Here is a 57,671-nt window from a genome sequence, read left to right as displayed (position 1 = left end):
TAAAACCAACATTTTCGCTCCCGGAGTTTCCGTAAGCTATAAATGGTAATTTTTTCAAACGCTAAAAAGAATACGTCATGAAAAGAAATAAACTATATGTAGGGTTAGCATTATTGGTTCTGGGAGTAGCTTCCTGTAAACCGGAAATCAAAGACTTTACACCTGCCGCAGGCGGCACAGCAAACTTTAGTAAATATATTGCCGTTGGTAATTCACTGACATCTGGTTTTGCGGATGGCGGACTATACCGGGAAGGCCAGCAAGTGGCATTTACCAATCTGATGGCTCAACAATTTAAACAAGTTGGAGGAGGTGAATTTACCACACCATTATTCAGTGAAGCACAAGCCAACGGATCCGGATATATTCAATTAGAATCGCTTGTAAACGGTCAGCCTGTGATGAAACAGATCACAGAAAACCTGGCTTATCGTTCTGCAAGCCCCAAGTTGCTAACCAAGTATACAGATCCTATTCAGAATCTTGGTGTACCGGGCATGCGTCTGGATCTTGCTTTCGTGCCCCAATTCAGTTCGCTGAACATGTATTTCGAGCGCTTGTTACCAGATGATCAGGTTGGCAAAAAAACATACTTTACCTATGCGACAGAGCATGATCATACATTTTTCAGCTTCTGGTTGGGAAATAACGATGCGCTTGGATATGCAACAAACGGTGCAGTATATAATCCGCTTGACCCAACAACAAAACTGACAGATCTGGCGACGTTCACTGGTGCATACCAGAATTTTATAAATGGATTAACGGCTAAAAGCTCTCAGGGTGTCGTAGCTACTATCCCGGATGTAACAGCTGTACCTTTCTTTACAACAGTTACCAGAACGGCTCTTTTAGCGGCAGCGAATGCAGCAGCTAAAGCGGCAAATCCCAATGCACCTGAAATTAAGGATATCTATATCGCAACCAAAGCAACTCCGAGAGCAGCTACAGATAAGGATTACTTTGTTCTTCCATTCTCTTCTGCGGGATTACTAGGCAAGCCAAACGGTGCTAATATTCCGTATGGTCTGCATCCGGCAAATCCTGTAGCAGACAATTTTGTACTTGATGAAGCTGAAGCAGCTCAGGTGGTAACCCGTATCAATGAGTTTAATGCAGCTATCAAGTCTATCGCAACAGCAAAAGGTCTGGCTGTGGCAGATGTAAATGCCTTTTTAACTTCTGTAAAAAATGGCATCCGCATCAACGGACTGGCTGTAAGCAATAAGTTTATCACAGGAAATGCATTTTCACTGGATGGTATACACCTGACTCCTATCGGAAATGCAATCGTAGCCAATGTATTTATCGATGCTATCAACAGCAAATATGGATCATCTGTCTCAAAAGTAGATGTATCACAATACAGAGGAGTGAAACTTCCGGTACAATAGATCTTAAAACGAATCTTCACAAGGCCGTCCCGAAATTCGGGACGGCCTTTTTTTATATCCATAAAGTTTAGCTAAATTTGTGTCTAAGGAAAAGAAAGATGAAAGTATCATTAAATCGGGTAAATAAAGCTGTTCACTTTGAAGCAAACAGTGAACTCTCAGATGTAAAAGTTCACATTGACGGATCTAAAGAAATCGGTGGTGAAGGCAAGGGCGTAAGGCCAATGGAATTGGTATTAATGGCCTTAGGATCCTGCAGTGTGTTTGATCTGGTAAGCATTCTGAATAAACAACGTCAGGAAATCGAAGACATACATGTTGATGTGGAAGGAAAACGTCGTGAGCAGATCCCTAACATTTTTACAGATATTCATATCAGCTTTACGCTGAAAGGTAATATTGATGAAGTAAAAGCGCAAAAAGCAGCTGAACTGGCTGTCAAAAAATACTGTTCAGTACATGATATGCTGGCCGCCGGAGGTGTGAATATCACCTATAGTATTAAGATCAATTAAGGCCGATCTACAGTTTTCAAGAAAGCTATTGGGAGACAGTGAAGAAATGCTAGTTCTTTAACCTCTCTCCCGATACAATCGGGATCTCTCCTTAAAAAGGAGAGAAAATAGCCTTGCCAAATACCTCTCACAAAATCTGTTGGGGATTATGTTAATCAGGCATATTGATTAATTCTCTCAATACATCTTTTGTACTTTTTAAGGTTTTATCGGTTCCAAAATAAACATTATCAATTTTCCAGGAATCCTTCTTAATCAGTACGACTTCATCTTTCCAGCTTTCTTTATAGCCGGTATTCGCGAACTGTACTGCAACAAAAGCACTGTCTCCTTTGATCTTTATCGTATCAATCTGAAACGTGTCCTGTCCTTCATATAAACTTGTAAAAATATCCCCTTCTATCATCAATGGCTTATCACTGGGATGATCACTTTTGGCAACTTTCTCCGCATCTTCATCTTCTCGGGCTATTGCTTTGTCGATCAAAGAGGCCAGATCAGGACTAATCAACTGACGATCAACAGATCCGTAATGAACCTTGCTGCTAAAAAAATCCGTTATCGTTTTTCGGATTTCCGAATCGTCCTTTTTACTACAGCTTAATAAAAAGACAGCGAACAGACTTAGGATGAGTAAGAATCTCTTCATGATGTAACTATTATGCTAATACTATTTTCCATTCTCCCGCTTTTTCCAGATACGTTCGGCCCATCGACCAACAAACCAAAAGGAAACAGCCAGAATTAAAAAGAAAATAGTACGATTAATATTATCCCACAAATATTCCACAAACCGGGTATACAGATTGAGGATAAAGAATACAAAACCAATCTCTCGGGTCACATTATCTTTGGACTTCAGTCCGTAAACCACCAGACCCGCTGACACTAATGTAGATAATAGTCCCCAATAAAAAATATGAAACTGCCTCACACGTGTCCAGGCTTCAAAGTCACTGTAGTTTCCAAATATGGAGAGACACCACAGCGCAATCATGGTATAAAGAAGTCCGACTACATAGGAGGTCGATTGAAATTCGACCAGTGGCTTGAAACGAGGCTGAACAAAAATTGCAAATGCCGTTACCAGCACTCCAAAAATAGTGAAACGTAACGGATAATTCATCCCCCAGAACTTAAATCCCCAGTCGCTATGATAGGCTGTTTCTGTCGCAAACCATACACCCAGACTGATCAGTGTAAATGTCCAGATCAGTTTGGAATCCAGTTTTACAGCCAGAATACCATATATAGCTACCGATAATAAAAAAAGCAAAGAGAAATGCATTTCGTTTCTATCCAGTACCTGTCCCAGAAATCCTATACTGGTAGCCGTTGAAAAGGCTCCCGCCAGCATTAATGTCTCATTGGAAAATGTTTTTTCTGGAAACTTTTCCTTATTTCGGAATCCGAGAAAATAAAATAAGGCTGCAAGTGCGGCAAAGAATATAAAAAACACAATATTAGGCGCTTCGTAAAACCTTTTTACAAAATCAAGAAAGGTATCATCGACAAATAAAGAAAGGACTGAAAAAACCAAAGAAGCCAATGCGATCCAGAAAGCATATTTGGCCAGCATTCCCCACTCAAAATTCTTAACCTCCATTGAATTCCTAAGCTCTTCCGCTACCTGTTCATTCACGTATCCATGCTTCTGCCAATGGGTAATGGCAGAATCCAACGTCTCCTTTTCCTGCTTACTTACGTCAATTTTTTCCAATAGAGTAGTTTTTTAAAGAAACAAAATACAAAGATTAATCCAACTTATCAAAAGCATCATTTTAAAATCAAAATTCACGACTTCTTTACGATCAGGCCAATCATAATCTTTTAAAATTCTGTACCTTTGCACTTTGCTGTTTTCTGAACGGCTTAAAGCTAACTCTTGCAGGTTCATGACAAAAAAAACAACTCCGGATTTGGGCGAGCAACACGAAGTAGAGGTCTTTGGGGCACGTGTTCATAATCTTAAAAATATTGATGTTACATTTCCAAGAAATGAACTTGTTGTCATCACAGGTCTAAGTGGAAGCGGAAAATCTTCGCTTGCATTTGACACCATTTATGCAGAGGGACAACGCCGTTATATGGAAACATTCAGTGCATACAGCCGCCAGTTTCTCGGAGGTATGGAGCGTCCTGATGTAGATAAAATTTCTGGTTTAAGTCCCGTTATTTCCATTGAACAAAAGACGACCAGTAAAAATCCCCGCTCTACTGTAGGCACGATCACAGAAGTATACGATTTTTTGCGTCTTCTCTATGCCCGTGCAGGTGAAGCTTTCTCTTATGTGACCGGCAAACGTATGGAGCGTATGTCCGAAGATCAGATCGTAGACCGTATCCTGGAGGAGTTCAACGGAGAGGCGGTAAACATTCTCGCTCCGATTGTCAAAGGACGTAAAGGCCATTACCGTGAACTTTTTGAACAAATCCGCAAACAGGGATATACAAAAGTTCGTGTAGACGGAGAAATCACAGATCTGACGCCTAAAATGCAGGTGGATAGATATAAAATCCACGATATTGAGACTGTTATTGACAGGCTTACCGTAAAACCTGAAGACAGAAAAAGACTCTATACCTCTGTCATGCAGGCAATGAAAGCGGCAAAAGGAATTATCAAAATTACAAACAAAGAGAATAAGGAACAGTTTTTCAGCCGTTATCTGATGGATGCCGAATCGGGTATCTCTTATGATGAGCCACAACCGAATACATTTTCGTTCAACTCTCCTTATGGCGCTTGTCCAAAGTGTGATGGACTGGGATATATTTTCGAAATAGATAAACAGGCTGTTATTCCGGATCGTAAACTGAGTATTCAGAAAGGCGCTATTGTGCCGTTAGGCCCCGCCCGCGAATCCTGGAATTTTCAGGTATTGAAAGCTGTTGCGAAAAAACTTGAATTTTCGCTAACGACTCCTGTAGAAAAACTTACTGAAGAACAGATCGATACCCTGCTGTTTGGCGCAGAAGAACCTATTCCTATTACAGTAGAATATAGCAGTTACAGTGTACGTGAACACAAAGTCACCTTTCAGGGTATTTTTGCAATGCTGGAAGAACAGATGGGACGTCAGCAGGATGATATCACCTCACTGGAAGATTTCCGAACGAAAGTAACTTGCCCTGTATGTCACGGCTCCAGACTAAAAAAAGAGTCTCTACATTTCAAAATAGACAAAAAAAATATCAGTGAACTTGCGGCGATGGATATCACTTCACTTATGGAGTGGTTTACAGATCTGGAATCCAGACTGGATGAACGCCAACAGGTAATTGCAACGGAGATCCTCAAAGAGATACGTGCCAGACTTGGATTTTTGCTGGATGTAGGACTCACCTATCTTACATTGGACCGCACATCGAAAACACTATCCGGAGGAGAAGCACAGCGAATCAGACTGGCTACGCAGATCGGATCCCAATTGGTCAATGTCTTGTATATCCTGGATGAGCCCAGTATAGGACTACACCAGCGGGATAATGAAAGACTGATCAAATCTCTGAAAAATCTGCGGGATATCGGCAATTCAGTATTGGTGGTGGAGCACGATAAAGATATGATTCTAAATGCAGATCATGTCATTGATATGGGACCTGCAGCAGGTCTTCATGGCGGACAGGTGGTCGCTGAAGGTTCACCAAAAGAAATTCTGAAAGCAGATTCGCTCACTGCAGCTTATCTGAATGGCCGAAAAGAAGTGGCTATTCCTGAAACCCGCAGAGCAGGCAACGGTCAATCTCTAATCCTCAAAGGAGCAACAGGTAACAACCTGAAAAATGTAACGGCAGAGTTCCCGCTGGGAAAACTTATCCTCGTTACCGGTGTCTCAGGTTCGGGCAAGTCCAGTTTAATCACAGGAACATTATACCCTATACTCAATAAGCATTTCTTCAGAGCAAAGGCTGTACCTCTTCCGTATAAGAGTATCGAGGGGCTGGAACATATTGACAAAATCATCGAAATCGATCAAAGTCCGATTGGCCGGACTCCACGTTCCAACCCATCTACCTACACAGGAGTATTCTCGGATATCAGAACATTGTTTGTGCAACTTCCGGAAGCCAAAATACGCGGGTATAAGCCTGGCAGATTCTCCTTTAATGTGAAAGGCGGAAGATGTGAAACCTGTCAGGGTGCAGGTATGAAGATCATCGAAATGAACTTCCTGCCGGATGTGCAGGTTCCTTGTGAAACATGCCACGGAAAACGCTATAACAGAGAAACTTTGGAAGTACGATATCGCGGAAAATCTATATCTGACGTACTGGACATGAGTGTGGATGAAGGTGTTGCATTTTTTGAAAATATTCCCTCAATCTACAGAAAAATTAAAACGTTGCAGGATGTAGGGTTAGGCTATATTACTTTGGGACAATCTTCAACTACACTTTCGGGTGGTGAAGCTCAGCGTATCAAACTGGCTACTGAACTTTCTAAAAAAGATACCGGAAAAACATTTTACATCTTAGATGAACCGACAACAGGACTTCACTTTGAAGATGTGAATGTATTGTTAGGGGTGATCAACCGTTTGGTAGACCGTGGCAATTCTGTATTGATTATAGAACACAATCTGGATGTAGTAAAAACTGCTGACTGGGTGATCGATATGGGACCTGAAGGAGGACGCAGTGGCGGACAGCTTTTGTTTGCCGGAACACCGGAAGAACTGATTAAGAATAAGAAAAGCGAAACGGCACGATTCCTAAAACTGGAAATGAAATAAAAAACTTAAGGAGCAGTATTTTAGAGAAAATACTGCTCCTTATACCATCCATCAGCCTATCCATTTTCAAAAGCTAAATACCTAAATAACAAACATCTTGTAAAATATTTAACAAAGATGTATTGTCATTCTTTCTTCACTTTAATCTATACTAAAATTTCGGATCAATTTTTCGTAACTTCGCATAGATTATGTCAGATATTATTCAATTGTTGCCAGATGCTGTTGCGAATCAAATTGCGGCAGGAGAAGTCGTGCAACGACCTGCTTCTGCGGTAAAGGAATTGATTGAAAATGCGATTGATGCCGGAGCAGACAAAATAAAACTTATCGTAAAAGATGCTGGTAAATCAATGATACAGGTCATTGATAATGGATGTGGTATGAGTGTGACGGATGCCAGATTATGTTTTGAAAGGCATGCTACTTCTAAAATACGTAAAGCGGAGGATCTTTTCTCCATCCGCACCATGGGATTCCGTGGTGAAGCTATGGCTTCCATCGCAGCAATCGCACACATAGAATTAAAGACCAGACGAGTAGAAGATGAGCTCGGAACAGTTATCGAAATCGAAGGTTCCAAAATAACAGATCAACATCCTGAAGCGCTGTCTCCGGGAACAAGTATATCTGTAAAGAATCTTTTTTTCAACATTCCTGCAAGGCGGAATTTCCTGAAGAGTAACTCGGTAGAGATGCGTCATATTATTGATGAATTCCAGCGTGTGGCTTTAGCTCACCCTGAAATTTTCTTCAGCCTGCACAGTGACGGCAATGAGGTATACCATCTTCCCGCGGAAACATTGAAGCAACGTATTGTTCACTTACTGGGGAATAATTATAACCAGCGTCTTGTACCTGTAGAGGAAGAAACATCTATAATTACTATTAATGGTTTTATCGGTAAACCTGAGTTTGCCAAAAAGACGCGCGGAGAACAGTTCTTCTTTGTTAACAAAAGATTTATAAAGGATCCTTATCTCAATCATGCCGTTCTCAATGCATACGAAGAGATACTGACAGCAGATAGTTACCCGCTATATGTGCTTTTTATTGATATAGACCCGGCGAAGATTGATATCAATGTTCATCCTACGAAAACGGAAATCAAATATGAAGATGACAAAGCGATCTATGCCATTCTGAGATCTGCCGTAAAACGATCATTGGGACGTTATAACATTGCTCCTACGCTTGATTTTAACCAGGAGACAGGTTTTTCAAATATGATCAGCCAGAAACCTCTTGATGAAATTCAGGCACCTACGATTAATTTTAATCCGGACTTCAATCCTTTTGAACCGGGCTATAAGGAATCTGCTTCCAAATCGAGATCAGACAATTATACTTCCGGTTTTGAGAAAAAAGCAGGAATACCACAAAACTGGGATACTCTTTATCAGATCACAGAAAACGAGACCACCTCATCTGCTCAGCTTCCATTACTTCCTTCAGAAAAGGATGATGAGGAGATTGACATCAATATGCCGGAAGTCAGCGTACAGCAAAGCAAGCAATTCTTTCAGTTACACAACAGGTTTATCGTATCACAGATTCATTCTGGCTTTATGATAATCGATCAGCAGGCTGCACATGAACGTATATTATTCGAACAGTTCCTGGCTCACCTGGAACAGAATCAGGGAATAAGCCAACAGAGCCTATTTCCCCAAACAATAGATCTGAATAGTGCTGACCATGCATTAATGGAAGAAATATTACCGGAAATTCAAAGTCTGGGTTTTCAGTTACGTCCTTTTGGAAAAACAACGTATATTGTAGATGGAATTCCGGCCGATCTGGGGAGTAATGTCAACGAACTGGCTATTATCGAACGGCTTTTGGAAGACTTTAAACATAACAAATCCGAATTAAAACTAAACAAACGGGAAAATCTGGCCCGTAGTCTTGCTAAAAGTGCAGCGATAAAACCGGGAACTCTTCTGGATAATCAAGCCATGGCAGAACTGATTGACAGATTGTTTGCCTGTGAATCACCGAATATTTCACTGTACGGCAAACCGATAATTATTACATTTACATTGTCTGAACTTCTTGAAAAGTTTGGCAAAAATTAATTAGTAAACGAGAATACATATGTTTCCAAATTTATCACCGGTTGTAAAGAATCTACTGATCCTCAATATCATCTTTTTTATTGGATCAAGCCTGGTCTCACAATCTTATCAGTATTTAGCAGCTTTCTATCCGGACTCACCATATTTTAAAGTCTGGCAGATCATAACCTATATGTTTATGCATGGCGGATTTACACATATTTTCTTTAATATGTTTTCCTTGCTGATGTTTGGGCCGATGATCGAACAGGTATTGGGATCAAAACGTTTTCTTAATTTTTACCTTTTCACCGGTTTAGGAGCTTTGGTATTACAATACGGCATACAGGCGATTGAACTTTATCAGTTAGTCGGCACGAGTTTTCCGGTAAGACAAGGTATAGATATGAATGCATTGTCTTTCGAACAGATTGCCTTTATTAAAGAAATCAACTACACACCTTTAGTGGGGGCGTCCGGAGCTATATATGGTATTCTGCTTGCTTTTGCCTATTTATTTCCAAACATTCCGCTACAATTGATATTTATACCTATACCGATCAAAGCGAAGTACTTTATCGGCGGGTTGATCGTTATAGAAATTTACCTGAGTCTTTCCCGTCCGGGAGATTCTGTCGCACATTTGGCACACGTTGGAGGGGCACTGTTTGCATTGATACTGTTGAAAATGTGGGGTATTAGAAAAGGTATATATTAGTTAAATTTGTGAAAATGGCACAAAAAGAGTTTAAATCCTTCTGGAGAGAAACTTTTAAATCAGGATCTCCGGTTCCCATTGTTATTGTGGGACAAGTAGCTCTTTTTGTGATTATTCACCTTTTTGATCTGCTTGCAGAATTAAAAGTTATCCATTATCCTCTTTACGATAAGACACTTCAGAATCTTAGTCTGCCGGTTAGTTTTGACCATTTTCTGCAACAACCCTGGTCTATTTTTTCCTATTCACTGGTTTACACAGGTTTATTTCGTATTCTGTTTGATAGCTTGTGGCTATACTGGATGGGTAATCTGTTTCTGAATTTCCTTAATAGCAGGCAGCTTTGGTATATTTATCTGTCATCTTTGTTTTTAGGAGGGGCATTCTATTTAGCTTTGGGTCAGATTCCTTATCTGGCCAATAGCCCGCAGACATTACTCAATACAGCATCTCTTCCCATAGCAGGCGTCATTACAGCAACAGCATCTCTGGTGCCTTATACAGAAATGCGACTCTTATTTCTGGGGAACATCAAACTAAAAATTGTTGCTTATGTATACCTCGGACTGGAGGTTATATTTTATGCATTAATTAATAAAACTGCTGCTGCAGCGTATCTGTGCATTATACTTTGGAGCTTTATGTTTATCCGCTCACTACAGAACGGAAAGGACTGGAGTAAGGTATTCGCAGCAAAAAGGAAACGGATCAGCAGACTACAGGTTGTGCATCAGAAGGTAGAATACGCTAAATATTCTCATTCCACGATCAATGACCTCCCCAATCAGGAAGAAATTGATCAGATCTTAGATAAAATTTCTTTGTCTGGCTATGAAAGTTTAACTTCACGGGAAAAGGAAGTATTATTCAAAGCGAGTAAGCAAGATTAGAGGGAATGGCAAAAGTTCACTTGTTAAAAAAAAAGCTGGGTTTCTTGAGCAAGACTATTTTTATAGCCAATTTACTGGCTGTAGCAGCTTTGCTTTTGAGTTATTCCGCCTCCTTTATTAACCCCAAGACCTTTTGGCCACTTGCTTTTTTCGGATTGGGTTATCTTCCCATTCTACTGATCAACATCGGCTTTGTAGGTTACTGGCTTATGCGTAAACCTAAGCATGCACTGATCTCATTTATAACTATTGTAATCGGCTGGAATCTTTTGACCAAACACTGGAATTTTAGCGGAGACCATACACAGGAGATCACTGCCGCAGATAGTAGCATACGTGTACTAAGTTTCAATGTCCATCTCTTTAAAACAGCAAAAAAAGGAGAAGAAAAAGACTTTAAACGAGAGGTATTAGGTATTATCGACAGTATCAAACCGGATGTTATCTGCTTTCAGGAATACTACAGTAAGATAAAAGGTAAACATGTTTACGCTAAGGAACTCCGTGAAAATTTTGGTTATAAATACTGGTATTTCGAACCCGCATCTGTCAATGATTACGAAGCATACGGACAAGCTATTTTTTCCAAATACCCTGTGATCCATTCCGGCACTATTGTTAAGAATGAATACGGTATCAATCGTATTATATATGCAGATATAGAAAAGGGCAAAAAAAGTATGCGGATTTATAATGTTCATCTTCGCTCCTTTGCCTTGCAGAACGAAGACAAGGATTTTATTCAAAATCCATCCGGAGAAAGCAACAAAACTGCTACCCGCAGGGTAGGCCGTAAATTAAAGCAGGCTTTTGCTTCGCGTAGTGAACAGGCTGAAGCGTTGAAAGAACATATAGAGACTGCTAAAATTCCCTATATGGTAATGGGTGATTTTAACGATACACCGATGTCATACAGTGTCAACCTGATTGGCAAAGGCATGCAGAATGCTTTCCAGAAGAAAGGTTCAGGCTGGGGTGTTACCCACTATGAAATGCTTCCTATATTTCAGATTGATTATATCTTTACAAGCAATGATTTCAACATCCTGAATTATCAGATTGTCAAAAGAAAACTTTCGGATCACTATCCCATATGGGCCGATGTACAACTGAAGGATTAATTTAATACAGGAGCCAAGACATTGACTGCTCTTTCTACAAAAACATCGTGCCTGTTGCGCACTTTGAAATAAGCATCTCTTCCAAAATAAAAACGTCCCACCAGGGATTCAATATCAGTCTGTATCAGTTGATGCAGGTCATTTTCCTGCTTTTTGCTCAAGACAATTCCCTTATTTTTCAGAAAAGTCATAAAATCTGCGTATTCCTTATCCGGCAAGTGATAGCCCTGAATAAAGTTTTCAATAGAATACGCCGGCGATTTTTTGGTGAACCGCTCATACACAAACTGCTCTGTCAGACTGGAAGAGTTGATTTCCTGATATTTCAGACTCAGTGCATTTGAATCGATAGGTAAGACGACATCCGGATAGATCCCTCCGCCGTTATAAACCTGATTCCCACCCTTAGTGACAAAAGCCTGCTCATGCACATATGTGGTATCCATAAGCCATAAAGGTTCGTGGCTCGTCGGACTTACAAATGCATTAAGGGTATATTTTTTTTGGATATCTCTGCCCAAAGGAGTAAAGTAACGGGCTACACTCAGATTGATCGTAGATCCGTCCGGTAATTCAAACCGTTCCTGTACCAATCCCTTTCCATACGAACGTCTTCCGACGATGGTACCCCGGTCCAGATCTTGTATCGCTCCGGCAAAGATTTCGCTTGCGGAAGCTGAATTCTCATTGATCAGTACGGCAACCTTACCATCCGGAAATACGCCATCGGCAGAAGAGAAGTAATCTTTTCTAAGCTCATTATATCCTTTGGTATACACAATAAGCTTTTTATCTTTAAAAAACTCACTTGCCAGCTGTATAGCTGCATGCAGATACCCCCCACCATTTTCACGAAGGTCTACTATGATACTTCTGGCACCTCGTTTTTCCAGTTCTTTGAGAGCCTTTTTAAATTCCTCTGCAGTCTTCAGTCCGAATCTCCTGATCTTGACATAGGCAACTGTAGGCTGAATCAGATAAGCAGCATCCAGCGAACTTACATTAACCTGATCCCGGATCACTTTTATAGGCTTACCCAACATATATCCTTCCCGCTTTACCAGCACCTGAAGTGCACTTCCCCGTTTCCCGCGGATCATCTTATCTACCTCACTTAGCGGCATACTGACCCCGGCGATCGTCTTTGTATCAATCTGCAAGAGCTGATCCCCAACCCGGAAGCCTGCCTTGTCCGCAGGGCCATTCGGAATAATACTTACGACGAGAAGTGTATCATTCAAATTAAAATATTCAAGTCCTATTCCCTCAAATGTACCCTCCAGTGTTTCATTCAGATTCTGAGCTTCAGCAGCCTGCAGATACGCCGAATAAGGATCCAGACGTGACAAAATATGCGAAATAGCATCATCCTGTATAGCGTCCATATTGATGCTGTCTACATAGCTGCTCGATATCAGATCCATCATTCCCTGAATTTTGTACGAGTTGTCCACCCCCAGCGGATCCAATACTCCACCGGCAGCAGTTCGCTGTTCATTCGAATAATATTGACCTAAAATGAGACCCAGCATCAGCACACCACCATAAGTCGCCGCCACAAAAATATTCCGCCTTGTATTTTTTTGCATGTCTAGATTTTCCGACACAAAATTAACGAGTTTTTTAAACTTTTGAGTTAATATGTAAGAGATATTATAGTAACAAATCTATCTTTATTTAGTTTTTAATCAGGATTTTTTACCAATTTTGACACCAAAACGATAATCGAATTCAACAAACAGAATATCATGCACGAAATCGAGCCTTTTTATAATTGGAGAGACTATTATATTGCCTCGGAAGATGAACTGTCCCCTTTTTACGGAACGATCTATAATGAGTTTGAATACGACAAACAGATTTATAATTTTTTACTCCATCCTCAGTGGGATCACTTTGGCTCTTCGACCCTGTATTTAAAGGTTTTGTATGTAGATTACGACAAAGGCTATACTATTATTGAATTTATAGGAGAGTGGAATGATGCTATCTATAATGACATTATGCTGCTGAAAAGAGAATTGATAGATCTGATGATCGATGAAGGCATTACCAAATTCATTTTAATCGGCGAAAATGTCCTTAATTTCCACGCTTCAGATGATCTTTATTATGAAGAGTGGTTTCAAAATATTGAGGACGGATGGATAGCTGGCCTTAATTTCAGATCACACGTCATCGAGGAATTTAAATCTCATAACATAGACTATTACATCAATTTCGGAGGAATATTCGATCAGATGCCATGGCGTACCCTGAAACCAAAACAGTTGTTTCATCATGTGAATGAACAACTGACAAGAAGACTGGGCTATTGACAGTCTTGCCAGCAGGTATCGGATCATCGATAGGAAAAACAGTATACACAAAAATAATCTGTTTATTGATGAGCCAGCCTTACAATCTGACAGATATCATTTTCGGTTTAAGGTTTAGTTCATTAACTTTGTGAGATAACTATAAAATATAAATACTATGTCATTTAGAATCGAAAAAGATACTATGGGCGAAGTACAGGTCCCTGCAGATAAATACTGGGGGGCACAAACGGAGCGCTCACGCAATAATTTCAAAATCGGACCTTCTGCATCTATGCCTCATGAGATTGTAGCAGGCTTTGCTTATCTAAAAAAAGCTGCAGCTTATGCTAATCATGAATTAGGTGTATTACCTGTTGAAAAGCGTGATGCTATCGGTGCTGTATGTGATGAAATCCTTGCGGGTAAACTGGATGACCAGTTTCCGTTAGTAATCTGGCAAACGGGTTCAGGTACACAGTCTAATATGAATGTGAATGAAGTCGTAGCTAACCGTGCTCAGGTACTTGCCGGTTTTAAGATTGGCGAAGGCGAACCCGTCCTGAAAGCAAATGACGATGTCAACAAGTCTCAATCTTCTAATGACACCTTCCCTACCGGAATGCACATTGCAGCTTATAAAGCCGTAGCAGAAGTAACTATCCCCGGTGTGGAGAAACTTCGTGATACATTGGCGAAAAAAGCGGAAGCATTTAAGAATGTAGTAAAAATCGGCCGTACACACTTAATGGATGCTACTCCGTTGACATTAGGTCAGGAATTATCCGGATATGTAGCTCAGTTAAACCACGGTTTAAAAGCATTGAGAAACACATTATCTCATTTATCCGAATTAGCTTTAGGTGGTACTGCAGTAGGTACAGGATTAAATACTCCTGACGGATACGACGTAGTTGTCGCTAAATATATTGCCGAATTTACAGGTCTTCCATTTGTTACAGCAGAAAACAAATTTGAAGCTTTAGCCGCTCATGATGCCATCGTAGAAACTCACGGTGCACTAAAACAACTTGCTGTTTCCTTAAATAAAATTGCAAACGACATCCGTATGCTGGCCTCAGGTCCTCGCTCAGGAATCGGAGAAATCCTTATTCCGGAGAACGAACCAGGATCTTCTATCATGCCTGGAAAAGTAAATCCTACACAATGTGAGGCTTTGACTATGGTTGCAGCTCAGGTAATGGGTAATGACGTAGCTATCACTATCGGTGGTACACAAGGTCACTATGAGCTTAATGTATTCAAACCTCTGATGGCGGCGAACTTCCTTCAGTCGGCACGTTTACTGGGTGATGCCTGCGTATCCTTTGACGAACACTGTGCAAGCGGAATTGAGCCAAATTACAAACGTATTAAAGAACTGGTAGATAACTCATTGATGTTGGTAACAGCTTTAAACACTAAAATCGGGTATTACAAATCTGCAGAAATTGCACAGACAGCACATAAAAATGGTACTACTTTGAAAGAAGAAGCTGTTCGTTTGGGCTATGTCTCTGCTGAAGATTTTGATGCTTGGGTAAAACCTGAAGACATGGTGGGAAGCCTGAAATAATATGGTGAAGATTAAAAAATCCATTTTTTCACTTTTAAAAGCATACCTGCTGCCTTTAGCAGGTATGCTTTTGATTTTTGGAAGTTGCCAGCGACGCTCCGATATTCAGGGAAAAGGGGCGGAATATCTGCAAGGCGTCTGGGAACAGGATAGTATACCACATCAGGATCAGATGCTGTCCTATACTTTGCATTCCTTCAAAATCACCTGCGACTCCATTTATACGACCATGGATGTGCATTCAACGGTACAACGCATGTCAGATAGCTGCTATCAAAACGGAAACTGGAAAGAATATGCCAAAGCTGTATACGTTGTCAGAGGAGACAGTATGATCGTAGAAGGAGTTTATACGAAGGAGAACGGAAAACAGAAATTATCCGGCTGTTATAAACAGGGGCAGTACCTGCCGAGATTCAAAATTGCAAAATACAGCAAAGATTCTCTGATTCTGGAAAATCGTTTTGATCAGCGTCCAATAGTACTTCATAAAAAACAAGACATTACCTGTGTTCCTAAAAAACGCTGGGAATTGTAAATCATCCACAACTTTTTATCAGATGCCATGGCAACCCGCGCTATTTACATCAGCAATATCCGCATCCTGGCTACCATAGGTGTCATCCTTATCCATGCAACCACCGGATATTTACAGAGTGCAGCGGTGGGATCGTTCAATTGGGATTATGCAAACTGGATAAACGGGCTGACACGTTGTGCAGTCCCTCTGTTTGTGATGATCTCCGGAGCATTGCTTTTGCAGAAAGATGAAAGCACGACAGATTTTTACAAGAACAGGCTCTTAAAAATTATCCCGCCGTTTTTGTTCTGGACTATTGTTTACATTATCTATTATTTTTCCCGATACACTTCCTTTGATCAGTTGTCTTTTCAACAGATTGTTAGTATATCATGGCAAAAATTGAGAACAGGTGCAAATGCACATCTTTGGTATCTGTATATGATATTAGGGCTTTACCTTGCAGTTCCCTTTTTAAGAAGGATGATCAGATCAGCTTCTTTGCGGGAGATAGAAATTTTTCTTCTGATATGGTTTATCTCCTTATACGTTACAAATAAAAGATGGGAGGAGTATTTCCTGAAGATAGATCTTACATTCTTCTCCGGATATATTGGTTATTTTGTACTAGGCTATTATCTTTCGGTCAAAGACTTCAGCCGTCAAAAGATTCTTTCGCTGGTTATTTTTAATACAGCTTGTGCTTTTACGATTGGTATAACGCACCACCTTAGTATCGCACAACAAAAGTATGATCCCTCTTTCTACGGTTATGTCCTTCCTAACACCGCACTTGCTGCAGCAGGAATTTTCTCCTTTTTGAAAGCGGTTTCTTCTGCCCGGAATATCCCCGGATGGATGGATGCTATAGACAAATACAGTTTTGGTATTTACTTAGCTCACATTCTGATATTGAACTATGTACATCCCCGGTTACCGGATGAAATCTGGATCAAGGTTCCTCTGGCTACTATTGCTACCCTGTTGGGAAGTATGCTCTTGATTTATCTGATACGCAAAATACCTTACGGAAAGTATGTTGCCGGATAAAAAACAAGAAGGGCAACAATAATCATTGTTGCCCTTCCTATATATTTTAAATTGATCAGATTAGAAAGGCAAATCGTCATCATCTGAACCTGAAGAAGAAATATCAACCGGTGCAGGCATATCTGCATATCCAGGAGCCGGAGCCGCAGCTGAAGAACCTGCTAATTTTGTTACTCTCCATGCCACTAAAGAATTGAAGTATGTAGTGATACCTTCTTTATTTGTCCAGGGACGACCTCTCAGGTTAAATGAAATTTCAATTTCCTCACCGATTGTAAGGTTATCAAAAATGGACGTTCTATCTTGTGTAGCTTCAAAACGAATATATTCTACAAATTGCGGGTTTTCTGCATAAGCAACAATGATATCACGTTTTTTGAATGATTCTGTTACCTGCTGAGTTGCCCCAACTTCATGTACTTTTCCTCTAATTTCCATAATGTTAAATATTAAACCGTAAAAATAAGCAATTTTTGAGTACAAGATTAACTAACTTTGTCAAAATTACTATGGAAGTTTTCAACACCCCCAATAAAATCATTATAACTTGCAATAAGAGACTTTCTCCTTATCTGCAAGAAGAAGTCCAGGCCTTAGGTTTTGAGATCAAACGTACATTCAATACAGGAGTAGAGCTATACAACTCTGTAAACGAATCTATTAAACTAAACCTCAATCTGCGTACAGCCTCCCAGATCTTGTATTCTTTAAAGGAATTTAAAGCCTCGAATCCGGAAGAATTATACAACGAACTGGTCAAAATTGAATGGGAAAATCTAATCCCGTTTGACAGTTATTTTTCTGTAACATCCAATGTGAGTAACGAGACAATCACGACTCCACTTTTTGCGAATGTAAAAGTGAAAGATGCTATAGTAGACCGGATCAAAGAGAAAAAAGGCGTTCGTCCGAATACCGGCCCTGAGCTTAATAAGGCTGTCATTCATCTTTACTGGAAGGATGACCGTGCAGAAATCTTTCTGGATACCTCGGGAGAAACTCTTGCAAAACATGGTTATCGTAAGCATCCGGGTAAAGCTCCGATGTTGGAAGCACTGGCTGCAAGTACAATATTTGCGACGAAATGGGATGATAAATCGCCTTTTGTCAATCCGATGTGTGGATCGGGAACTTTAGCGATAGAGGCAGCACTTATAGCAACAAACCGCAGACCAGGATTATACCGCATGAATTACTCATTTATGCATTTTATCGGGTATAATGAAGAGGTCTTTTTTCAGGAAAGAAGAAACCTGAAAGAACAGGTTAACAAAAAAAATACACCTACTATAATTGCCTCTGACATTTCAGAAGAAGCTATTGAAATTGCGAAAATGAATGCACGCACTGCCGGTGTGGATCAGTTGATCCATTTTGAAGTATGTGATTTTGCAGAAACATCCGTCCCTGACGAAAAAGGAGTTGTTGTATTCAACCCGGAATATGGAGAGCGATTGGGTACGCATACCAAACTGGAAATTACCTACAAGCGTATAGGTGATTTTATGAAGCAGAACTGTAAAGGATACAAAGGCTATATTTTTACAGGGAATCCTGATCTGGCTAAAAAAATCGGGCTTAGGGCTTCCAGAAGAACAGAATTTTATAATGGTAAGCTAGACTGTAGGTTACTGGAATATGATCTGTATGAAGGTACACGCGATAAGACAAAAGTAATCTATGAATAATATCATTGAGAAAACGGTAGCATTTGTTAAAAAAAGTCTTGAGCAGGCCGAATCCGGCCATGACTGGTGGCATATACAGCGGGTATGGAATAATACCCGTATGATCCTCCAACATGAGGAGGCTGATGAGCTTATCTGTGAATTGACAGCACTTTTGCATGACATTGCAGACAGTAAATTTCATAATGGTGATGAAACGATAGGTCCGCGTGTAGCCGGAGAATTTCTAAGCAGCGAAGGTGTAGATCCTCAGGTCGTAGAACAGGTACAGGCTATTATCCTAAACATGTCATTCAAGGCGAGCCTCGGAGAGCGCAATTTTCATTCAAAAGAATTGGAAATAGTTCAGGATGCCGACCGGCTGGATGCAATAGGAGCAATAGGTATTGCAAGAGCCTTTACTTATGGTGGCTTTAAAAACAGAGAAATCTATAATCCGAATATTCCTGTTATGGAAAATATGGATAAAGAAGCGTATAAGAAAACCACTGCCCCTACCATCAATCATTTTTACGAAAAACTGTTGCTACTGAAGGATAAGATGAATACGCCTACTGCTAAAAAGATGGCAGAAGGAAGACATCAGTACATGGAGCAATATCTGGAACAATTTTATGCAGAATGGGAAGGAGTAAAATAACAGTTACTTAACTGTTATTTTATTCTAATTAGGTAGATTAGTAGTCACAAACTAATTTCCTATGGATCGTTTTGCTTATGCAATAGTTCTTTTATCCACATTTATATTTCAGTTTTCTTTTGCGCAGGAAAGCGATTCCTTACTTGTGTCCAACAAGCAATGGCAAGAAAAACAGCTGAAACCCGGTATCGTATGGAAACAGGGTCACTTTGACAATCTCTTCAAAGGTGAGCAGGAGATCAACTTTATTGAAATTGATCTTCAGAAAATAAAACAACCTATCCGGCTTGCGGGTCTGCATACCGGATTTAAAAATACAACTACATTCGCATCTGAAGTCAACGCAACCGCAGCCATCAACGGAGCTTTTTTCAACACGAAAACTGGCGGCGGAACCACACTTGTCAGAATCAACAAACAACTTATCAATGAAACCGTACTGAAAGAAGGCAAATCTGATAAAAGAAGTTTTCGAAGTAATGGAGCATTGGCATTTAACGCTAAAAAAATTGTTATTCTAAAAGGTGATGACTGTGACAGCACATGGGATAAAAAAATAAAAATGCCTAATGTCATGACCTGTGGTCCGCTGTTATTACATCAATCACACCGTGCAGACCTTGACAGTAACGCCTTTAACAATAATCGTCACCCACGCACGGCAATAGCATTGACAACAGACCGAAAACTGATTCTGATTACTGTTGATGGCCGCAATGCGAAAGCCTATGGGATGTCCCTTATTGAGCTTTCGGATGTACTGAAATGGCTAAAAGGAAAGGATGCGCTTAATCTGGATGGTGGCGGATCTACAACATTATACATAAAAGATGAAGGTAAAAATGGGATTGTCAATTATCCGACAGACAACAAACTCTTTGATCATGAAGGAGAAAGAGCTGTAGCAAATGCCATTTTAGTTTTATAAACGCTCAAACAACAAATTAAACATATATGAAAAACCTGGTTTTAAGTCTGCTCATTTTAGGAGCAAGTATTTCTGCTGTATCTGCCCAAAAGAATCCTATTATCGCCCATCGTGGTGCATGGAAGAACACAAACTTACCTCAGAATTCTCTCGCATCTCTTGATGCGGCAATTACAGAAGGTGTATTTGGTTCTGAGTTTGATGTCCACCTTACAAAGGACGATGTACTGGTCGTAAACCATGATAATGATTTTTATGGTTTGGATATTGCCACTTCTACCTACGATGAATTGTTAAAGAAGAAACATCCCAACGGAGAATCTATCCCTACGGCAGAAGAGTATCTGAAAGAAGGTTTGAAACAGAAAAAAACGAAATTGATCTATGAACTAAAAACAAATAAACTGGGTCTGGATCGTACCTTGTTAGCTGCTCAGAAATCTGTAGAACTTGTCAAAAAGCTAAAAGGAGAAAAGATGGTAGAATATATCGCTTTTGATTACAATGCCTGCAAAAAAATTGTAGAGCTCAATCCTAAAGCAAAAGTTCATTATCTGATGGGAGATAAAAGTCCGCAGGAATTAAAGAACGATAAAATGGCAGGTGCCGATTATCATTTCTCTGTGTATAAGAAAAATCCAACCTGGATAAAAGAATTGCAGGATCTGGGTCTTAAAGTAAATGCATGGACTGTAAATACAGAAGAAGAAATGCAGATTTTGCTGGATCAAAAGGTAGACTATCTGACTACGGATAATCCGGAATTGTTAGCTGAACTTCTAAAAAGTAAAAAATGAGAAAAACGATTATAACTACTGTTCTTGTTGCACTTATCAGTACGCTTACGTACGCACAGCAGTTTCGAATTGCGACTTACAACATCCGTCAAAAAAACACACATGATATAGGTAACATGTGGGATGAACGAAAAGAAGCATTAACCAATCTCATCAAATTTCATCAGTTTGAAATATTCGGGACACAGGAAGGATTTAATGATCAGCTGGCTGACATGGAGCGTTTATTACCAGGGTTTAAGTACATTGGTGTTGGACGAGATGATGGTGCTGAACAAGGGGAATATTCCGCAATTTTCTACGACACCAAGCGATTTGAAGTCTCCAAGAGTGGAACATTCTGGCTCTCAGCCACAGATATCAGCAAACCAAATAAAGGATGGGATGCTGCTTTGCCAAGGATCTGTACCTGGGGAATATTCAAGGATAAAAAAACCAAAAAACAATTTATCCTCATGAATACTCACTTTGATCATGTCGGTGTCACTGCCCGTAAAGAAAGTGCAAAACTGATGATGGCCAAAGCCAAAGAATTTGCAGGAAACTTACCGCTCATTATTACCGGTGATTTTAATGTTTCGGAAACAGATGAAGCATATTTCACATTAGCAAACAGTGGGGTTGTTGCCGACAGCTACACCAAAATTGATAATAGATATGCTCCAAACTCAACTTTCAATGGTTTTGGCAAGAGCATTAAACCGGCAGAACGCATAGACCATATATTTATCACCCCTCAGTTTTCTGTTAAAAAATATGGAATTCTGACGGATACTTATGTTGGAAAATACCCTTCAGATCACTTCCCTGTCATGGTAGATCTGATACAGAATTAAGGTCTATTCTCTTATACAGAACCAATATACGGATTACTGACTCCTGTTGCAGGAGTCAGTAATTTCTACTTCCTAAAAACAGGTTGTTTCTTCAACCTGATACCATTCTCTATTTTATTTTTCCTACTTTTTGAACGGTAGATTAAACGCTACACGATTTTCGCAATCATACTATTATCTTTGTAACAGATTTTTACGACATGAAAAAACACATTTACCTTACTCTCGCCATATCATTATTAGCCGGGTCACTGACACAAGAGGCTCATGCTCAGATTCTAAAAAAAGTAACAAAAAAAACAAATCAGCAACAACAAAAGGATACTTCTGCGAGCAAGACAACATTGAGCAGTACGGAAATGAATTCCGGCCTTAAGCAGGCGTTGAGCAATGGTCTGACATCCAGTATAAATTCACTGTCAGCAAAAGATGGTTTTCTCGGTGATGCAGCTGTGAAAATTTTAATGCCTCCTGAAGCACAGAAAATCGAAAAAACACTGCGAAGTGTAGGTATGGGGAAATTATGTGATCAATTTATTTCCAGTCTTAATGGTGCTGCCGAAACAGCAGTCAAAGAAGCTGCTCCGGTATTTGCCAATTCTTTATCCAAAATGACTATTACAGATGCTTACAATATTCTTCTGAGTGGAAAACAGGATGCGGCTACGACATTTTTCAAAACAACGACAACCCCGGAGTTAACCTCCAAATTCAGCCCTATAGTAGAAGGAGCATTAGGAAAAAACAATGTAAGTACTTACTGGACGCAATTAACCTCAGCCTATAACTCTCTTCCTTTATCTCTGTCAAAAGTGAATACAGATCTGAATGCTTATGTCACGCAGAAAGCTATTGATGGTCTTTTTATTAAAGTAGCAGATCAGGAATTAAAAATCAGAAATAATTTGGGTGGTACACGTACTACTCCCCTGCTGCAGAAGGTTTTCGGATGGGCTGATGACAAAAAATAAAAACACACAACACATACTGCTTTGTATAAAGTCAAAGCAGTATGTATTTATAATTTTATAGACTTGATACCCCTTCCCAGATAAGCTTCATACATCTCTGTCAGTTCCTGATATTTGAAGATGATTACCACACCTATTCCCATCAGCAAACCCTTTACAGTCAGGCTCAGCATAAAATAATCTGTGATCATAATATGAGTAGCCAACAGATAAGCGCCACTCATGATGAAAAATAATCCACAGATAATGATATACAGTTTAAAAAGAATCTGCATATTTTTCCGGCCTCTTTTGAGCAAAAGACTCCATATTGGAATCAGCAGATAACTCAGCAATATTCCTAAGCCTGTTCTAAAGCAAATATCATTATCACTAAAAATCAGGAAGGCCTGCACAAGTAATAATATAACAAATGTGGTCTTATAAAACGGAAGCGCTTTGTTTTTCAAAATTTAAGATTTTAATAAAAGTAACTTAAAATAAGGCAATTACCAAATATAAATAGGAATACCCTTTAAAATTCGTCAATACCTTTATAGTTTCGTAATTTTGTGCTTATCATTTTTTTAAGCGTAAATTTTCACCATGAGTACATTTGATATCAATAGCATAACAGATTTTTCGGTCTCCGAAAGATTTCAGCGCTATGTACAGATCGACACCCAATCAGACGCCGAATCACCGAGCTGCCCTTCCACTGAAAAACAAAAAAACCTTGGTAATCTCCTTGTAAATGAATTGCTGAGCCTTGGTATCACAGATGCGGCAATAGATGAAAATGGCTATGTATATGCTACAATTCCTTCAAACACAGATAAGGATGTTCCTAAGATCTGTTTTTGTTCACATATGGATACTTCTCCTGATTCATCTGGTAAAGATGTAAAGCCCTTGGTACACAGCAATTATCAGGGTCAGGATCTGGTATTACCGGATGATCCCAACATTGTTATCAAATTTGATCAGCATCCGGATCTTGCCAATCAAATCGGCAATGATGTGATTACAGCCAGCGGAACAACTTTATTGGGAGCAGACGATAAAGCAGGGATCGCCGAGATCATGGATGCTGCACGTCTCTTCATGAATCATCCTGAAATCAAACACGGAGATATCAAGATCTTATTTACACCGGACGAAGAGATTGGCCGTGGGGTAGATAAAGCAGATCTCAAAAGACTGGGAGCTGACTATGCCTATACTATGGATGGTGAGCGTGCCGGAACAATTGAAGATGAAACATTCTCTGCAGATGGTGCTACAATAACGATTCAGGGTGTATCCGTGCATCCGGGATTTGCCAAAGGTAAAATGCAGAATGCTGTCAAAATTGCCGGAGCAATTATCGATGCGCTTCCGAAGGACAGGCTTTCTCCTGAAAGCACCAATAAAAAAGAAGGTTTTATACATCCTGCAGGTGTATCCGGAACAGTAGAAAAAGCGGTTATTCATTTTATAGTTCGCGACCATATCACTTCCAACCTCAAAAAACACGAAGACGAACTGGAGGCAATTGCAGAATCTGTCATCGCCCGATATCCGGGTACTACTTTCACAATGGAAGTAAAAGAACAGTACCGTAATATGAAAGAGGTGCTCGACCAGTATCCGCAGATTATGGAAATCGGCATGGAGGCTATCAAACGAGGAGGCATGACACCTGAAAGAAGAAGTATCCGCGGTGGTACGGACGGGTCACGCCTATCGTTTATGGGACTTCCCTGCCCAAATGTATTTGCCGGAGGACATGCTTTTCATGGCAAACAGGAATGGGTATCTGTACAGGATATGCAGAAAGCGGTTATTACTATTCTGCATATTGCAGCACTGTGGGAAGAGAAGGCATAATTTCTAAAATATAATTTTTGACTATATACAATATGAGCAATAAGAACGAAGTAATCGAGGCAATACAAACACGCAGAGCAGTTTTTCAAGCCAATTTCACAGAGCAGGAAGTAAGCCGTGAAGATATTCTGACGATATTGGAAGCTGCGAACGCTGCACCTACACATAAAAGAACACAACCATGGCGTTTTGTGATCTTCCGCAAAGAAGGATTAAAACGTCTGGGTACAGAACTTTCCCGTATTTATAAAACGGTTACACCTGCAGAAAAATATCAGGAAAAAACAGAGATCACCATGGGCGAAAAAGCAACGACTTCCAATGTTGCTATAGCGCTTATTGTCAATTATACAGGCGAACTGCCTGAATGGGAAGAGTTGGCAGCAACATCATGTGCTATAGAAAATCTTTGGCTGGCGGCACATTCTCTTGGATTAGGCGGTTACTGGGCCAGCCCGGGATTAATCAATCACCTGGGAGGATTTTTAAATCTGGAAGAGAATCAGAAATGTATCGGTATCTTTTACCTGGGTCATCACCAGGCAGAAAGCAGAGAGCCGATCCGTACACCAATATCAGAAAAGATCCGTTGGGAAGAATAATAAACAAGAAAGGATGAATCTCAGATTCATCCTTTCTTGTTTTATCTTGAAGGGTATATTACTTTCCCATTTAAGGACCTTTTTCCAGTAATATCTTAGAACAGTTTGGTAGTGCGTGCGGGTGTCCTCACCGGCAACACAGAAGTAAGAACCTCTCCCTAACCCTCTCCTTAAATAAAACTGGTAATATTTATTATCTTGACGGGTACACTATCCGGAGTGTAGCAGATTTACCTTCCCATTTAGGACCATTTTCCAGTAATGCCTTTGAGCTGTTTGCGATCTGATCATTATCAGCCTTTTCTATTCGGATGTTAAATGGTTTGCCCTTTCCATCTATCTCAAAAGAAACAGTTACACTTCCACCCACTTCTAAATTGGGGTTATTTTTCTGTATATAATTATCCAGTTTTTTCCAGCCTCCTGCCGGTACAGCTTCTCCCCCACTCATGATAGGTTCGACTTCAATACTATATTCTCCTGCACTTAACTCTACATCTACTGTACGTGATTGCTTTTGAACCATATAATTCTTCATCCACAAGAAGACCAGTGATACCACGAACAATACAGCTGCCGCAGAAGCAATAGAAAGTCTCTGCCAACCGAAAAAACGAACTCCTTTTTCCTGATGTTGCTCCGCTACCCGCTTATTCAGTCGTTGTTGCAACAGACTCAGCTTTCCGATATCTACCTTATTTTGCATACGGTATCCATCGATCGCATCCTGTAGGAACGGATCTTCCAGCGCCTCACGTTCCAGTTGAAACATCTCATCCTTGCTCATCAAACCATTGATGTAGTTGTGAATACGTGATAGTTGATAATTATTTTCCATTTTACTTCTTCTCCATACATATTTTAAGGTTGCGCTTTCCGTTCTGAATATAGCTTTTCACCTTATTCATATCATACCCGGTTTCTTCTACGATATCCTTATAACACTTTTGTTCCAGATAAAATAACCGTACACAACGCTCCTGCTCCGGATTAAGGGTTAACATACAGCTTTCCAGTTTTTCGAAATGTGCTTCATCCCATAACTGGTCAGAACTGTTATCTAACAAATGCTCACTCTCTGCAAGATGATCCTCAATGTCCACCTGTTGCACACGTTTATCTTTACGAAGTTGCATCAGGCAATAGTTCCGTGAAAACGTGTATAACCAACTTTTGAAGTTATCCACCTGATGAATTCTCAATTTATCAATCAGCTCTTCAAATATTTGCATCACTGCATCCTGACTACGATCTGCATCATTCAGGTATTTAAAGCAAACACCATATAAAAGCGACATATAAGGAGCATATAACTTGCCCAATACATCCAGTTCACCGCTGGCACGATATTGTTGTAAAAGTTCCCTTTCTGTCATAAAAAAATTATTCCTTCACTGATATTGATGCTTTAAGTTACATTTTTCCATATAAAAAATGGAAAAATAACAGATTACTAATCCTGATTTACCGGAATAACACTAAAGCAATTAAGAGTGTAACTATAACATTGAAAGTCTGTGCAATCAGAAATGCGTAAAGTGGTTTTTTATTATCCTGTTTAAAAAGATCTTTAAAGTTGGTCTCTAAACCTATAGAGGTAAAAGCCAGAGCAAACCATAATCCCTGAAGACTTTTTAAACTTCCTTTTACAGTATCCACTTTTTCCGGTGAGATGACAAAAGAGAAAAGTAAGGATGCAAAAATAAAACCGATTACAAATTTGGGGAATCTCTCCCAAATAACTTTTAAAGTAGGCTTTTCCTGTTTTGTCTCTTCATTGACTGATTTGGAATAGCTCCAGTAAATACTGATTGCAAAAGCAGCAATCCCCAACAATACATTCTGTGAAAACTTAACGATGGTACTTATTTTCAAAGCTTCCTCTCCGACCAGTGATCCGGATGCAACCACAGCACCCGTCGTATCAATACTTCCACCAAGCCATGCTCCGGTTACTTCCTGTGAAAGTCCCATCCAGCTGGCCATATAAGGCATAAAAATCATCATCGGTATAGCCGTGATCAATACTAATGAGATGACATAAGATAGCTTCTTACTGTCTCCTTTAATCGCTCCGGATGTGGCAATCGCTGCTGAAACACCACAAATAGAAACGGCACTGGAGATCATCAGAGACATTTCATTATCTATTTTTAACTTTTTACACAACCAAAACGCAAAGTACCACACGGAAACAACAACAACAAGAGCCTGTATTAATCCCAAAGAGCCTGCTTTGAGGATATCACCAAAGATGACAGTAGTTCCCAGCAATACCAGGCCTATCTTCACATACAACTCTGTGCTTAATGCTTCTTTAAACCACTGCGGTAACTTAAAAAAATTACTGATGACCAGCCCTATCACTAAACTAAAGATGACGGCCTCCAGATTATAATCCTTGACAACAGCATTACCCGCAGCAATTAGTGCGAATACAGTCAACACAAATACAACGGGAAATACAGTTAACAGAGCTTTTAAAGGTTTAGACAGTAATACTGCTCCAACAATTGCAGTTCCGTAAACAGCGGCAAACTGAAATATTATGGCCATAATATTTTCAGAATTCAGGACATTATGCTGAAGGGACGGCAAGTCTGACCAGGAAAATTTCGGAGTTGGAATAATAATCCCTGATAATGCTAAAGCAATGATTCCCAGACCTAAAATGACCACTACCCAGTCTTCTGAAAATTGAAATTTTTGATTATCCATAATTTTGAGGTTGATTAATTTGTGACCGGCAGATTGATGAATAGATACTGCCTAATCTAAAAATAACGAATCACAAAAGTAATCTTTTTTACAGTAGACGCAAAGTTACCTGTATGCTCTTTCGCATTTATTAAAGTATGTAAACAGGAAGTTACAATACATTTAAACTTATGTTACCATTCCTTTGGAGGGATAATCAAATCAAAAACCAACAGCCTTTAACGAAGCAGGATAGTTCAGGTCAGTCATCTCACAATTAATGGTAAAATTTGTAAAAGAGTCTCCTTTCTACCGGGATACCTCTGAAAATTAACCAATTGTAAAACTCAAACATCTGATATGAAAAGAAAGTATGTTCTTTGCATGTTGTTCTGTCTGCTATTTTCGCTCGAAAACATACAGAACAGCTTAGCACAAACATTAGCATTTCCCGGAGCAGAAGGTTTCGGCCGATATGCTACCGGAGCACGGGGATACAGCTCCCGATCGGTATATTTTGTAACCAATCTTAATGACAGTGGTCCCGGATCCTTCAGAGATGCCGTAAGTCAACCAGGCAGATTTATCATCTTCAAAGTTAGCGGTATCATCACCCTCAGCAGCAAAATTCAGGTTGCAGCCAACACCACCATTGCAGGTCAGACCGCTCCCGGTGATGGAGTAGTATTGTACGGCCGTGGCGTTTCATTTAGCGGAGCATCCAATACGATTAGCCGTCATCTTCGTATACGATTAGGTGTGAACGGAGGAGCCGGAAAAAATGATGACGCCTCCGGTATTGCAAACGGAACGAATATCATACTTGATCATATGTCCTTTTCCTGGGGGCTGGATGAAGTGTTTTCGATCAACTGGGATAATAAAGGCAGTGAACCGGATAACATTACCATACAGAACTCTATTATCGGACAGGGATTGCACCGGCACAATCACTCTGCAGGCGGACTGATTCAGACAGGTGGAAAAATCAGTATTCTGAAATCGCTCTACATGAGTAACAAAACCAGAAATCCTAAAGTAAAAGGCATAAATGAGTTTGTCAATAATGTCGTTTATAATTTTGGCAATGCAAATACAACTTATGCCGATCACAGTATCTCGGCAGATGCTTATATCCTTGGAGGAGAATCTTCCGGAGAATCCAATGTAACCCTGTTAAACAATTACTTTATTGCCGGTCCGGCAACTCCACAATCTAAATCAACACCATTTTCCAGAGGAAACGGTAATTTTAACCTGTATCAGCGTGGCAACTACTATGACCGCAATTATGATGGTGTACTGAATGGTACGGAGATACAAGCCAACAGCACCTGGTATCCTGGAATTGAACCTGAAAATTTTAAAAATGCAGCGGATTATTCCAGCTACCCAACCATAGCACCCGGGATGTCTGCCTACGAAGCTTATCAATGGATCATCTCAAACGTGGGTGCCACCTTCCCCAATCGGGATCAGGTAGATGCAGGTATGATCGCAGATCTGATGAGTATCGGAAAATCAGGACAATACATGTACCGTGAAACAGATAATGGATTAAGCAACGGAGGTTTGGGAGACTTTTACCCTTCCCAGCTTTCTGCAGACTCGGATAATGATGGGATTCCGGACGAATGGGAAGAAAGGCTTGGTCTCAATAAGAATGATCCCTCAGATGCTTTAAAGGAAAGCAATGCTCATGCTCCCTATCTTAATATTGAGGTATATATCAATATGCTCACAGATGAGCAGCCCACTGATTTCGTAAAGCCTCCAAAAAACATAAAAGCAACAAGTCTCTCTTACGATGAAACACCCGCACGAAGTGTCCTTACTCTATCCTGGGAGAATAATTCGACTGACGTAAAAACCCGGATTGAAAGATCTGCTGATGCGACACAATGGACTCTGGTGACTACTACAGATATCAATAAAACAACTCTTACCGAGGATAACCTCAAGCCTAACACCCTTTATTACTATCGGTTAAAATCAATTCACGATCAGGAAGAATCAGTATTCAGCACGGCTTTATCTCACCGTACAACAGCCATACCTACTGCTCCTGTTCCTGCTGCGCAACCTTCTCCGGCTCATTTATATAACCATATTATTCTGAATGAAAGTGCTATAACTCTTTCCTGGGCAGGAAGTAGCAATACTAAAACTTACGCAGTGTATTTCGGAAAAGATGCCGGTAATCTTGTCTTAAAACAGGAAATAGCTTACAGCTCAACACCCGGTATTGTTATATCCGATTTGGAAAACAACACTTCCTATTACTGGCGGATAGATGCCATTAATGACAAAGGAATTACAACCGGCGAAGTCTGGACATTCAAGACGGAACAGCTCTTTCCAAAAATGCTTGTCGGACATTGGAATTTTGACGAGACAACAGAAGATCTGGAAACAACCTTACTTGATCAGTCATCATTTGCTAATCATGGTGAGCTGTCTCGCACTTCAGACTTAGGAATCTCACTACGTACAGAAGGCGTACACAATGGAGCCCTTGATCTGAAGAAAGCCGACCCCTCTACCTATTCTGCCAGTATACCTCACAAGGATCATTTATACCTTAATAACTCTTCCTTCACCATTACCTTCTGGATGAAAGCAGCTCAAGAGGATCGTCCGACTGGTACGAATAGCTCCTATATATTATGCAAAGGATCAATTACCAAAAATACGACTACTGGCGCTACCGGAAACCGTTTTAATATAGAAGTAAAAGAAGAAAATTTTCGGTTTGCGATTGATAATGACAACCTCGGAAAGGATGAAATCACTGCAAAAACTTCAGATTTCTACACCGGACAATGGACACATGTAACCGTAATCCGCGATACAGAAAACAAAAAAATCAAGCTGTTCCGCAACGGAAAACTGAGTGTGGAGGCCACGATCAGTAAAGCAACTAACGGTATAGGTGAATTATCAGATCTGATTATCGGAAATATAGGTGAACTGGAATTTTTAAAACAGAACAATCTCAATTCTGCACCTTATTTCGGCAAACTGGATGAGTTGAAAATCTACAATTATGCATTAGCAGACTCAGCGATTCAAAGGGACTATCTGGAGCATGTCGGACTGTTAGCTGCACATACTCCTTTTCCGGCAGATAAAGGTATTTCTTCAAGGGGAGATCAGACAGCTGTCAGTTGGTCAGGAGGGGAAAATACAACTTCTTTTGATATTTACTTTGGTACATCTGCAGATCAGCTTCATAAAGCTGCATCCTTACCAGCAACAGAAAAGCACTTTACCTTCAGATTACTTGATCCGGGCACGGTATATTACTGGAAAGTCATTGTTCAGAACAATGGAGTCAGCAAGGAAAGCCCTGTCTGGAGTTTTACAGCTAATCCGAATAAGCGTGAATTAGTAGGTTATTATTCTTTTGATGATCAACAGGCCGTCGGATACGATTACAGCAAATATGCTAATCACGGCACAGCACGATCCTTCAGTGCCTCTCCATTTCTGGCGGCGGGGAAAAGTAATGGTGCTGTTGAATTTAAAACAGCCAACGGGACAACTGCAACTAAAGCAATCGTCATACCAGCCAGAGAGCAAAACAAGTTTGACTACAACTCCTTCAGCATATCCCTTTGGATGAAAGGCAGCAGCAATACCTACACCACATCAGCAACCAATGCTTACCTGATACAAAAAGGTACATTTTCAGGAGTAGGAAGATGGTATGGTATTCAATTAAACAATAATGGCAATCTCGTTTTTGCCATTGATGACGATTCCAGTGTCAGCGGACGTGGTAAAAACGAAGTGACCACCGGAATAGCAGCCAACAATTTATTTAATAATCAATGGCATCATATTGTTGCTGTACGTGATGTGGAAAATGCTAAAATATCTCTTTACATTGACGGCAAATTTATCAAGACTGCTTCTGCGCTGGCACAAAATATAGGACAGGATAATGTAGACCTCCTTATCGGCAATTCTGCCGAAAATAAAATATACAGAGATCAACTAGACGAATTAAAACTCTACAACTATGCCTTGTCTGACGAAGATATTTCTCAGCTGTATGCGACCGGTATTCCTGTAGCTCCGCCCGTATTGGTTAGTCCTGCACAAGAAGCGACATCCCAGAATGCATTTAATCCTGTCTTTAAATGGTTAAGTGACGAAGAAACATACAGCGTTTTCCTTGGTAAATCAACGGATGAATGGATAAAAATTGCAGATCAAATCAGACCAGATACATTTGCACTTCCTGAAGAACTGGAATACATGCAGACTTATTACTGGAAGGTAGAAGCATTCCGGGATACAGAAAAAGCTTCCAGCACTATTGGTAATTTTACTACTGAAGAGTTACCTCTACCCGTTGTACAGGTCATTCCTGTAGCTGTAAATGAAGGAAGTCCCAAAGGGAAACTGCTTACCAGATTGCAGGCTACAAATCCGTTGAATGGCCCTTTAAGAAACTGGAAACTGCTTAAAACAGATGACCCCAATCAGAATGGTATTCCGGCTATAGAACTGGATGCAGGCTCAGGTGAAGTACGTATTCTGGATTCTGCAGATTTTAGCTACAACCTCACCCAGAGTATTAAATTTACCGCAACGGTAGACAATGATCGCAAGACCAGTAAAGAAACTGAATTTGCAATAGGTATCAATTTTGTCAATCAGGCTCCTACCTTTCAAAATATCGCTGACCTGACGTATTGCAACAGCGGACAAGAACACGAGGTACTGATTAACGGAATTTCTCCGGGAAAAGAAGCCAGTCAGCAGACAACACTATCCATTCAGGCAGATCAGGTAGATCTCTTTGATGAGTTGCAGATACTTCAAACGGCTTCTTCTACAGGAACTATCAGAATTATACTGAAAGAGACATATGCAGGTACAACCCGCATCAATGTCACCGTCAAAGATAACGGAGGAACAGACAATGGCGGCACAGACTCTTACACACAAAGTTTTAACATTACAGCTACTTCTCCTCCTGAGTTAGCAATTGTATACGATAATAACAGACCTCTGCTTGAGGATAAACCTGTAACGCTCCATGTAGTAAATCCATCTGCTGATTACAGTTATGAATGGTTTGCAAATGAGAGCTCTGTAGGTTCAGGAAACAGTATAACCATAAATGCCGGCAGAGGAGTCCGCTACAAAGTAACCGGTAAATCTTCGGGTGGTTGTATTTCCACAGCATCATTACAATTAGAACTGATCGAAGCGACCTATCAGCTGAAGATCAATAATATTATAACACCGAATAATGATGGGATCAATGATTACTGGCTGATCAAGAATATCGAAGCTGATCCTGAAAATGAAGTATATGTATATAATCAAAATGGAAGGTTAGTGTTTTCTGCCCGGGATTATAAAAATGACTGGTTAGGAATATCCAATTCGAGCACTCTTCCGAACGGTACCTACATGTATAAGGTCATTTTCAATAAAAAAGAATATACTGGCTATTTAGATATCGTAAACCCTCAATAACCTTTATTATGAACACATATCAAATCAACAGGCCTATCATTTCCTGTTATTTAACCTTCATCATACTCTTATCTTCATCTGTAGCATTTGCACAACAAGTACCTTTAGCTTCGGGATTTTTTACAGATAAATACCTGCAAAACTCAGCTAAGTATGGTATTTCTGCTGAAAACTCGTTGCTCTTGGGAATCCGCAATAATGTTGCAAACAACCATGCAAACCAAAATGAGCAATTAATAAATTTAAACCTGAACCGTAATACACATGGTTTTGGTGCAGGAATTCATAATATAAATTCCGGATCATTCAAACATACCAGTTTACAGGCTTCTTATGCTCATCATTTACTATTTGATAATCCGGGGCATAAGCTGAGTCTGGGGACTTCACTAAGTTATACAAATGAAAATATCGATCTCAAAAAGATTGAGGGGGAGACCAACGACCCCACACTATTGGATTTTAACAGAAGAACCAATAAACTGGATCTGGACCTCGGTGTTGCGTACAACGTTTCAGATTTTGATATACAGCTCTCTGTCAATAACATTCTGGCAAAGAAGACCACCTATTTTCTGGTTAATAAAAGCAGAATCTTTAGTAGTGTCAGCTACGCAATAGAAACAGCAAGTCATCTTCGGTTTTCTCCACAGGTATCTTACCGGAAATTATTAAATGATAATGATGTTCTGGATATGGGTGGAGCCGTTGCTTTCAATCCAAACTTTCAGCTGTTTGCACTTTACCACAGCAATCAAAATATAACAACAGGAATGAATCTGAATGTTAAGAGGTTTAAGTTTAATTTTGCTTATCTGAAAGGTACATCGGGAATTCAGAGAAATACCGCAGAATGTCTGGAATTTGCCTTAGGTTACCGATGGTAATGTCCGGTCTATACTGAATCATAAAAAAGCCAGCGTGTTTATACACGCTGGCTTAACAACCTAAAACAATAAAAGATTAAAAACAATATTTATTCTCCTCAATCAGCTTTTTGGCAATACGCTGACGAGCATCTTTAATATTAAATGGTTCTGCCTTTGTAAATCTGCGCAGACCTACCAGCATCATTTTTAATTCATCTCCTTCTCCAAATGAATAAAGTGCTTCTTTACCTGCAGCATTTATTTTATCAATCGCTGTATACAGATACACTTTAGCAATATCGGTAGCATAAGCTGCTGCATCTGCTCCCTGTGTATGGAAGATTTTCTCTGCACGTAACAGGACAGATTCGGATACATATACGTAACCGATTATATCTGCAATATTCATCAGGATTTCCTGTTCTTTAGATAGAGACATCATCAGTTTCTGAACAGCTGCACCTGCAATCAGCAATCCTGCTTTTTTGAGATTTGCCAATATTTTTTTCTCTGCTGCAAATGGTGTTTCATCTTCATCTCCGAAATCAGGAATAGACATCAGTTCACCTGCAACAGCTGTTGCCGGTCCCATCAGATCCAACTCTCCTTTCATCGCACGTTTCAATAACATATCCACCACCAAAAGACGGTTTACTTCATTTGTTCCTTCAAAAATACGGTTGATACGAGAGTCACGATAAGCTCTTTCCATAGGAGCATCTGCCGAGTAGCCCATACCTCCATATATCTGTACGCCTTCATCTACAACATAATCCAGCATCTCAGATCCCCAGACTTTGATAATAGCACATTCGATAGCAAACTGCTCTACAGATTTTAGTTTGGCTTTTGCCTCATCCATTCCTCCTGCAACCAAAGAATCATAGGCATCGTCAATATTTTGTCCGGCACGGTATGTAGCTGATTCTACTGCAAACAGACGAATAGCCGCTTCTGCAATTTTATAGCGGATAGCCCCAAACTTTGAAATAGGAAGGTTAAACTGAACGCGTTCATTTGCATACTTGATGGCTTGTGTCAATACACCTCTGGATGATCCAATAGTAGCTGCCCCCAGTTTGATACGTCCTATATTCAGAATATTAACTGCAATTTTGAATCCGTTTTCACGGTCTGAAAGCATATTTTCTACAGGAACAGCGCAGTCATTAAAAAAGATCTGACGCGTAGACGAACCTTTGATACCTAACTTATGCTCTTCAGGGTTCATCGTAATACCACCAAAATCTTTTTCCACAATAAATGCTGTCAGATTTTTATCATCATCAATCTTAGCAAAAACGATAAAGATATCTGCAAATCCCCCGTTGGTGATCCACATCTTCTGACCGTTGATAATATAATGAGTACCTTCTGCATTCAGTTTTGCTGATGTACGCCCTGAATTTGCATCCGATCCGGAGTTCGGCTCCGTCAGACAGTATGAAGCCTTCCATTCTCCGGAAGCCAGTTTAGGAATATATTTTGCTTTCTGCTCTGCATTTCCATAATAAAGAATCGGTAAAGTACCAATTCCGGTATGGGCTGATAAAGCCACTGCGAATGAATAACCTGAACCCACGGCATCTGCAACTAACATGGATGTATTAAAATTCTTACCGAAACCACCATATTCTTCAGGTATCGACACGCCCAACAAGCCAAGTTCGCCTGCCTTATCCATCAGACTTGGCATTAAGCCTTCTTCCTGTGCATCTATACGCTCCAGTTTATTGAGAACTTCAGTATCCAGAAAATCCAGACAAGTCTGACGAATCATTCTTGCTTCTTCATCGAATTCCTCCGGAATAAAAATATCTGTATACGGTGTTTCTCTAATCACAAATTCACCGCCTTTGATTGCTTTGCTCATAATATTCAGATTTTAGTAGTGTATATTGCGATCGTTTCCTCCGTCCGGACATACATCCTACAACTTTTATAATTCTTATTTTATACTATAATAACTCAAATATTCCTGCTGCTCCCTGTCCTGTACCCACACACATGGTGACCATACCATATTTTTTGTTACGACGCTTCAGTTCATTCAGTACCTGTACGGTTAGCTTAGCACCGGTACATCCCAACGGATGTCCTAATGCAATAGCTCCTCCATTTACATTTACTTTTTCTTCATCCAGCCCCAATTCACGTATAATCGCCAAAGATTGTGAAGCAAATGCTTCATTCAGCTCAATCAGATCAATATCCTGCAGATTTAATCCGGCCTGCTTCAACGCTTTTGGAATGGCATAAATCGGACCTATTCCCATAATACGGGGAGGCACTCCGGCGACAGCATAACTCACTAAACGTGCGATAGGTTGCAGGTTTAATTCCTTCATCTTTTGCTCCGAAACAACCAGTACGAAAGCTGCGCCGTCGGATGTCTGTGAAGAATTACCGGCAGTCACACAGCCGTCTGCGGCGAATACGGGTTTTAATTTGGATAAAACTTCCAGTGTCGAATCCGCACGAGGACCCTCATCTGTATCTACAATATATTCCCGTGTCGCTATTTTACCATCTTTCAAATAGTTCTCTTTGACAGTAATAGGAACGACGCCATCTTTCAGATGACCATTTTTGATCGCTTCGACAGCACGCTGATGCGATCGTAAAGAAAATTTATCCTGATCTTCACGGTTCACATTATATTCTTTAGCAACAGCTTCTGCTGTAAGCCCCATACCCCAATACCAGTCCGGGTTTTCTTTCGCAACTTCCGGATTGGGCACAATCTTCCAGCCTCCGAATGGCATACCGGACATCACTTCCACTCCTCCGGCAATAATACAATCTGCCATTCCGGATTTGATCTTTGCTACAGCTGTTGCAATCGTTTCCAATCCGGATGCACAGTAACGGTTGACGGTGACACCCGGAACTTTATCTGTCTGCAGGCCCATCAACGAGATTAGGCGAGCTACATTCAGGCCCTGTTCCGCTTCCGGCATTGCATTACCGACAATTACATCGTCTATTTCTTCTTTATTGAGATTGGGCACTGAGGCAACCAAATGCCTGATAACATCTGCCGCTAAATCATCCGCCCGTGTAAATCGAAATCCTCCTCTCGGAGCTTTCCCGACTGCGGTACGATATCCTGCTACAATGTAAGCTTCCATATTCTTATAGTAGTTAGTAATGAGTGATTCGCATCGCATGTTGCGAGACTTATCCTCACCAATCCTTTTATTTAGTTATTTTCTCTTTAGAAAAGCATCGAAGTTTAGCATACATTTGTATTTCTTCCATACGTTTTCCAGAATCCCGGTATTAATTTCTTAATGCCTTACCCTTAGTCAGCATAAACTGAATCCTTTCCAGTGTTTTACGTTCAGCACACAGCTCTAAAAATGCTTTTCTTTCCAGATCAAGCAGATATTGCTCTGAAACTTCAGTCGGCGCTGACAAATCTCCTCCACACATTACCCAGCCTAATTTTTCTGAAATTTTCTTGTCATGATCAGAGATATAATTACCGGCACGCATGGAGCTTGCACCAACATATACGATACCTAAGCCTTGTTTACCGAGAACTTTAATATCATTGCGGGGAGCAGGCTGTATATATCCGGCATCTGCCAGTTCTAATGCTTTGGCTTTTGCATCTGCCAGCAAACGTGCCCGGTTCATCGTAATGGCATATTTGCCTTCTTCCAGATACCCAAGTTCAAATGCTTCGACGGCAGAAGTAGAAACTTTTGCCTGACCCACTGTAAGGAAACGGTCTTTCAATGTATTCTGAACGATCTGATCATCTTTATATTCATCAGAAGCCCGCAATGCAAATTCTTTGGAACCTCCTCCTCCCGGAATCACACCGACACCAAATTCGACCAGTCCCATGTAAGTCTCCGCATGGAGCTGAACGAAATCCGCATGCATAGAAAATTCACATCCTCCACCGAGAGCAAGCTGAAACGGAGCCGCTACCACCGGAATTGAAGAATAACGGATACGCATAGAAGTATTCTGAAAAGCACGCACAGCCATATTCAGTTCATCATAATCCTGCTCCACAGCCATCATAAAGATCATCCCGATATTGGCACCTGCTGAAAAGTTCTTTCCGTCATTGGAGATTACTAATCCACGATACTCTTTTTCGGCCAGATCAATGGCTTTATTGAGTCCCTGAATAACATCTCCACCTATAGTATTCATCTTCGTATGGAATTCACAATTAATGATACCATCGCCAAGATCTATAATCGAGACTCCTGAATTTTTCCAGATTGTTTTTGTTTCGCGGATATGATCCAGTACAATCAGATCTTCGGCACCCGGTATTGCTTTATAAGACTTGGATGCAATATCATAATAATGCCTTACCCCATTCTCCACCTTATAAAAGGACTCGTGTCCGGCATTCAGCATATCATGTACCCAGGCTGCAACTTCACCGGTCTGTCCGGGAAGACGCTTGTCTTCTGCTTTGATTTTCTCAATGGTCTCTCTTACGCCTAATGCATCCCATACTTCAAAAGGACCTATTTCCCATCCAAAGCCTGCACGCATGGCGTCATCGATACGGAAAAAGTCATCTGTAATCTCAGGAACTCTGTTAGACACATATTCAAACAATGGATAGTGCATCGCTCTGAACAACTCCGCAGCTTTATCTTTACCCTGCTCATAGACTTTCATCCGTTTGCGGATATCTTCTACCTGCTTCGTCGCCTCCAGCGTCTGTGATTTCACTTTTTCCTGAGATCCGAATTCAAGTGTTTTCAGATTTAGAGAAAGTATTTCCGAATTGCCTTTTGCATCTTTTACTTTTTCATAAAAACCCTTTTTGGTTTTCTCTCCCAACCACTTGTTTTCAACCATTTTCGTGATGAAACCGGGTAATTGAAAGACTCCTTTTGCTTCATCTTCCGGTGCATTCTGCGCTAAGCCATTGGCAACATTTACCAATGTATCCAGTCCTACCACATCTGCTGTACGGAAAGTAGCTGATTTGGGGTGTCCCATTGCAGGACCTGTGTATTTATCAACTTCCTCAACAGTCAGCCCCAGAGGTTCGACCAGATGCGTCAGTGCCAACATGGAATATACGCCTATTCTATTTCCGATAAAGGCGGGTGTATCTTTACATAAAACCACAGTTTTACCTAAAAATTTATCACCATATTCCATCAGGAAGTTTACAACCTCTTTTTTGGTATGAGGTGTAGGAATAATTTCTAACAACTGCAGATAACGTGGCGGATTAAAAAAGTGTGTTCCGCAGAAATGATCCTTGAAATCCTCACTTCTTCCCTCTGTCATCAAATGAATAGGAATACCGGATGTATTGGAAGTGATTAACGTTCTTTTTTTACGGAATTGCTCTACTTTTTCAAATACGGATTTTTTGATATCCAGACGTTCAACAACAACTTCTATCACCCAATCAGCATGGGCGATATCTTTCATATCATCATCAAAATTTCCTGTTTTGATCCTTTTGACAAATGACTTACTGTAAATAGGTGACGGATTGGATTTAATTGCGGTGTCCAACGATAAGTTGACGATGCGGTTGCGTACCGGCTTGCTGTCCAGAGTAAGCCCTTTCGCCTCTTCTGCCGGCAGCAATTCCTTTGGCGCTATATCCAAAAGCAAAACTTCCAGTCCGATATTGGCAAAATGACAGGCAATTCTTGACCCCATCACTCCAGAACCTAAAACGGCTACTTTTTTAATACTTCTGTTATTCATCCTTTTATATTTTATGTTGCGGCAATATTATCCGCAGCGTTTGATTGTAGTTCTCCCTGATAATCCTTTGCCAGTTCATTTATTTTGATCAGCGTCTTAATCAGTTGAGCCCGTTCTCTGGCACTGATATTTGCTTCCAGATATTGATTAAAACTACGGACCACATCCTTAGCAATTTTTCGCTTCTCTTTACCCAGCTCTGTCAGATAAACCTTGACAGACCGCTTATCCACATCACTGGCTTCCCTGTAAATAAAACCTAAGGTCTCCAGATTATTTAACACTCTGGATAAGCTGGTTGTTTTGACACCTGTCAAATTTGCAATCTGCGAAACAGGAGTGCCTTCCTTATGTATATTGATCAAGATATACCCTGCAGCCTGCGTAAAACCGTATTGCGATGCGATCGTATTGTATTTATTGGCCACAGTCTGCCAACCGGTTTTCATGAAATAATCAATTGTATTATCCTGACTCATAATTTATTTTTAGCTATTTTGCTATGCAAGCATAACAAATTTAATTTATTTATTTGGACATTCCAAATCAGTTTTGTTAATTTTTCGATAAATCTTTGACTGATTTTAATACTTTAAAAATACAATAAAAGTGCTCAGAAAAGATTTTATGCATTTTTACTATTTAATTGTAATGTTTTTATCTTTTTCAAGACTAACAGATAAAGTAATTTAGAGAGAGGCATCCTACTACAATATGGACATCGAAAAAGAATTTATCGGATTAATAACCTCCAATCAGGCCATTATCCATCGCATATGCTGCATGTATGTGGACAACCGAACGGACAGAGAGGATCTGTTTCAGGAAATAGTCCTGCAAAGCTGGAAGTCTTTCAAAAGCTTCAGAGGCGACTCAAGGTTCCAGACCTGGCTATATCGCGTTGGGCTGAATACGGCAATCACGTACATAAAGCAGGATCGCAAACATATGCATGCGGAGCTGCAGTTTACACAGGAAAGCTATTGCGAAATCATCTATCAGGAGAATGAAGAGATTCTGGCTATGTATCGGGCGATTGGGCAGCTTTCAAAAATCGAGAAGGCACTAGTTGCTCTTTATCTGGAAGACTACAGTTATAAAGAAATCGGAGATACAATGGGTATGACAGCCAATCATGTGGCTGTTAAAATATCCCGGATCAAAGAAAAATTAAAGGAACTCAGTAAAAAACAACTATCATTATGAAATTAGAAGATCTTAAATATAACAACAGCAGACAGAATAGCCCAACAACTTCCTCTGCCCTACAGTTTCTTCCGGAGGAAGCAATTGAAAAATTAACAACACAAAAATCAACTAATCTGCTCGATACAATAGATGAAAATTTGAAGAAAAATATCAAATACCGGTCACTATTTATTCTCGTAGCTATCGGCATTCTGTTGTATAATTATGAAAACACGTTCTGGGGTTGGTATTTTATTCTGGGATCATTGGTAGAAGCCGGAATGACCTATATCGCCTATAAACTGCGTAAAAAAATTCATGAAAGCTTTGAAACCGACCTTCCGTTATCGGATCGGTTTATTCAAATACAGGAATTGATTCAAAAATACCTGAAATTCAACAAAATAGCACGAGGAAGTATTTTTGTAATATTAGTAGTAGCCGTATCCTTAAAAAACATACAGTCCTTCGATTTACCATCCCTGTTTTCAGGTGATGTAATTTTCAGATTCGTATTTCTAGGACTGATTTTCTATTTCATACATATTTATAGTTTTAAAAAATTCGCCAAACCGCATCAGGATATGCTGGTGGATCTGCACTATTACCTTACAGAATTAGAAGAACTACCTCAGGAAGACATTCAAACAAATACGCAGAATAATCCCGGACAATAAGCAGACATATTAAAATGTGGAAAACTTTTTCACTTTACAAATCAGACGGTTAATATCAAAACGCCTGCACTTATTCACACAGGCGTTAGAAAATTCAAAATTAATTCAATTACCTTTGTTTGTACAAAAACAGAAACAGTATGGCATTAGTTAACATACCCAGATTAGATTTACTGAATTACACTTCAGGTTCTAAGGAACAACGCGAACAATTTATTCAGGATATTGGTAAAGCTTTTAATGAAACCGGCTTTGTGACAATCGCCAATCATGGTCTTTCCAAAGAGTTGATTGATGAATTGTATCAGGTGGTTCCCGCATTTTTTGCTCTTCCTGATGACATCAAATATCAATATGAGTTTCCTGAATTGGCAGGACAACGTGGCTACACTACAAAAGGACGTGAAAAAGCTAAAGACTCCAAAACTCCGGATCTGAAAGAATTCTGGCAGCGCGGCCAAACGATTGTAGGGGAAGAATATTCAAAAACAGATTTCCCGGATAATCCTGAGGTCAACGAGTTACCTCGTTTCAATACGATTACTGCAGAAGTATATAAAAAACTGGAAGATACAGGCCGGGAGCTATTAAAAGCTATCGCAACTTATCTTGATCTGGAAGAAAATTATTTCGAGCAGTACGTTATCAATGGGAATTCCATTCTGAGAGCAATTCACTATTTCCCTATATTACATCCTGAAGAACTTGCACCCGATGCTGTACGTGCCGGAGCACATGAAGATATCAACCTTATCACACTTTTGATTGGGGCCAGCGCAGATGGTCTGGAAGTATTGACTAAAGACGGAGAATGGTACCCGATTAAAGCTAAAGGAGAAGATATTGTGATCAATGTCGGTGATATGTTGCAAAGATTGACAAATAACAAGCTAAAATCTACTACACACCGGGTTGTCAATCCTCCTGTGGAAAAAATGGGAACTTCAAGATTTTCAATTCCGTTTTTTTTACACCCTAAATCTTCCATGAGTCTGGCTTGTCTTTCGTCGTGTATTGATGAGAAACATCCTAAAGCATATCCGGATTATACTGCTGGTGAATATTTAGATGAACGATTGAGAGAAATTGGCTTAAAGATGTAAGCACAGCCAATAAAAATAACTTTTGAAGGAGGAAATGTAAGATTTTCTCCTTTTTTTTTTGTGTTTCAGCAATCAATCGATTGCACAACCTTCTCATAATCTTATTATTATACAGCAAAAGAAATAACTTTGATCCTGACATCATAACCAATCACTTAACATGATATTAAAATTTTTCAGAATCAGCCCGCTATTGCTGTTCATATTCCTCTGTCAGACATTAAATGCACAGGAAAAAACATTTACCATTCCCGCAAACAAAGCCTATGCGGTCCCCTACACTCCTGATGAAAAGGAAGTGGGGGTATCTATTCCGGTAGGCTATCCGGAGGACAAAGGCAGTGTTTCGAACTGGACTAACAAGAACCGCAGTGTTGTCTGGTATCTCTATCAGACTGCCGGAACTTACACGCTGGATTTCGACAATACCACTATAAAAGGCAAAAACCTGACTTTTAACCTGACAATGAACCCATGCTATGCTCCATTGCAAATCTCACCTTCGCAAACACAGATTGTCTTTAAAGGAGACGGTAAACAAAGCCTTACATCAGCCGGAACTATCCGGATAAATCAGACCGGCTATTATAAGTATGAGCTTTCTCCTCAATCCGAACCCTCCAATGCGATTGTGATTCATAATCTGATATTCAAAAGTAAAACGGACAATCCACACGTCAATCAAACCGATTATCAGTCTACACCTTCTGTTCACATCAACTTTAGCTCAACAGCAGCTACAACAAAATCATACAACTGGCTTTATGAAGAAATAAATGTACCACAGGGTGGAGATCCGCTGCATACTTTTTATATGGCTATCGGGTTCTACAGAGGCTATCTGGGTATACAGACAAATAGTAAAACGGAAAGAAGAGTTTTATTCTCGGTATGGGACAGCAAAGATGCGGAACATGACGCAAGTACGACCCAACATGATTATGTATCTCTGGTAGACCGGTCAGAAGCCACAACAGTCAATTCATTTGGCGGAGAAGGGACAGGAGGACAATCTTACGTCAAATCTGCAAACTGGAAAACAGGAGAAACGGTAGCTTTTTTAATGAACGTATTGCCTCAGGACAACAATTCTGTGATCCTATCCGCATGGTATAAGCTTGCTTCTCAACAGCAATGGAATTACATAGCTTCCTGGCGGGCTCCAAAAGAGAACAGATATTTCAATGGATTTCACTCCTTTTTAGAAAATTATGGCTATCCAAATGGTCAGCTTCGCCGTGAAGCAGATTACTTCAACGCATGGGGCAAGGAGAATGAATCAGGTAAATGGATCAATTTTAACAAAGTTCGTTTCAGTAATACGGACGGTAAAGAAGGGCAAAGAGTTGATTATGAACAGGGAGTTTCCCCGCGCAATCCAAAGTATTTCTATATGTCCAGCGGAGGATATACTCCTACAGTCAAAACAGCAAGTGAAATAACTCTGGCTACCCAACCTCCACTTACTGATCTTTCAACTTTTGAAAATCGAGTGAAAGAAGCATTAAACAATGAAGCACTGCATAAAAACAGCGTGAAGGGTAAAACTTTGAAAAAGAAATAATATAAACCCGACTCTCTTCAGATTTTAGTCTGAAGAGAGTCGGATTATTAGCTTTATGCCCCTTTATAGTTTAATTCCTACACCGGCATTCAGGAAAATATTATGCAGACCGAAACTTATACTCTCGAATCCTGTCTTCATAATATTGTTAAATCCGTAGTCAAACTGTGCCAGAGCAAAATAGCGTCTGGATATATTATAATGTGAGCCCAGACTCATTCCGACATCCAGTGTACGTACACTTTTATTAAAGTCATAATCTGCTTTTTCGATAATTATCTTCTCTCCTGTAGGATCATCCTTGCGCATATATCCGTTTGTAGCAGTACCTGTAAACTTTTTATTTACAGCAAATGCAAAATAAGGACCGGCCTGAAACTCCCATTTGCGTGACAATCTGAAAGTTGCCTGTATAGGTACGGAGAGATAAAGGTTTTGCACATCCGTGGCAATATCTCCTGTAAAATATCCTTTGATATTCTGAGTCTTATCTTCATTGGCATTGAATGAGGTTTTATATCCCTTTACAGTAGCCTCTGTATTCATACCCTTTCCTTCAAATGTTACCCCAAGACTTACCCCCCATTTATTATCTATGTTATATAATGCTTTTACTCCCACAAAAAAAGGATATGCAGGAGCATAGCTTCTGATCTTGCGTATCTCTGCCGGCAAGGATAAAGGCGCAGAACCGCCTATCTTCGTTCCGACAGCTGCCGTAAATCTAAACTGGTTTGATACACTATCCAAAGGGAGGTTTTCGCTGGCTTTTGTCACTATTGAAATAATAGTGAATAAAACGGTTAATATATAATATGGTTTCATTATTTTAAAATTATTTGTAAATCATCAACAACCAATGTACTTCCTATAGCTCCCTGAAAGTTATCTCCATCCTTACTCGCAGACATCACTATTGCAATCCCGTATTTGAGTTTGTTAACATCATCTATATTAACATCCTTTGTATACTTAAATGGAATACTAAACTTAGTAAACCCCTCACCTGCAGTAGCTTTACCACTTTCTAACTTTGCTGTTGCCACTCCACTTTTACTTGTCCAGACATTTTCTCCACTGAGATAACTTTTTTGAGTTTCTTTCATCAAATCATCTATATTGTAAAAGACTGCATATATAGCACACTCATCTTCACCTTCTACAGGTTCGGAGGCACTATTGATCAGCTGTTTGCCGGGGACATATCTGTAATAACCTTCGAATGTCTTTGGAACCTTATTATACGGCAAGCCGAAACGAGTAGCCTTTAACGGAGAAGCTAACGCCATTGTCACATCAAAGGCTCCTATGAAAAGATTTCCTGCAGCAATTGGCTTTCCGAACATTGCCCCGAAAGGTCCTGTAGACCTAGTTTCCAAAAGAGCCGCAGATTTTCCACTTCTGCTCTTGTCGGTAGCTCTTGTAGGATACATTTCCGGATTTTTATCTCCGAACAGAGAAATTGCAAAACCAGGATTGCCGGAGGACCAGTTATTAAACGGATTACCATTCACTACATCGAAGAATTCATGATACTTATTGGCTTCATCTGTTCTGAAGTTTTCGAAACCAAATTCTGACGGTACAAAGCCTTCTGCTACCTCAATAATGCTAACCATATATTTTTTCTGAAATTGCTTATTCTCAGAAGTTACTGTATAGGACAGCGAGTTAGCGGAATTTTGAGAGGGATCAACATTAGCTACTATTGTTGCTCCTGGCGTAAGATCAAACTTTAACTTATAATCGGGATCGCTTGCCCCTTTCGGTTTGACATAAATAGTTATTGTATTGTTTGTAACAAGCGGGTCAGTGATCAGATTCCCATTCTCCAAATATACCGCAGTTATATCCGCTTCCATATTTAATGGCTCATCTTTTATACAGCTGCTCAGCAGAAACATGACAAGAGCTATACTTACAATTAAAAATTTCTTAAACATTTTATTTTATTTTTTGATCAAACATATTACAAAATCTACAATACCAACAAGTTTCAATAAAATTATATAACAAATAATTATATTTATACAAAAAGAACAAATGAAACAGTCACAACTTCACCAAATAACCAAAACATTAATGTTAAAGAAATTTTAAGTTTTTAAACCAAATAGTTGATGATAAGAAGTAATCTTTTTGTAATACCTAACCGTTTGACATACTTTCTATTCTTACAAAGAGAGCGTCTCTCTGATCTTCAGAGGAAGTGCTTTTACAATGAGGTCATAGCTATGATCTATCAGGGCAAATAATTCGTTATCCGAAAGGGCTTGATTGGCATAAACCATATTCCAATGTTTTTTGTTCATGTGGTAGCCAGGTAAAACTGTAGATTCGTATTTTTCACGTAACTCTATAGCATATTCAGGATCACATTTGACATTAAACGACAATTGATCAATCTGATCCAGCCCAACCAGCAGAAAAACTTTACCTGCGACTTTGAAAACTAAGGTATCCGGACCAAAAGGCAGTTCTTCAGTAGTTCCTTTTTTACAAATACAATATTCCCGTAGTTGTTCGATATTCATTACCTGTATAAATTGAATGCTAAAATTAACTATTATATCTGAAATTTATAGCCTGAATATGATTATAGTCAGGAGACAAATCACATCAATAATTTCAAGCCTGATTTATTGAAGAACATTCTGGCACTGTCTTCATCTCTAAGGAATAAAATTCACAAGTTTATCTTCGCTTTTCACAAAAACGCTAGCGTGAGGAACGATAATTTTGTGTCACACTAATACTAATAATTATGAGACATTTAAAAAACTTAGGACTAATTGTGCTGACTCTTGTAAGCACGACTTTATTATTCAGCTGTAGTGATGATGACAAAGAAGTCACTCCTGCACTTACGCCAAGCGAAATTTTAGCCAGCACAGCCTGGGAAACAACAGGAGCAAAAAACAATAAAGGAGAAAATGTCGCACTGACAGATGCAAATGTTGCAGGGACAGTAGGCTTTGCCTATTATGACATTAAAGGCACTTTTATTATTTATGATCTGAAAGATGTATTTAGAATTCAGGGAGACTGGTCAGTCTCGGCAGATGGTAAAACCAGAAAACTGATTGCGAAAAATCCCGAAACCCAAGCGGTTCTGTTTGAAAGAATTGTCGATATTTTAGTATTGACACCGAAAGAATTCACTTACCGCCTATATCCAAACAGTACTGATCGTACGGTGTATTATGACATCATACACACACCGACAACTCACGCTAAGCCAAGTAAATAATAGCTCTCATAGAAATGGCCGGTATCCCTATTTTCCACCGGTCATTTTTTTACCAGATTTAACGGAATATTTTGTAATTTCCAGATATGGTAACAAAAGAAACCTTTGCAACACTAGAACTCAAAGAGTTTCAATTTGATCCCAGATCAGATTACAGTTTGCTGTATCATGGGTCACATGGCAGGAATAAAATTGAGAAAGCACACAAACACGATTTCTATCTCTTATTTTTAATCGAAAAAGGCAGCGGTATACACAGCATAGATTTTATAGATTATTCAGTCGCTGATTTTCAGATCCATATTTTATTTCCGGATCAGGTTCACAAATGGGATCTGGGAGAAGAAACTTCAGGATATCAATTGATGATCAGTAAGCGGGTATTTGAAACATTCTCGACTTCCATGCAGTTTTCTTTTTTGTTATATCAGGGGCACCCGGTCATTCCACTTTCACAGCCTCTTTTTCACGATCTATTATTTGAATTTGAAAATCTGAAGAGAGAGCTTGCCTTACATCCTGTTTACTGGGATATTGTGTATTCCAGAAGTAAACTGATTACTCAATTAGTGAACCGGGAAATTCAAAGTAAATTTGATGATATTACTGTATACCAGACAAACCCTACGCTGATGCGATACCACTCTTTGATTGATAATCATTACAAGCAAGAGAAAACAGTTGCATTCTATGCGAATCAATTAAACATATCGGCCAATTATCTTAACATTCTCTGTAAAAATAATCTTAAAGTAACGGCCCTGTATCTGATACAGACACGCACAACACTTGAAGCTAAAAGGTTACTTCACAGTTCACAGAAAACTATTAAGGAGATTACATTTGAACTGGGATTTAATGATATCCCTTACTTTTCCAATTTTTTCAAAGGGCAGACAGGTGTTTCTCCCCGTCAATTTCGGGAGCAGTTATAATTTTTACAAGTTCTGGAATAAATCCCGCATCAATTCGGCTTTAAAGGTTCTTATTTTTGTTAAAACATCTCAAGTCGTCCTATGCATTCCATATCAAGAAAAGATTTTATAAAGAGTTCGTCTCTGCTGCTGGCAGGCGGCAGCGTCTTAAAGGGAGAAACCTCCCCTGTGAAACAAGCTATCCAAATGGAACCAACCAACACATACAATAATTCAGCATTAGTCCTCAAAAATGTCCGATTGGAAACAGGTTTTGAATACGAAAATGAGGAAATCATTGGAACCAAAACAGACTTGTTTACGCTGGAATTCGAAAACGGAAAAATAAAGGCCATACTTCCTAACAAGCCTGATGCAGAAGCCGTGGATGCCAAAGGCTTCTTAATGCTTCCTGCAATGAAGGATATGCACATCCACCTGGACAAAACCTATTACGGTGGTCCCTGGAAAGCCCGGTCTAAGAAAAACAGATCAGTCAAAGATATGATAGTCTTTGAACAGAAATTAATGCCTCAACTCTTGCCGTCATCAACTTATCGTGCAGAAAAGCTGATCGAGCTCTTACAGTCTCATGGGGTTAATTTCGCGAGAAGTCATGTCAATATAGAGCCTGCCTCTAAACTTGATTCGTTAAAAAATCTACAGGTTGCCATTGAGAACAAAAAAGATTCGTTTGGTACAGAATTGGTGGCCTTCCCACAACATGGAATATTCTATTCTCACTCAGAACAACTAATGAAAGATGCCGCCACCATGGATATAGATTTTATTGGCGGACTAGATCCTTTCTCTATCGATGGAAGTATGGAGAAAAGTATTGACTTTATCGTCCAACTGGCTTTGGACAATAATAAAGGAATAGATATACATCTTCATGAAGGAGGGGAATCGGGACTCAAAACGGTAGAATACCTTATTCAAAAGGTAATGGAAAATCCCGCTTTGCAGCATAAAACATTCTTGAGTCATTGTTTTGTTCTGGCGAAACTAGAGAATCAGAAACTACAGGAGACAGCCGAAAGATTAGCAAATGCTCATGTAGGCATCATATCTACAGTTCCGTTTGGAGGAATTATCATGCCAATTCCTACCCTTTATAAATATGGAGTAGATGTACGTACAGGTAATGACAGTATCATCGATCATTGGAATACATTCGGATCCGGAAGCATTCTTCAGAAGTCCAACCTGATGGCTCAGTTATATGGATATTCAACAGAATTTGAGCTATCCAGATGTTTAAAGATTGCAACTCATAATATTCTTCCGCTCGATGACCAAGGCAACAGACAGTGGCCTCAGATCAACGATCAGGCAGATGTTATTCTGGTAGACGCAAGCTGCTCCGCAGAAGCTGTAGCACGGATATCACCTGTCAAATCATTAATTCATCAGGGTAACATTATTTATTAATCTTATTATGAATCAATTTTTCTTATTCTTTTCCATCATTTTTCTCAATGCCTGCGAGACAGATATGAAATCCGAAACATCGTCACAACTTCAGACTTCTATAGTAGAAGCTGTTAAATCAAATAAACTGGCAGAAGTAGAATCTCTTCTTAAAAACGGAGCCAATGTCAATTCAAAAGATAAAAATGCAAAATCATTGTTGTTAATTGCGACCCAGTCACGATACATCGAGATGGCGAAATTGCTGATCAACAACGGAGCCGATGTCAATCTGCAGGATGACATTTTCGACAGTCCCTTTCTGTATGCCGGAGCGGCAGGATATACGGAATTAGTACAGCTTTTTCTTGAACACGGAGCCCGCTTCGATATATATAACCGCTACCATGGCACCGCTTTGATACCCGCTTGCGAAAGAGGACATCTGGATGTTGTAAAATTACTGTCAGGAACTCCGAAATTTCCCATTAATCATATTAACAGACTTGGCTGGACAGCTTTAATGGAAGCCGTAGTCCTCGGAAATGGCAGTGAAGTTTATGTCGAAATCGTGAATACATTGATAAAAGGAGGTTGCGACATCAATATTCCGGACAAAGATAATGTAACTGCTCTGGAACATGCAAAAGCCAGAGGATATACCGCTATCGCTCAGGTTCTGGAGAATGCAGGCAAGCGATAAACTCAAAAAAACTCATCCCTACCTCATTGAAAAACATAAACGTCCGGCAAAATTGCCGGACGTTTATGTTTTTATAATAACTATCATTAAAGATATCAGCTTAACAAACTGATCAGTTCACGCTGAATTTCTTCACCTTTATCCTGATTATACCATTTTTGGATTTCTTCTTTTATTTCTTCAAACTCAGCTCCTTTTGCTTTCATCTCCACAAAAACAGCTGTACATCCATCTGGTCTTGGACCCCATACGGCCAGATCTTTCCCTTCTTCATCACGAATAATCAATTTAGGAATAGACTTTCCGCCGTTGGTCAGATATTGCTCAATTAAAAAAGGAGCTGTATCCCTCAACTGGATATCCAATTCAATATTCGGATTGTCTTTAACCATCTTATAAATCATTGGAACCGAATGTGCAGCATCTCCACACCAGGGTTCGGTAATCAGAATCCAATGTTGCTTTGTTGTAATAGCTGCGAAAAAAGCTTTTGTTTCTGCTGAAGGTTCAAACTTTTTTAACCAACGGCTCATTCTGCTCCAGTTCATTTTGGTATAGTGAAAATATTCTTCATCCAGATACGCCTGGTGTGCCGCAGGATTATTAAGAATATCTTCGAAATACCCTAAGTATGCTTCAAATTTCATGATCTGCCTTCTAATAATGTTTTTTGAGAGTGCAAATGTGACAAAATAAATATACCAAAGCAATAAAGACAGTGCATTAAAACAATGATATGACAGTTTGTCACTCAAAACATAGTTTAAAACCTTATTTGTACGATTTTGAGCTAAAGCTACCAATTGGCATAAGGGTTGATAATAGTATTGCGAAACATTAAAAATAAATAAAATACAAGATATGTCTAAAATTATAGGAATTGACTTAGGTACTACGAACTCATGCGTTGCTGTAATGGAAGGTAACGAGCCAGTAGTTATAGCCAACAACGAAGGTAAACGTACTACACCTTCTATCGTTGCATTTGTTGATGGAGGAGAGCGCAAGGTAGGTGATCCTGCAAAACGTCAAGCAATTACAAATCCCCACAAAACGGTTTATTCTATCAAACGTTTTATGGGTACATCTTACGATGAATCTGTTAAAGAAGCAGAACATGTACCATATAATGTTGTAAAAGGTGACAATAATACACCTCGTGTAGAAATCGACGACCGCAAGTATACTCCTCAGGAGATTTCAGCTATGATTCTTCAGAAAATGAAGAAAACTGCTGAAGATTTCTTAGGTCAGGAAGTTACAGAAGCCGTTATCACTGTACCTGCATACTTTAATGATGCACAGCGTCAGGCTACAAAAGAAGCAGGAGAGATTGCAGGTCTGACAGTAAAACGTATTATCAATGAACCTACTGCTGCTGCGTTGGCATATGGTCTGGATAAAGCGCATAAAGACATGAAAATCGTTGTCTTTGACTGTGGTGGTGGTACACATGACGTTTCAGTCCTGGAATTAGGTGATGGTGTATTTGAAGTAAAATCTACTGACGGTGATACACACTTAGGTGGTGACGACTTTGATAATGTAATCATCAACTGGTTGAACGATGAATTCAAAAATGAAAACGGTGGCTTTGATCTGAAAAAAGATCCTATGGCATTGCAACGTCTGAAAGAAGCTGCTGAAAAAGCAAAAATTGAATTGTCAAGCACAACTTCTACAGAAATCAATCTGCCATATATTACAGCTGATGCTACAGGTCCGAAACACCTGGTACGTACATTATCACGTGCTAAATTCGAATCTCTTGCTGCAGATCTAATCCAACGTACTATCAAACCTTGTGAATCTGCATTGAAAAATGCCGGATACAGCAAATCTGACATCGATGAAATTATCCTTGTAGGTGGTTCAACTCGTATCCCTGCAATCGTTGATGCTGTTAAAAACTTCTTTGGAAAAGAGCCTTCAAAAGGTGTTAACCCGGATGAAGTAGTAGCATTAGGTGCTGCAATTCAGGGTGGTGTATTGACAGGTGAAGTAAAAGATGTATTGTTATTAGATGTTACACCTCTTTCATTGGGTATCGAAACAATGGGTGGTGTAATGACCAAGTTGATCGAAGCGAATACAACTATTCCTACGAAAAAATCTGAAACATTCTCTACAGCATCTGACAACCAGCCTTCTGTAGAAATTCATATCCTTCAGGGTGAGCGCCCAATGGCAGCTCAAAACCGTACAATCGGTCGTTTCCACCTGAATGATATTCCTTCAGCTCCTCGTGGAGTGCCTCAGATCGAAGTAACATTTGATATTGATGCCAACGGTATCATCAAGGTTTCGGCAAAAGATAAAGCAACCGGAAAAGAGCAAAATATCCGTATTGAAGCATCTTCAGGTTTATCTGATGAAGAAATCCAAAAAATGAAACAAGAAGCTGAAGCAAATGCGGATGCAGATAAGAAAATCAAAGAAGAAGCAGATAAAATCAATGCTGCAGATGCTTTAGTATTTTCTACTGAAAAACAACTAAAAGAATACGGAGATAAGATCTCTGCAGACAAAAAAGCAACAATCGAAGCTGGTTTAGAGAAATTAAAAACTGCTTATGCTGCTAAAAACTTTGCAGATATCGATACTGCTTCAGCAGAATTACAAGCTGCATGGAATGCTGCTTCTGAAGAAATGTATGCAGCATCTAACAATGGTGCACAACCTCAGGGTGATGCCGGACAAGGCCAGCCAGGTGGAAATCAGGGCGGAGCAGATGATGTAACTGACGTAGATTACGAAGAGGTAAAATAACAACCTCCTTTTTACATAACAAAGCCCGAAGGTAATACCTTCGGGCTTTTGTTTTTAAGCTCTAATCTTCCTCTTCCAGCTCAAATAATTCTTCAACAGACTTTTCCAAAGCCTGCGATATTTTTAAAGAAAGTACGGTCGAAGGAACATACTTACCTGCTTCTAATGCATTAATGGTTTGCCTGCTCACATTTACCAAAATGGCTAATTGCTCCTGAGAATACCCCTTTATAACCCTGTTTATTTTAATATTATTCTTCACCTATACTCTTCTTATTTAATCTGAAAATACTAATATGAAAGATGATGATATAAAATAACAGCAGTTCCTGAGGAAATAAGGATATGATCCTCACGAACGTAGTACCATAAACAAAAACAGTAGCGATAAAACAGAAAATCAAGGCGTAAATAATAGCCCAGGACCACGAAAACAACCGGACTGAATTAATCATCTCATCCTCAACCTTATTCCTTGAAAATGCTATAGCAGCCAGACCAAAAAGAGTTAAACTAAGAAACAAAGTCAATGTAATTTCCACCTCCATAAACTTCAGAAATCCTTTTTCACTCATAAAAGTATCATTGATAAGAACAAAAGATTTAGTGTAGATGCCTTCTCCTCCTCTTTCTATGCTATCAATTACATAAAGAACAAGGGTCAGTGTAAATAAAACCACGCCTATCCAACGGAAATATCGGGGTAATAAAGGAATTTTTTTCATAATGATTCATAGGTTTACATTTGTTAATAAGACAAATGTAAAATAAACTTTACATTATGACAAATAAACTTTACTTTTTATAATGGCTTAATATTCCTTTATCAAGTGTTGCCCACATACCGGCAGGCATATTTGCTCTTTTCAATCCCTGATTGGTCCAGGTATTACAGGAATAAAACATACTGTAAGCCCCTTTAGCTTCATAGAAAGCGTCCGAATTTGTATACTGTGCGTTTGTCTGTATCACAATTGGATTTCCCTGACTATCATAATCCAATGCTTCCTTAACATGATCTATAAGCGCATGATATTGAGCTGTATCGATCATCCATTTATAACAGAGTTCATCTTCCACGATACGCTTATAATAAGTTACATGTAATGCTGTTTCTCCCAGACCTGTTGCTGCCACAAACGCTGTAGAAGCTTTAAGATCTTTCCATTCCGGTGTATTCAGATAAAATCCCTTATCTCCCCAGCCTATACTCACATAATTATAGACTGTATCTTTACTTATATTATTACTGTAAGGGAAGATAGTTGTCCAGTCCATGTTGCCCTGCTTTACAGGAAGTACAAGATCTGTATGTACGCCATTAGACATAATGTATACCGTGATGGTCTTTGGAGCGTCTGATGTGGTCACACGAGCGGGTATCCGGGATAGAATACGTTCTGCTAACCAGTAAACTAATACAATGGCGATGATAGAACCGAAAATTATCATCAGGATTTTAAACATTTTTCTGAGCACAGGCTTATCGTGTTAGAGATTGTTAACTTATTATCAAACATAAAAAAATCCCGTAACATATTGTTACGGGATTTCTATTAATCGTATCTATCGCTTAAAATAATTTTTCCGGATAAGCTCCGTCCGCTACAAGCTTGGAAATGCTCTCCTGAACGATCTCTTTATCTTCTTTATAAGTTACTCCAAACCATTTGGATGAAGTAGGGATTACCTTAAAGTCTGTCTGTCCTGTTTGAACCAGCGCATCTGCTACAGAAGGAATAAAGAATTCTGATTTAGGATCATCCGCATTTTCTTCCACAAATGTGTGGAACATTTTTTCTGCCTGTTCAAATACCAATGGTGTAAAACCCCAGAAGTTCATAGAAACACGGCTATTCGGATCCAGCTCAGTCTCTACTCCGTTTTCCTCAAAAACAATTTTCTTCTCCCCATAGATCTCTTTATAATAGATCTTTGTCCGTTCAGTTACACTTTTCATATGACCAGAGTCTGAGACTTCGCAAACACCTCTGGATACATATCCATGATCCGACAAGGTATTATCTACACGGAATCCCATGAGAGCCATTTGCTTATCTGTCACTTCTGTTGTCAGAAATTCTGCCATCTTCACAAAAGAATCCGTTCCGTAAAAATCATCTGCATTGATAACACAAAAGGGCTCATTGATCTGATTCTTCGCACTTAATACAGCGTGTGCTGTACCCCATGGTTTAGAACGTTCTATCTCTCTGTCTATTCCAAATTTTTTTAAATCGAAATCCTGAAAGGCATAATCAACTTCAATCTTACCGCTCAACTTAGCGTCAAAGACTTCTCTCATTTTATCGACAAATTCTTCTCTGATAATAAATACGACCTTTCCGAACCCGGCATTAATCGCATCATAAATAGAATAGTCAATAATAGTCTCGCCGTGAGGACCAAAACTATCAATTTGTTTTAAAGAACCATAGCGACTAGCCATTCCCGCAGCTAATATCAATAAAGTTGGTTTACCCATATTTTTTATTATAGTTTACAAGTTGAAAATAACAGTGTTACTGAAAGTTGCAAAGATACAATTTCTATTATTTTTTCTTTAGAAAAGCTGTTAAAAGTCCGTTAGCCAGCTTACTTAGTAACTTCACGCCTTCTCTGGCCAATGTAGTGGTGGCTGTTTTCTGTGCAGCCTCCATTGGTGTTTGTCTTCTAGAAGCGGGACGACCTGATGCTGACTGCGCTTTGGCAGCCTCCTGCTGAGCCTTAGCCCGTTGTGCTTCTTCCATTTTTTCTTCAATAATTTCTTCTGCACTACGGTTATTGACAGACTCTTTATATTTCTGCAGTAAAGGCGAATTATTGATAATGTCCGTGTACGTTTGCGGATCTACAGGCCCCATTACAGAGCGCGGCCCTATCATATGCGTAGCGACTACTTCGGTAGGAATACCTTTATCATTCAATACGGTGATCATGGCTTGCCCTGTACCTAAAGAAGTAAGAATCTTATCTATCTCATAAAATTCAGAATGCGGATATGTCTTTACAGTCTTCCTCAGTGCTTCGGCATCGTTGGGCGTAAATGCCCGCAGCGCATGCTGAACACGGTTCCCCAATTGGCCAAGAACTGTTTCGGGTACATCCGTTGCAGCCTGCGTACAAAAGAACACTCCAACTCCTTTTGACCGGATCAAGCGTATGATCTGCTCTACCTGAGAGAGAAATGCTTTCGAAGCACCGTTAAACAACAAATGAGCCTCGTCAAAGAAAAACACAAGTTTTGGTCTGTCCAGATCACCTACTTCCGGAAGATTTTTGAAAAGCTGTGCAAGCAGACTTAATAAAAATGTAGAAAACAATAAAGGCTGGTCCTGTACATCCGAAATATTTAAAAGGCTGATAACACCCTTACCGTCTATTTTCTGGAACAGATCCTGAATTTCAAATTCTTTCTCTCCGAAAATATGTGCCAGCCCCTGCTGTTCGATGGCTACTATTTTTCTCAGAATTGTCCCGGAGGTAGCTGAACTGATTCGGCCGTAATCATTACTGATTTCTGCCGCTCCTGGCCCATCTGAAAGATAGGAAAGCAGTTTCTTTAAATCAACAAGGTCTACTAACGGCATTTGCTTATCACCGGCATATTTGAATATCGCCGCTAATACACCTGACTGTGTTTCATTCAAATCCAGTATACGGGACAAAAGTACCGGCCCGAAGTCCTCTATAGTGATCCGCATCGGAATCCCCTTATTGCCACTCAGCGAATAGAGCTCTACAGGAAAATTCTGAGGTTGAAAAGGGTATGCAATAGCCTGCCCTCTTTCCTCCAGTGCCGGATTCGATTTTCCTTCCTGCGCAAAGCCGGATAAATCACCTTTCACATCCAACATAAATACTGGAACCTGCTCATTGGAAAGTTGTTCTGCAATAAGTTGCAAAGTCCTCGTCTTACCGGTACCAGTAGCACCGGCAATCAGACCATGTCTGTTCATCATCTTCAGTGCAAGGTTTACTTTTGCTTCTGCGACGATCTCTCCATTGAAAATTCCTGCACCCAGGAAAATAAAAGCACCCTTAGGTTGATAAGAGGCTGTAATCTTTTCAATAAATTGTTCCTTTGTTACCATAAAGTTCTATAATACTATCTCCGGATATAATGTGAAGA

At 39.7% G+C, this 57,671-nt stretch carries 52 protein-coding genes (1 of these 52 only partly in view); 31 read left to right on the top strand and 21 right to left on the bottom strand.

The annotated features are described in order from the left end of the window. The 3 genes from B4B65_RS21485 to B4B65_RS21475 all read left to right on the top strand — a co-directional run. Window positions 1–49, top strand: the 3' end of a protein-coding gene (locus B4B65_RS21485; RefSeq protein ID WP_293918757.1) for an OmpP1/FadL family transporter. Its footprint begins 1,175 nt before the window's first position; 49 of the gene's 1,224 nt are visible here — the last part of the coding sequence; the start codon falls outside the window, past its left edge; the stop codon is at window positions 47–49. Between the two features lie 28 nt (window positions 50–77). Next, window positions 78–1,394, top strand: a complete 1,317-nt coding sequence (locus tag B4B65_RS21480; RefSeq protein ID WP_293918755.1) for a G-D-S-L family lipolytic protein — start codon at window positions 78–80, stop codon at window positions 1,392–1,394. A gap of 98 nt (window positions 1,395–1,492) precedes the next feature. Beyond that, window positions 1,493–1,909: an OsmC family protein gene (locus tag B4B65_RS21475; RefSeq protein WP_002999656.1), complete on the top strand. Its 417-nt coding sequence runs from the start codon at window positions 1,493–1,495 to the stop codon at window positions 1,907–1,909. 151 nt (window positions 1,910–2,060) lie between these two features. On the opposite strand, the gene B4B65_RS21470 is transcribed toward B4B65_RS21475, so the two are convergent. Both B4B65_RS21470 and B4B65_RS21465 read right to left on the bottom strand, forming a co-directional pair. Continuing rightward, window positions 2,061–2,558 carry a hypothetical protein gene (locus B4B65_RS21470; RefSeq protein WP_293918752.1) on the bottom strand — a complete coding sequence of 166 codons (498 nt, stop codon included), beginning with the start codon at window positions 2,556–2,558 and terminating at the stop codon, window positions 2,061–2,063. 21 nt (window positions 2,559–2,579) lie between these two features. Further along, window positions 2,580–3,629 carry a DUF2157 domain-containing protein gene (locus B4B65_RS21465; RefSeq protein ID WP_293918750.1) on the bottom strand — a complete coding sequence of 350 codons (1,050 nt, stop codon included), beginning with the start codon at window positions 3,627–3,629 and terminating at the stop codon, window positions 2,580–2,582. Window positions 3,630–3,804: 175 nt separating this feature from the next. On the opposite strand from B4B65_RS21465, the gene uvrA reads away from it, so the two are divergent. The 5 genes from uvrA (at window position 3,805) to B4B65_RS21440 (ending at window position 11,431) form a co-directional block, all read left to right on the top strand. Further along, window positions 3,805–6,645, top strand: a complete 2,841-nt coding sequence (uvrA, locus tag B4B65_RS21460; RefSeq protein ID WP_293918748.1) for an excinuclease ABC subunit UvrA — start codon at window positions 3,805–3,807, stop codon at window positions 6,643–6,645. Window positions 6,646–6,836: 191 nt separating this feature from the next. Continuing rightward, a complete protein-coding gene (gene mutL, locus B4B65_RS21455; protein WP_293918746.1) occupies window positions 6,837–8,723 on the top strand; it encodes a DNA mismatch repair endonuclease MutL in 1,887 nt (628 codons plus the stop codon). Between the two features lie 19 nt (window positions 8,724–8,742). Further along, window positions 8,743–9,420 (top strand): rhomboid family intramembrane serine protease, encoded by a 678-nt coding sequence (locus tag B4B65_RS21450; protein WP_293918744.1) that lies wholly within the window; start codon window positions 8,743–8,745, stop codon window positions 9,418–9,420. 14 nt (window positions 9,421–9,434) lie between these two features. Next, window positions 9,435–10,310 carry a rhomboid family intramembrane serine protease gene (locus B4B65_RS21445; RefSeq protein WP_293918742.1) on the top strand — a complete coding sequence of 292 codons (876 nt, stop codon included), beginning with the start codon at window positions 9,435–9,437 and terminating at the stop codon, window positions 10,308–10,310. A 44-nt stretch (window positions 10,311–10,354) separates the two neighbouring features. Further along, entirely contained in the window at window positions 10,355–11,431 is a 1,077-nt protein-coding gene (locus tag B4B65_RS21440) for an endonuclease/exonuclease/phosphatase family protein (RefSeq protein ID WP_236582304.1), read from the top strand. Here B4B65_RS21440 and B4B65_RS21435 read toward each other — a convergent pair. After that, window positions 11,428–13,020 carry a S41 family peptidase gene (locus B4B65_RS21435; RefSeq protein WP_293918740.1) on the bottom strand — a complete coding sequence of 531 codons (1,593 nt, stop codon included), beginning with the start codon at window positions 13,018–13,020 and terminating at the stop codon, window positions 11,428–11,430. The genes B4B65_RS21440 and B4B65_RS21435 overlap by 4 nt on opposite strands. A 159-nt stretch (window positions 13,021–13,179) precedes the next feature. Between B4B65_RS21435 and B4B65_RS21430 the strand changes: the two genes are divergently transcribed. The 4 genes from B4B65_RS21430 (at window position 13,180) to B4B65_RS21415 (ending at window position 16,874) form a co-directional block, all read left to right on the top strand. Continuing rightward, window positions 13,180–13,749 carry a hypothetical protein gene (locus B4B65_RS21430; RefSeq protein ID WP_293918738.1) on the top strand — a complete coding sequence of 190 codons (570 nt, stop codon included), beginning with the start codon at window positions 13,180–13,182 and terminating at the stop codon, window positions 13,747–13,749. Window positions 13,750–13,906: 157 nt separating this feature from the next. Beyond that, a complete protein-coding gene (gene fumC, locus B4B65_RS21425) occupies window positions 13,907–15,304 on the top strand; it encodes a class II fumarate hydratase (RefSeq protein WP_201680768.1) in 1,398 nt (465 codons plus the stop codon). Window position 15,305: 1 nt separating this feature from the next. Beyond that, window positions 15,306–15,842, top strand: coding sequence for a fumarate hydratase (locus B4B65_RS21420; protein ID WP_293918735.1), 537 nt, complete (start codon window positions 15,306–15,308; stop codon window positions 15,840–15,842). Between the two features lie 27 nt (window positions 15,843–15,869). Continuing rightward, the gene (locus tag B4B65_RS21415; protein WP_293918733.1) at window positions 15,870–16,874 is read left to right on the top strand and encodes an acyltransferase; all 1,005 of its coding nucleotides are present in this window, start codon (window positions 15,870–15,872) and stop codon (window positions 16,872–16,874) included. A gap of 60 nt (window positions 16,875–16,934) precedes the next feature. Here B4B65_RS21415 and B4B65_RS21410 read toward each other — a convergent pair whose 3' ends face one another. Beyond that, a complete protein-coding gene (locus B4B65_RS21410; protein WP_002999697.1) occupies window positions 16,935–17,312 on the bottom strand; it encodes a DUF3127 domain-containing protein in 378 nt (125 codons plus the stop codon). A 71-nt stretch (window positions 17,313–17,383) separates the two neighbouring features. Between B4B65_RS21410 and B4B65_RS21405 the strand changes: the two genes are divergently transcribed. From B4B65_RS21405 to B4B65_RS21380, 6 genes are all read left to right on the top strand, one after another. After that, entirely contained in the window at window positions 17,384–18,562 is a 1,179-nt protein-coding gene (locus B4B65_RS21405; RefSeq protein WP_201681655.1) for a THUMP domain-containing class I SAM-dependent RNA methyltransferase, read from the top strand. Then, on the top strand, window positions 18,555–19,202 hold the full coding sequence (locus B4B65_RS21400; protein WP_293918731.1) for an HD domain-containing protein: 648 nt from the start codon (window positions 18,555–18,557) through the stop codon (window positions 19,200–19,202). The genes B4B65_RS21405 and B4B65_RS21400 overlap by 8 nt, the downstream gene beginning before the upstream one ends. A 61-nt stretch (window positions 19,203–19,263) precedes the next feature. Beyond that, window positions 19,264–20,130 carry a phosphodiester glycosidase family protein gene (locus B4B65_RS21395; RefSeq protein ID WP_293918729.1) on the top strand — a complete coding sequence of 289 codons (867 nt, stop codon included), beginning with the start codon at window positions 19,264–19,266 and terminating at the stop codon, window positions 20,128–20,130. A gap of 26 nt (window positions 20,131–20,156) precedes the next feature. Further along, window positions 20,157–20,927: a glycerophosphodiester phosphodiesterase gene (locus B4B65_RS21390; RefSeq protein ID WP_201680773.1), complete on the top strand. Its 771-nt coding sequence runs from the start codon at window positions 20,157–20,159 to the stop codon at window positions 20,925–20,927. Then, window positions 20,924–21,763 carry an endonuclease/exonuclease/phosphatase family protein gene (locus tag B4B65_RS21385; RefSeq protein WP_293918727.1) on the top strand — a complete coding sequence of 280 codons (840 nt, stop codon included), beginning with the start codon at window positions 20,924–20,926 and terminating at the stop codon, window positions 21,761–21,763. The genes B4B65_RS21390 and B4B65_RS21385 overlap by 4 nt, the downstream gene beginning before the upstream one ends. Before the next feature lie 200 nt (window positions 21,764–21,963). Beyond that, window positions 21,964–22,734, top strand: a complete 771-nt coding sequence (locus B4B65_RS21380; RefSeq protein WP_293918725.1) for a DUF4197 domain-containing protein — start codon at window positions 21,964–21,966, stop codon at window positions 22,732–22,734. 47 nt (window positions 22,735–22,781) lie between these two features. Here B4B65_RS21380 and B4B65_RS21375 read toward each other — a convergent pair whose 3' ends face one another. Continuing rightward, on the bottom strand, window positions 22,782–23,183 hold the full coding sequence (locus tag B4B65_RS21375; protein WP_293918723.1) for a hypothetical protein: 402 nt from the start codon (window positions 23,181–23,183) through the stop codon (window positions 22,782–22,784). A 136-nt stretch (window positions 23,184–23,319) separates the two neighbouring features. Between B4B65_RS21375 and pepT the strand changes: the two genes are divergently transcribed. Together pepT and B4B65_RS21365 are read left to right on the top strand one after the other, a co-directional pair. Next, window positions 23,320–24,582, top strand: a complete 1,263-nt coding sequence (gene pepT, locus B4B65_RS21370; protein WP_293918721.1) for a peptidase T — start codon at window positions 23,320–23,322, stop codon at window positions 24,580–24,582. 32 nt (window positions 24,583–24,614) lie between these two features. Beyond that, on the top strand, window positions 24,615–25,184 hold the full coding sequence (locus B4B65_RS21365) for a nitroreductase family protein (protein ID WP_293918719.1): 570 nt from the start codon (window positions 24,615–24,617) through the stop codon (window positions 25,182–25,184). 193 nt (window positions 25,185–25,377) lie between these two features. On the opposite strand, the gene B4B65_RS21360 is transcribed toward B4B65_RS21365, so the two are convergent. From B4B65_RS21360 to B4B65_RS21350, 3 genes are all read right to left on the bottom strand, one after another. Beyond that, the gene (locus tag B4B65_RS21360) at window positions 25,378–26,022 is read right to left on the bottom strand and encodes a hypothetical protein (protein ID WP_293918717.1); all 645 of its coding nucleotides are present in this window, start codon (window positions 26,020–26,022) and stop codon (window positions 25,378–25,380) included. A gap of 1 nt (window position 26,023) precedes the next feature. Then, on the bottom strand, window positions 26,024–26,560 hold the full coding sequence (locus B4B65_RS21355) for an RNA polymerase sigma factor (protein WP_201680779.1): 537 nt from the start codon (window positions 26,558–26,560) through the stop codon (window positions 26,024–26,026). 88 nt (window positions 26,561–26,648) lie between these two features. Continuing rightward, the gene (locus B4B65_RS21350) at window positions 26,649–27,902 is read right to left on the bottom strand and encodes a YeiH family protein (RefSeq protein WP_293918715.1); all 1,254 of its coding nucleotides are present in this window, start codon (window positions 27,900–27,902) and stop codon (window positions 26,649–26,651) included. 339 nt (window positions 27,903–28,241) lie between these two features. Here B4B65_RS21350 and B4B65_RS21345 point away from each other — a divergent pair, with 339 nt between their 5' ends. Next, entirely contained in the window at window positions 28,242–33,377 is a 5,136-nt protein-coding gene (locus tag B4B65_RS21345; protein WP_293918713.1) for a LamG-like jellyroll fold domain-containing protein, read from the top strand. Window positions 33,378–33,385: 8 nt separating this feature from the next. Then, window positions 33,386–34,264, top strand: coding sequence for a PorP/SprF family type IX secretion system membrane protein (locus B4B65_RS21340; RefSeq protein WP_293918711.1), 879 nt, complete (start codon window positions 33,386–33,388; stop codon window positions 34,262–34,264). Between the two features lie 76 nt (window positions 34,265–34,340). Here B4B65_RS21340 and B4B65_RS21335 read toward each other — a convergent pair whose 3' ends face one another. The 4 genes from B4B65_RS21335 to B4B65_RS21320 all read right to left on the bottom strand — a co-directional run bounded on the left by B4B65_RS21335 (window position 34,341) and on the right by B4B65_RS21320 (window position 40,437). Next, on the bottom strand, window positions 34,341–36,119 hold the full coding sequence (locus B4B65_RS21335) for an acyl-CoA dehydrogenase family protein (protein ID WP_293918709.1): 1,779 nt from the start codon (window positions 36,117–36,119) through the stop codon (window positions 34,341–34,343). An 85-nt stretch (window positions 36,120–36,204) separates the two neighbouring features. Continuing rightward, a complete protein-coding gene (locus B4B65_RS21330; RefSeq protein WP_293918707.1) occupies window positions 36,205–37,377 on the bottom strand; it encodes an acetyl-CoA C-acyltransferase in 1,173 nt (390 codons plus the stop codon). 151 nt (window positions 37,378–37,528) lie between these two features. Beyond that, window positions 37,529–39,958, bottom strand: coding sequence for a 3-hydroxyacyl-CoA dehydrogenase/enoyl-CoA hydratase family protein (locus B4B65_RS21325; protein ID WP_293918705.1), 2,430 nt, complete (start codon window positions 39,956–39,958; stop codon window positions 37,529–37,531). A gap of 11 nt (window positions 39,959–39,969) precedes the next feature. Beyond that, on the bottom strand, window positions 39,970–40,437 hold the full coding sequence (locus B4B65_RS21320; RefSeq protein ID WP_003012112.1) for a MarR family winged helix-turn-helix transcriptional regulator: 468 nt from the start codon (window positions 40,435–40,437) through the stop codon (window positions 39,970–39,972). A gap of 235 nt (window positions 40,438–40,672) precedes the next feature. Between B4B65_RS21320 and B4B65_RS21315 the strand changes: the two genes are divergently transcribed. The 4 genes from B4B65_RS21315 to B4B65_RS21300 all read left to right on the top strand — a co-directional run bounded on the left by B4B65_RS21315 (window position 40,673) and on the right by B4B65_RS21300 (window position 44,490). Continuing rightward, entirely contained in the window at window positions 40,673–41,164 is a 492-nt protein-coding gene (locus tag B4B65_RS21315; protein ID WP_293918702.1) for an RNA polymerase sigma factor, read from the top strand. Further along, window positions 41,161–41,823, top strand: coding sequence for a hypothetical protein (locus B4B65_RS21310; protein ID WP_201680787.1), 663 nt, complete (start codon window positions 41,161–41,163; stop codon window positions 41,821–41,823). The genes B4B65_RS21315 and B4B65_RS21310 overlap by 4 nt, the downstream gene beginning before the upstream one ends. Window positions 41,824–41,963: 140 nt before the next feature. Further along, window positions 41,964–42,926: an isopenicillin N synthase family dioxygenase gene (locus B4B65_RS21305; protein WP_201680788.1), complete on the top strand. Its 963-nt coding sequence runs from the start codon at window positions 41,964–41,966 to the stop codon at window positions 42,924–42,926. Between the two features lie 160 nt (window positions 42,927–43,086). Further along, window positions 43,087–44,490, top strand: coding sequence for a DUF3472 domain-containing protein (locus B4B65_RS21300; RefSeq protein WP_293918698.1), 1,404 nt, complete (start codon window positions 43,087–43,089; stop codon window positions 44,488–44,490). Between the two features lie 63 nt (window positions 44,491–44,553). On the opposite strand, the gene B4B65_RS21295 is transcribed toward B4B65_RS21300, so the two are convergent. From B4B65_RS21295 to B4B65_RS21285, 3 genes are all read right to left on the bottom strand, one after another. After that, entirely contained in the window at window positions 44,554–45,315 is a 762-nt protein-coding gene (locus B4B65_RS21295) for a porin family protein (protein WP_293918696.1), read from the bottom strand. Next, window positions 45,315–46,433 (bottom strand): PCMD domain-containing protein, encoded by a 1,119-nt coding sequence (locus B4B65_RS21290; protein ID WP_293918694.1) that lies wholly within the window; start codon window positions 46,431–46,433, stop codon window positions 45,315–45,317. Before B4B65_RS21290 ends, B4B65_RS21295 begins: the two co-directional genes overlap by 1 nt. Window positions 46,434–46,664: 231 nt before the next feature. Beyond that, the gene (locus tag B4B65_RS21285; RefSeq protein ID WP_293918692.1) at window positions 46,665–47,024 is read right to left on the bottom strand and encodes an MmcQ/YjbR family DNA-binding protein; all 360 of its coding nucleotides are present in this window, start codon (window positions 47,022–47,024) and stop codon (window positions 46,665–46,667) included. A 230-nt stretch (window positions 47,025–47,254) separates the two neighbouring features. Here B4B65_RS21285 and B4B65_RS21280 point away from each other — a divergent pair, with 230 nt between their 5' ends. The 4 genes from B4B65_RS21280 (at window position 47,255) to B4B65_RS21265 (ending at window position 50,770) form a co-directional block, all read left to right on the top strand. Beyond that, window positions 47,255–47,740: a DUF4822 domain-containing protein gene (locus B4B65_RS21280; RefSeq protein ID WP_293918690.1), complete on the top strand. Its 486-nt coding sequence runs from the start codon at window positions 47,255–47,257 to the stop codon at window positions 47,738–47,740. Between the two features lie 86 nt (window positions 47,741–47,826). Further along, entirely contained in the window at window positions 47,827–48,675 is an 849-nt protein-coding gene (locus B4B65_RS21275; protein WP_201680792.1) for a helix-turn-helix domain-containing protein, read from the top strand. A gap of 81 nt (window positions 48,676–48,756) precedes the next feature. Then, window positions 48,757–50,088, top strand: coding sequence for an amidohydrolase family protein (locus B4B65_RS21270; protein ID WP_293918687.1), 1,332 nt, complete (start codon window positions 48,757–48,759; stop codon window positions 50,086–50,088). A 7-nt stretch (window positions 50,089–50,095) separates the two neighbouring features. After that, on the top strand, window positions 50,096–50,770 hold the full coding sequence (locus B4B65_RS21265) for an ankyrin repeat domain-containing protein (protein WP_293918685.1): 675 nt from the start codon (window positions 50,096–50,098) through the stop codon (window positions 50,768–50,770). Between the two features lie 95 nt (window positions 50,771–50,865). Here the strand turns inward: B4B65_RS21265 and B4B65_RS21260 are convergent, their stop codons facing one another. Then, complete coding sequence (locus tag B4B65_RS21260; RefSeq protein ID WP_293918683.1) at window positions 50,866–51,417, bottom strand: thioredoxin family protein; 552 nt, start codon at window positions 51,415–51,417, stop codon at window positions 50,866–50,868. A 214-nt stretch (window positions 51,418–51,631) separates the two neighbouring features. Between B4B65_RS21260 and dnaK the strand changes: the two genes are divergently transcribed. Further along, complete coding sequence (gene dnaK / locus B4B65_RS21255) at window positions 51,632–53,539, top strand: molecular chaperone DnaK (RefSeq protein ID WP_293918681.1); 1,908 nt, start codon at window positions 51,632–51,634, stop codon at window positions 53,537–53,539. A 61-nt stretch (window positions 53,540–53,600) separates the two neighbouring features. Here the strand turns inward: dnaK and B4B65_RS21250 are convergent, their stop codons facing one another. The 5 genes from B4B65_RS21250 to B4B65_RS21230 all read right to left on the bottom strand — a co-directional run bounded on the left by B4B65_RS21250 (window position 53,601) and on the right by B4B65_RS21230 (window position 57,633). After that, window positions 53,601–53,801 (bottom strand): helix-turn-helix transcriptional regulator, encoded by a 201-nt coding sequence (locus B4B65_RS21250; protein ID WP_293918679.1) that lies wholly within the window; start codon window positions 53,799–53,801, stop codon window positions 53,601–53,603. Further along, complete coding sequence (locus B4B65_RS21245) at window positions 53,791–54,264, bottom strand: hypothetical protein (RefSeq protein WP_293918677.1); 474 nt, start codon at window positions 54,262–54,264, stop codon at window positions 53,791–53,793. The genes B4B65_RS21250 and B4B65_RS21245 overlap by 11 nt, the downstream gene beginning before the upstream one ends. 70 nt (window positions 54,265–54,334) lie before the next feature. After that, window positions 54,335–55,006: a TIGR02117 family protein gene (locus tag B4B65_RS21240; protein WP_293918675.1), complete on the bottom strand. Its 672-nt coding sequence runs from the start codon at window positions 55,004–55,006 to the stop codon at window positions 54,335–54,337. 106 nt (window positions 55,007–55,112) lie between these two features. Beyond that, a complete protein-coding gene (locus B4B65_RS21235; protein WP_293918673.1) occupies window positions 55,113–56,024 on the bottom strand; it encodes a nucleotidyltransferase family protein in 912 nt (303 codons plus the stop codon). A 67-nt stretch (window positions 56,025–56,091) separates the two neighbouring features. After that, on the bottom strand, window positions 56,092–57,633 hold the full coding sequence (locus tag B4B65_RS21230; RefSeq protein ID WP_293918671.1) for a helicase HerA-like domain-containing protein: 1,542 nt from the start codon (window positions 57,631–57,633) through the stop codon (window positions 56,092–56,094). Between the last annotated feature and the right edge of the window lie 38 nt (window positions 57,634–57,671).

Source organism: Sphingobacterium sp. UBA5789 (assembly GCF_002418355.1).
Lineage (GTDB): Bacteria > Bacteroidota > Bacteroidia > Sphingobacteriales > Sphingobacteriaceae > Sphingobacterium.
The sequence above is the reverse complement of the archived record's forward strand: the minus strand, read 5'-3'. Positions and strand labels throughout refer to the sequence as shown.

What these genes read in the sequence shown, in the direction of transcription:
- B4B65_RS21480 (WP_293918755.1), top strand. Translation starts at nt 78, where the DNA reads ATGAAAAGAAATAAACTATATGTAGGGTTAGCATTATTGGTTCTGGGA.
- B4B65_RS21475 (WP_002999656.1), top strand. Translation starts at nt 1,493, where the DNA reads ATGAAAGTATCATTAAATCGGGTAAATAAAGCTGTTCACTTTGAAGCA.
- B4B65_RS21470 (WP_293918752.1), bottom strand. Translation starts at nt 2,558, where the DNA reads ATGAAGAGATTCTTACTCATCCTAAGTCTGTTCGCTGTCTTTTTATTA.
- uvrA (WP_293918748.1), top strand. Translation starts at nt 3,805, where the DNA reads ATGACAAAAAAAACAACTCCGGATTTGGGCGAGCAACACGAAGTAGAG.
- mutL (WP_293918746.1), top strand. Translation starts at nt 6,837, where the DNA reads ATGTCAGATATTATTCAATTGTTGCCAGATGCTGTTGCGAATCAAATT.
- B4B65_RS21450 (WP_293918744.1), top strand. Translation starts at nt 8,743, where the DNA reads ATGTTTCCAAATTTATCACCGGTTGTAAAGAATCTACTGATCCTCAAT.
- B4B65_RS21445 (WP_293918742.1), top strand. Translation starts at nt 9,435, where the DNA reads ATGGCACAAAAAGAGTTTAAATCCTTCTGGAGAGAAACTTTTAAATCA.
- B4B65_RS21435 (WP_293918740.1), bottom strand. Translation starts at nt 13,020, where the DNA reads ATGCAAAAAAATACAAGGCGGAATATTTTTGTGGCGGCGACTTATGGT.
- B4B65_RS21430 (WP_293918738.1), top strand. Translation starts at nt 13,180, where the DNA reads ATGCACGAAATCGAGCCTTTTTATAATTGGAGAGACTATTATATTGCC.
- fumC (WP_201680768.1), top strand. Translation starts at nt 13,907, where the DNA reads ATGTCATTTAGAATCGAAAAAGATACTATGGGCGAAGTACAGGTCCCT.
- B4B65_RS21420 (WP_293918735.1), top strand. Translation starts at nt 15,306, where the DNA reads ATGGTGAAGATTAAAAAATCCATTTTTTCACTTTTAAAAGCATACCTG.
- B4B65_RS21415 (WP_293918733.1), top strand. Translation starts at nt 15,870, where the DNA reads ATGGCAACCCGCGCTATTTACATCAGCAATATCCGCATCCTGGCTACC.
- B4B65_RS21410 (WP_002999697.1), bottom strand. Translation starts at nt 17,312, where the DNA reads ATGGAAATTAGAGGAAAAGTACATGAAGTTGGGGCAACTCAGCAGGTA.
- B4B65_RS21405 (WP_201681655.1), top strand. Translation starts at nt 17,384, where the DNA reads ATGGAAGTTTTCAACACCCCCAATAAAATCATTATAACTTGCAATAAG.
- B4B65_RS21400 (WP_293918731.1), top strand. Translation starts at nt 18,555, where the DNA reads ATGAATAATATCATTGAGAAAACGGTAGCATTTGTTAAAAAAAGTCTT.
- B4B65_RS21395 (WP_293918729.1), top strand. Translation starts at nt 19,264, where the DNA reads ATGGATCGTTTTGCTTATGCAATAGTTCTTTTATCCACATTTATATTT.
- B4B65_RS21390 (WP_201680773.1), top strand. Translation starts at nt 20,157, where the DNA reads ATGAAAAACCTGGTTTTAAGTCTGCTCATTTTAGGAGCAAGTATTTCT.
- B4B65_RS21385 (WP_293918727.1), top strand. Translation starts at nt 20,924, where the DNA reads ATGAGAAAAACGATTATAACTACTGTTCTTGTTGCACTTATCAGTACG.
- B4B65_RS21380 (WP_293918725.1), top strand. Translation starts at nt 21,964, where the DNA reads ATGAAAAAACACATTTACCTTACTCTCGCCATATCATTATTAGCCGGG.
- pepT (WP_293918721.1), top strand. Translation starts at nt 23,320, where the DNA reads ATGAGTACATTTGATATCAATAGCATAACAGATTTTTCGGTCTCCGAA.
- B4B65_RS21365 (WP_293918719.1), top strand. Translation starts at nt 24,615, where the DNA reads ATGAGCAATAAGAACGAAGTAATCGAGGCAATACAAACACGCAGAGCA.
- B4B65_RS21360 (WP_293918717.1), bottom strand. Translation starts at nt 26,022, where the DNA reads ATGGAAAATAATTATCAACTATCACGTATTCACAACTACATCAATGGT.
- B4B65_RS21355 (WP_201680779.1), bottom strand. Translation starts at nt 26,560, where the DNA reads ATGACAGAAAGGGAACTTTTACAACAATATCGTGCCAGCGGTGAACTG.
- B4B65_RS21350 (WP_293918715.1), bottom strand. Translation starts at nt 27,902, where the DNA reads ATGGATAATCAAAAATTTCAATTTTCAGAAGACTGGGTAGTGGTCATT.
- B4B65_RS21345 (WP_293918713.1), top strand. Translation starts at nt 28,242, where the DNA reads ATGAAAAGAAAGTATGTTCTTTGCATGTTGTTCTGTCTGCTATTTTCG.
- B4B65_RS21340 (WP_293918711.1), top strand. Translation starts at nt 33,386, where the DNA reads ATGAACACATATCAAATCAACAGGCCTATCATTTCCTGTTATTTAACC.
- B4B65_RS21335 (WP_293918709.1), bottom strand. Translation starts at nt 36,119, where the DNA reads ATGAGCAAAGCAATCAAAGGCGGTGAATTTGTGATTAGAGAAACACCG.
- B4B65_RS21330 (WP_293918707.1), bottom strand. Translation starts at nt 37,377, where the DNA reads ATGGAAGCTTACATTGTAGCAGGATATCGTACCGCAGTCGGGAAAGCT.
- B4B65_RS21325 (WP_293918705.1), bottom strand. Translation starts at nt 39,958, where the DNA reads ATGAATAACAGAAGTATTAAAAAAGTAGCCGTTTTAGGTTCTGGAGTG.
- B4B65_RS21320 (WP_003012112.1), bottom strand. Translation starts at nt 40,437, where the DNA reads ATGAGTCAGGATAATACAATTGATTATTTCATGAAAACCGGTTGGCAG.
- B4B65_RS21315 (WP_293918702.1), top strand. Translation starts at nt 40,673, where the DNA reads ATGGACATCGAAAAAGAATTTATCGGATTAATAACCTCCAATCAGGCC.
- B4B65_RS21310 (WP_201680787.1), top strand. Translation starts at nt 41,161, where the DNA reads ATGAAATTAGAAGATCTTAAATATAACAACAGCAGACAGAATAGCCCA.
- B4B65_RS21305 (WP_201680788.1), top strand. Translation starts at nt 41,964, where the DNA reads ATGGCATTAGTTAACATACCCAGATTAGATTTACTGAATTACACTTCA.
- B4B65_RS21300 (WP_293918698.1), top strand. Translation starts at nt 43,087, where the DNA reads ATGATATTAAAATTTTTCAGAATCAGCCCGCTATTGCTGTTCATATTC.
- B4B65_RS21295 (WP_293918696.1), bottom strand. Translation starts at nt 45,315, where the DNA reads ATGAAACCATATTATATATTAACCGTTTTATTCACTATTATTTCAATA.
- B4B65_RS21290 (WP_293918694.1), bottom strand. Translation starts at nt 46,433, where the DNA reads ATGTTTAAGAAATTTTTAATTGTAAGTATAGCTCTTGTCATGTTTCTG.
- B4B65_RS21285 (WP_293918692.1), bottom strand. Translation starts at nt 47,024, where the DNA reads ATGAATATCGAACAACTACGGGAATATTGTATTTGTAAAAAAGGAACT.
- B4B65_RS21280 (WP_293918690.1), top strand. Translation starts at nt 47,255, where the DNA reads ATGAGACATTTAAAAAACTTAGGACTAATTGTGCTGACTCTTGTAAGC.
- B4B65_RS21275 (WP_201680792.1), top strand. Translation starts at nt 47,827, where the DNA reads ATGGTAACAAAAGAAACCTTTGCAACACTAGAACTCAAAGAGTTTCAA.
- B4B65_RS21270 (WP_293918687.1), top strand. Translation starts at nt 48,757, where the DNA reads ATGCATTCCATATCAAGAAAAGATTTTATAAAGAGTTCGTCTCTGCTG.
- B4B65_RS21265 (WP_293918685.1), top strand. Translation starts at nt 50,096, where the DNA reads ATGAATCAATTTTTCTTATTCTTTTCCATCATTTTTCTCAATGCCTGC.
- B4B65_RS21260 (WP_293918683.1), bottom strand. Translation starts at nt 51,417, where the DNA reads ATGAAATTTGAAGCATACTTAGGGTATTTCGAAGATATTCTTAATAAT.
- dnaK (WP_293918681.1), top strand. Translation starts at nt 51,632, where the DNA reads ATGTCTAAAATTATAGGAATTGACTTAGGTACTACGAACTCATGCGTT.
- B4B65_RS21245 (WP_293918677.1), bottom strand. Translation starts at nt 54,264, where the DNA reads ATGAAAAAAATTCCTTTATTACCCCGATATTTCCGTTGGATAGGCGTG.
- B4B65_RS21240 (WP_293918675.1), bottom strand. Translation starts at nt 55,006, where the DNA reads ATGTTTAAAATCCTGATGATAATTTTCGGTTCTATCATCGCCATTGTA.
- B4B65_RS21235 (WP_293918673.1), bottom strand. Translation starts at nt 56,024, where the DNA reads ATGGGTAAACCAACTTTATTGATATTAGCTGCGGGAATGGCTAGTCGC.
- B4B65_RS21230 (WP_293918671.1), bottom strand. Translation starts at nt 57,633, where the DNA reads ATGGTAACAAAGGAACAATTTATTGAAAAGATTACAGCCTCTTATCAA.